This window comes from Daejeonella sp. (assembly GCF_030695525.1).
GTDB lineage: Bacteria > Bacteroidota > Bacteroidia > Sphingobacteriales > Sphingobacteriaceae > Daejeonella.
The window spans coordinates 1-57671 of the sequence record NZ_JAUYSS010000067.1 but is presented as its reverse complement, the minus strand read 5'-3'; the positions used below and the strand labels follow the sequence as shown (position 1 = coordinate 57671).

At 37.8% G+C, this 57671-nt stretch carries 54 protein-coding genes and 1 tRNA gene (1 of these 55 running past the window's edge); 27 read left to right on the top strand and 28 right to left on the bottom strand.

Features of this window, described 5'->3' with window-relative positions; all coding sequences use genetic code 11:
- On the bottom strand, window positions 1-207 hold the 5' portion of the coding sequence (locus Q8S11_RS15665; protein WP_305663067.1) for an ATP-dependent RecD-like DNA helicase. 1218 nt of this gene lie to the left of the window's left edge; only the first 207 of its 1425 coding nucleotides appear in the window; it begins with the start codon at window positions 205-207; its stop codon lies beyond the left edge, outside the window.
- Window positions 208-330: 123 nt separating this feature from the next.
- Here Q8S11_RS15665 and Q8S11_RS15660 point away from each other — a divergent pair, with 123 nt between their 5' ends.
- From Q8S11_RS15660 to coaD, 3 genes are all read left to right on the top strand, one after another.
- On the top strand, window positions 331-1185 hold the full coding sequence (locus Q8S11_RS15660; RefSeq protein WP_305663066.1) for a DUF3822 family protein: 855 nt from the start codon (window positions 331-333) through the stop codon (window positions 1183-1185).
- Window positions 1176-1730, top strand: coding sequence for an RsmD family RNA methyltransferase (locus Q8S11_RS15655; RefSeq protein WP_305663065.1), 555 nt, complete (start codon window positions 1176-1178; stop codon window positions 1728-1730). Before Q8S11_RS15660 ends, Q8S11_RS15655 begins: the two co-directional genes overlap by 10 nt.
- A 111-nt stretch (window positions 1731-1841) precedes the next feature.
- Window positions 1842-2309 (top strand): pantetheine-phosphate adenylyltransferase, encoded by a 468-nt coding sequence (coaD, locus tag Q8S11_RS15650; RefSeq protein WP_305663064.1) that lies wholly within the window; start codon window positions 1842-1844, stop codon window positions 2307-2309.
- Between the two features lie 251 nt (window positions 2310-2560).
- Here coaD and Q8S11_RS15645 read toward each other — a convergent pair whose 3' ends face one another.
- Window positions 2561-3169, bottom strand: a complete 609-nt coding sequence (locus Q8S11_RS15645) for an NUDIX hydrolase (protein WP_305663063.1) — start codon at window positions 3167-3169, stop codon at window positions 2561-2563.
- On the opposite strand from Q8S11_RS15645, the gene pyrE reads away from it, so the two are divergent.
- From pyrE to clpB, 3 genes are all read left to right on the top strand, one after another.
- Window positions 3168-3821, top strand: coding sequence for an orotate phosphoribosyltransferase (pyrE, locus tag Q8S11_RS15640; protein WP_305663062.1), 654 nt, complete (start codon window positions 3168-3170; stop codon window positions 3819-3821). The genes Q8S11_RS15645 and pyrE overlap by 2 nt on opposite strands.
- Before the next feature lie 10 nt (window positions 3822-3831).
- Window positions 3832-4233, top strand: coding sequence for an SRPBCC family protein (locus Q8S11_RS15635; protein WP_305663061.1), 402 nt, complete (start codon window positions 3832-3834; stop codon window positions 4231-4233).
- Window positions 4234-4437: 204 nt separating this feature from the next.
- Window positions 4438-7038 carry an ATP-dependent chaperone ClpB gene (clpB, locus tag Q8S11_RS15630; protein ID WP_305663060.1) on the top strand — a complete coding sequence of 867 codons (2601 nt, stop codon included), beginning with the start codon at window positions 4438-4440 and terminating at the stop codon, window positions 7036-7038.
- 96 nt (window positions 7039-7134) lie between these two features.
- Here the strand turns inward: clpB and Q8S11_RS15625 are convergent, their stop codons facing one another.
- The 3 genes from Q8S11_RS15625 to Q8S11_RS15615 form a co-directional block, all read right to left on the bottom strand.
- A complete protein-coding gene (locus tag Q8S11_RS15625) occupies window positions 7135-7323 on the bottom strand; it encodes a cold-shock protein (RefSeq protein ID WP_305363964.1) in 189 nt (62 codons plus the stop codon).
- Between the two features lie 174 nt (window positions 7324-7497).
- Window positions 7498-8580, bottom strand: a complete 1083-nt coding sequence (locus Q8S11_RS15620; protein WP_305663059.1) for a phosphotransferase enzyme family protein — start codon at window positions 8578-8580, stop codon at window positions 7498-7500.
- Between the two features lie 24 nt (window positions 8581-8604).
- Window positions 8605-9900 (bottom strand): DUF5690 family protein, encoded by a 1296-nt coding sequence (locus Q8S11_RS15615; protein ID WP_305663058.1) that lies wholly within the window; start codon window positions 9898-9900, stop codon window positions 8605-8607.
- 192 nt (window positions 9901-10092) lie between these two features.
- On the opposite strand from Q8S11_RS15615, the gene Q8S11_RS15610 reads away from it, so the two are divergent.
- Window positions 10093-10971, top strand: a complete 879-nt coding sequence (locus Q8S11_RS15610) for a PIG-L deacetylase family protein (protein WP_305663057.1) — start codon at window positions 10093-10095, stop codon at window positions 10969-10971.
- A gap of 12 nt (window positions 10972-10983) precedes the next feature.
- Here Q8S11_RS15610 and Q8S11_RS15605 read toward each other — a convergent pair whose 3' ends face one another.
- Window positions 10984-11190, bottom strand: a complete 207-nt coding sequence (locus Q8S11_RS15605; protein ID WP_305363968.1) for a DUF1456 family protein — start codon at window positions 11188-11190, stop codon at window positions 10984-10986.
- A gap of 23 nt (window positions 11191-11213) precedes the next feature.
- Entirely contained in the window at window positions 11214-12515 is a 1302-nt protein-coding gene (locus Q8S11_RS15600; RefSeq protein ID WP_305663056.1) for a DEAD/DEAH box helicase, read from the bottom strand.
- 1063 nt (window positions 12516-13578) lie between these two features.
- Between Q8S11_RS15600 and Q8S11_RS15595 the strand changes: the two genes are divergently transcribed.
- From Q8S11_RS15595 to Q8S11_RS15585, 3 genes are all read left to right on the top strand, one after another.
- Window positions 13579-14463 carry a polysaccharide deacetylase family protein gene (locus Q8S11_RS15595; protein WP_305663055.1) on the top strand — a complete coding sequence of 295 codons (885 nt, stop codon included), beginning with the start codon at window positions 13579-13581 and terminating at the stop codon, window positions 14461-14463.
- A 56-nt stretch (window positions 14464-14519) separates the two neighbouring features.
- Window positions 14520-15032, top strand: coding sequence for a DUF2911 domain-containing protein (locus Q8S11_RS15590; protein ID WP_305663054.1), 513 nt, complete (start codon window positions 14520-14522; stop codon window positions 15030-15032).
- 93 nt (window positions 15033-15125) lie between these two features.
- Entirely contained in the window at window positions 15126-16028 is a 903-nt protein-coding gene (locus Q8S11_RS15585; protein ID WP_305663053.1) for a S9 family peptidase, read from the top strand.
- Window positions 16029-16034: 6 nt separating this feature from the next.
- Here the strand turns inward: Q8S11_RS15585 and Q8S11_RS15580 are convergent, their stop codons facing one another.
- Window positions 16035-16487, bottom strand: a complete 453-nt coding sequence (locus tag Q8S11_RS15580) for a 3-oxoacyl-ACP synthase (RefSeq protein ID WP_305663052.1) — start codon at window positions 16485-16487, stop codon at window positions 16035-16037.
- A gap of 102 nt (window positions 16488-16589) precedes the next feature.
- Complete coding sequence (locus Q8S11_RS15575) at window positions 16590-17129, bottom strand: hypothetical protein (RefSeq protein ID WP_305663051.1); 540 nt, start codon at window positions 17127-17129, stop codon at window positions 16590-16592.
- Between the two features lie 98 nt (window positions 17130-17227).
- Between Q8S11_RS15575 and Q8S11_RS15570 the strand changes: the two genes are divergently transcribed.
- Window positions 17228-18856, top strand: a complete 1629-nt coding sequence (locus Q8S11_RS15570) for an ABC-F family ATP-binding cassette domain-containing protein (protein ID WP_305663050.1) — start codon at window positions 17228-17230, stop codon at window positions 18854-18856.
- A 57-nt stretch (window positions 18857-18913) separates the two neighbouring features.
- Here the strand turns inward: Q8S11_RS15570 and Q8S11_RS15565 are convergent, their stop codons facing one another.
- The 4 genes from Q8S11_RS15565 to Q8S11_RS15550 form a co-directional block, all read right to left on the bottom strand.
- The gene (locus Q8S11_RS15565) at window positions 18914-20827 is read right to left on the bottom strand and encodes a beta-N-acetylhexosaminidase (protein WP_305663049.1); all 1914 of its coding nucleotides are present in this window, start codon (window positions 20825-20827) and stop codon (window positions 18914-18916) included.
- A 231-nt stretch (window positions 20828-21058) separates the two neighbouring features.
- The gene (locus Q8S11_RS15560; RefSeq protein WP_305663048.1) at window positions 21059-21979 is read right to left on the bottom strand and encodes a PepSY-like domain-containing protein; all 921 of its coding nucleotides are present in this window, start codon (window positions 21977-21979) and stop codon (window positions 21059-21061) included.
- Between the two features lie 198 nt (window positions 21980-22177).
- Complete coding sequence (locus Q8S11_RS15555; RefSeq protein ID WP_305663047.1) at window positions 22178-22675, bottom strand: peptidylprolyl isomerase; 498 nt, start codon at window positions 22673-22675, stop codon at window positions 22178-22180.
- 36 nt (window positions 22676-22711) lie between these two features.
- Window positions 22712-24751, bottom strand: coding sequence for a thioredoxin domain-containing protein (locus Q8S11_RS15550; protein WP_305663046.1), 2040 nt, complete (start codon window positions 24749-24751; stop codon window positions 22712-22714).
- A 178-nt stretch (window positions 24752-24929) separates the two neighbouring features.
- On the opposite strand from Q8S11_RS15550, the gene Q8S11_RS15545 reads away from it, so the two are divergent.
- Complete coding sequence (locus tag Q8S11_RS15545; RefSeq protein ID WP_305663045.1) at window positions 24930-26027, top strand: mandelate racemase/muconate lactonizing enzyme family protein; 1098 nt, start codon at window positions 24930-24932, stop codon at window positions 26025-26027.
- A 369-nt stretch (window positions 26028-26396) separates the two neighbouring features.
- On the opposite strand, the gene Q8S11_RS15540 is transcribed toward Q8S11_RS15545, so the two are convergent.
- The 3 genes from Q8S11_RS15540 to Q8S11_RS15530 all read right to left on the bottom strand — a co-directional run bounded on the left by Q8S11_RS15540 (window position 26397) and on the right by Q8S11_RS15530 (window position 28360).
- Window positions 26397-27767 (bottom strand): dipeptidase, encoded by a 1371-nt coding sequence (locus Q8S11_RS15540; protein ID WP_305663044.1) that lies wholly within the window; start codon window positions 27765-27767, stop codon window positions 26397-26399.
- A gap of 144 nt (window positions 27768-27911) precedes the next feature.
- Window positions 27912-28076 (bottom strand): hypothetical protein, encoded by a 165-nt coding sequence (locus tag Q8S11_RS15535; RefSeq protein WP_305663043.1) that lies wholly within the window; start codon window positions 28074-28076, stop codon window positions 27912-27914.
- Window positions 28077-28195: 119 nt separating this feature from the next.
- Entirely contained in the window at window positions 28196-28360 is a 165-nt protein-coding gene (locus Q8S11_RS15530; protein ID WP_305663042.1) for a hypothetical protein, read from the bottom strand.
- A 136-nt stretch (window positions 28361-28496) separates the two neighbouring features.
- On the opposite strand from Q8S11_RS15530, the gene Q8S11_RS15525 reads away from it, so the two are divergent.
- The 8 genes from Q8S11_RS15525 to Q8S11_RS15490 all read left to right on the top strand — a co-directional run bounded on the left by Q8S11_RS15525 (window position 28497) and on the right by Q8S11_RS15490 (window position 39555).
- Window positions 28497-29948, top strand: coding sequence for a tetratricopeptide repeat protein (locus Q8S11_RS15525; protein ID WP_305663041.1), 1452 nt, complete (start codon window positions 28497-28499; stop codon window positions 29946-29948).
- A 133-nt stretch (window positions 29949-30081) separates the two neighbouring features.
- Complete coding sequence (locus Q8S11_RS15520) at window positions 30082-32352, top strand: ATP-dependent helicase (protein ID WP_305663040.1); 2271 nt, start codon at window positions 30082-30084, stop codon at window positions 32350-32352.
- 64 nt (window positions 32353-32416) lie between these two features.
- Window positions 32417-33094, top strand: a complete 678-nt coding sequence (locus Q8S11_RS15515) for a DUF4290 domain-containing protein (protein ID WP_305663039.1) — start codon at window positions 32417-32419, stop codon at window positions 33092-33094.
- A 129-nt stretch (window positions 33095-33223) separates the two neighbouring features.
- Complete coding sequence (murA, locus tag Q8S11_RS15510) at window positions 33224-34552, top strand: UDP-N-acetylglucosamine 1-carboxyvinyltransferase (protein ID WP_305663038.1); 1329 nt, start codon at window positions 33224-33226, stop codon at window positions 34550-34552.
- A 203-nt stretch (window positions 34553-34755) separates the two neighbouring features.
- Entirely contained in the window at window positions 34756-36051 is a 1296-nt protein-coding gene (locus Q8S11_RS15505) for an NAD(P)/FAD-dependent oxidoreductase (protein ID WP_305663037.1), read from the top strand.
- 16 nt (window positions 36052-36067) lie between these two features.
- A complete protein-coding gene (locus Q8S11_RS15500) occupies window positions 36068-37390 on the top strand; it encodes a 4Fe-4S binding protein (protein WP_305663036.1) in 1323 nt (440 codons plus the stop codon).
- The gene (locus Q8S11_RS15495; protein ID WP_305663035.1) at window positions 37387-38088 is read left to right on the top strand and encodes a glycosyltransferase family 2 protein; all 702 of its coding nucleotides are present in this window, start codon (window positions 37387-37389) and stop codon (window positions 38086-38088) included. Before Q8S11_RS15500 ends, Q8S11_RS15495 begins: the two co-directional genes overlap by 4 nt.
- Window positions 38089-38178: 90 nt before the next feature.
- Window positions 38179-39555 carry a cellulose synthase family protein gene (locus tag Q8S11_RS15490; RefSeq protein ID WP_305663034.1) on the top strand — a complete coding sequence of 459 codons (1377 nt, stop codon included), beginning with the start codon at window positions 38179-38181 and terminating at the stop codon, window positions 39553-39555.
- A gap of 5 nt (window positions 39556-39560) precedes the next feature.
- Here the strand turns inward: Q8S11_RS15490 and Q8S11_RS15485 are convergent, their stop codons facing one another.
- The 7 genes from Q8S11_RS15485 to Q8S11_RS15455 form a co-directional block, all read right to left on the bottom strand.
- Window positions 39561-40922, bottom strand: coding sequence for a pyridoxal-phosphate dependent enzyme (locus Q8S11_RS15485; RefSeq protein ID WP_305663033.1), 1362 nt, complete (start codon window positions 40920-40922; stop codon window positions 39561-39563).
- Window positions 40923-41136: 214 nt separating this feature from the next.
- The gene (locus tag Q8S11_RS15480; protein WP_371135192.1) at window positions 41137-41994 is read right to left on the bottom strand and encodes an AMP nucleosidase; all 858 of its coding nucleotides are present in this window, start codon (window positions 41992-41994) and stop codon (window positions 41137-41139) included.
- Window positions 41995-42045: 51 nt separating this feature from the next.
- Window positions 42046-43284 carry an ATP-dependent Clp protease ATP-binding subunit ClpX gene (clpX, locus tag Q8S11_RS15475; protein WP_305663031.1) on the bottom strand — a complete coding sequence of 413 codons (1239 nt, stop codon included), beginning with the start codon at window positions 43282-43284 and terminating at the stop codon, window positions 42046-42048.
- On the bottom strand, window positions 43284-43985 hold the full coding sequence (locus Q8S11_RS15470) for an ATP-dependent Clp protease proteolytic subunit (RefSeq protein ID WP_305663030.1): 702 nt from the start codon (window positions 43983-43985) through the stop codon (window positions 43284-43286). The genes clpX and Q8S11_RS15470 overlap by 1 nt, the downstream gene beginning before the upstream one ends.
- A 94-nt stretch (window positions 43986-44079) precedes the next feature.
- Window positions 44080-45426 carry a trigger factor gene (gene tig, locus Q8S11_RS15465; RefSeq protein ID WP_305663029.1) on the bottom strand — a complete coding sequence of 449 codons (1347 nt, stop codon included), beginning with the start codon at window positions 45424-45426 and terminating at the stop codon, window positions 44080-44082.
- Between the two features lie 67 nt (window positions 45427-45493).
- A tRNA-Leu gene (locus tag Q8S11_RS15460) sits at window positions 45494-45575 on the bottom strand.
- A gap of 155 nt (window positions 45576-45730) precedes the next feature.
- Window positions 45731-46510 carry a helical backbone metal receptor gene (locus Q8S11_RS15455; RefSeq protein ID WP_305663028.1) on the bottom strand — a complete coding sequence of 260 codons (780 nt, stop codon included), beginning with the start codon at window positions 46508-46510 and terminating at the stop codon, window positions 45731-45733.
- Window positions 46511-46538: 28 nt separating this feature from the next.
- Between Q8S11_RS15455 and Q8S11_RS15450 the strand changes: the two genes are divergently transcribed.
- Window positions 46539-47837: a hypothetical protein gene (locus Q8S11_RS15450; RefSeq protein ID WP_305663027.1), complete on the top strand. Its 1299-nt coding sequence runs from the start codon at window positions 46539-46541 to the stop codon at window positions 47835-47837.
- An 11-nt stretch (window positions 47838-47848) separates the two neighbouring features.
- On the opposite strand, the gene Q8S11_RS15445 is transcribed toward Q8S11_RS15450, so the two are convergent.
- The gene (locus tag Q8S11_RS15445) at window positions 47849-48229 is read right to left on the bottom strand and encodes an SRPBCC domain-containing protein (RefSeq protein ID WP_305663026.1); all 381 of its coding nucleotides are present in this window, start codon (window positions 48227-48229) and stop codon (window positions 47849-47851) included.
- A gap of 179 nt (window positions 48230-48408) precedes the next feature.
- Here Q8S11_RS15445 and Q8S11_RS15440 point away from each other — a divergent pair, with 179 nt between their 5' ends.
- On the top strand, window positions 48409-48846 hold the full coding sequence (locus Q8S11_RS15440; RefSeq protein ID WP_305663025.1) for a hypothetical protein: 438 nt from the start codon (window positions 48409-48411) through the stop codon (window positions 48844-48846).
- Between the two features lie 11 nt (window positions 48847-48857).
- Complete coding sequence (locus tag Q8S11_RS15435) at window positions 48858-49736, top strand: AraC family transcriptional regulator (RefSeq protein WP_305663024.1); 879 nt, start codon at window positions 48858-48860, stop codon at window positions 49734-49736.
- On the opposite strand, the gene Q8S11_RS15430 is transcribed toward Q8S11_RS15435, so the two are convergent.
- Window positions 49733-50065, bottom strand: a complete 333-nt coding sequence (locus Q8S11_RS15430) for a DUF6265 family protein (RefSeq protein WP_305663023.1) — start codon at window positions 50063-50065, stop codon at window positions 49733-49735. The two genes, Q8S11_RS15435 and Q8S11_RS15430, sit on opposite strands and share 4 nt — an antisense overlap.
- A gap of 280 nt (window positions 50066-50345) precedes the next feature.
- Between Q8S11_RS15430 and Q8S11_RS15425 the strand changes: the two genes are divergently transcribed.
- Both Q8S11_RS15425 and Q8S11_RS15420 read left to right on the top strand, forming a co-directional pair.
- Window positions 50346-50801 (top strand): nuclear transport factor 2 family protein, encoded by a 456-nt coding sequence (locus tag Q8S11_RS15425; protein ID WP_305663022.1) that lies wholly within the window; start codon window positions 50346-50348, stop codon window positions 50799-50801.
- Between the two features lie 205 nt (window positions 50802-51006).
- Window positions 51007-51912 carry a hypothetical protein gene (locus Q8S11_RS15420; protein WP_305663021.1) on the top strand — a complete coding sequence of 302 codons (906 nt, stop codon included), beginning with the start codon at window positions 51007-51009 and terminating at the stop codon, window positions 51910-51912.
- Between the two features lie 78 nt (window positions 51913-51990).
- Here the strand turns inward: Q8S11_RS15420 and Q8S11_RS15415 are convergent, their stop codons facing one another.
- The gene (locus Q8S11_RS15415; RefSeq protein ID WP_305663020.1) at window positions 51991-52170 is read right to left on the bottom strand and encodes a histone H1; all 180 of its coding nucleotides are present in this window, start codon (window positions 52168-52170) and stop codon (window positions 51991-51993) included.
- Window positions 52171-52419: 249 nt separating this feature from the next.
- On the opposite strand from Q8S11_RS15415, the gene Q8S11_RS15410 reads away from it, so the two are divergent.
- The gene (locus Q8S11_RS15410) at window positions 52420-52836 is read left to right on the top strand and encodes an Hsp20/alpha crystallin family protein (RefSeq protein WP_305663019.1); all 417 of its coding nucleotides are present in this window, start codon (window positions 52420-52422) and stop codon (window positions 52834-52836) included.
- Window positions 52837-53083: 247 nt separating this feature from the next.
- Entirely contained in the window at window positions 53084-55684 is a 2601-nt protein-coding gene (locus tag Q8S11_RS15405; RefSeq protein ID WP_305663018.1) for a cation-translocating P-type ATPase, read from the top strand.
- A 70-nt stretch (window positions 55685-55754) separates the two neighbouring features.
- Here the strand turns inward: Q8S11_RS15405 and Q8S11_RS15400 are convergent, their stop codons facing one another.
- Both Q8S11_RS15400 and Q8S11_RS15395 read right to left on the bottom strand, forming a co-directional pair.
- Window positions 55755-56744 (bottom strand): two-component regulator propeller domain-containing protein, encoded by a 990-nt coding sequence (locus Q8S11_RS15400; RefSeq protein WP_305663017.1) that lies wholly within the window; start codon window positions 56742-56744, stop codon window positions 55755-55757.
- Window positions 56745-57078: 334 nt separating this feature from the next.
- On the bottom strand, window positions 57079-57459 hold the full coding sequence (locus Q8S11_RS15395; RefSeq protein WP_305663016.1) for a hypothetical protein: 381 nt from the start codon (window positions 57457-57459) through the stop codon (window positions 57079-57081).
- Window positions 57460-57671 lie beyond the last annotated feature (212 nt).

Genomic DNA, 57671 nt, shown 5'->3' with positions numbered 1-57671 from the left:
TAAAACTGATTTTAACTTTAGTTGCGGAAGAACTTTTACCAGTGCACTGATCAAGGTAGTTTTACCGGTACCTGCATAGCCTTTCAGAATGAAGCATTCATCAGCGTTTGCTGATGTAAGAAATTTCTCCAGCATAACAAACACTTCTCTCTGCTGGGCGGTAGGTATATTGCCAAAATTTTGCTCGATTAGATCCCGGATATACATTCCTGCAAATTGCAAATAATGAATCTATTTTTTTTCGAAAGCACAAAATGGATTGAAAATAATTAGGAGAGTAAATCAGCTCTATGGATAAAATATTGCTGAGAAACTATATTTTTGTTGTTGATGATCAAATTACTTCACTTAGTTGACAATAGCTTACAATCTCAAACGGCAGCCAAGTGCGATCTATTGATCCATGTAGGTACCGGCAAACTTCAATACGCAATTATTGATAAGGTAAGGGATGAACTTAAAGCTCTGGCAGAATATGAATTACCAGAGATGAGCAATCTGGCTGATCTGATGTTTGCGATAGAGAAACTTCCTGAAACTAAAAAGGAATTTAAGTACCCTTTTAGTAAAATCCGGGTCTCTTTCGACTCTTATAAGTACACATTCATCCCGGAAGAATTATATGAGAATGAGAATGAGCAGGAATATGCAAAATTCATCAAGCCTTTGGCTTCTGATTTAATACTCACAAACAGGATCAGAACTTCAAAAATCAGAAATGTTTTCGCAATTGATGCCAATTTCAATAGTGCTCTTAACCATATCTTTCAGAAACCTCGCATCTATAGTCAGGCTACTTCCTTTATTGAAGGCATAAAAAAAACCAACCCTGATAGAAACGGCATCTGCTTATTCATCGATTTCCATGATGATCATATCCAGATCGCTTGCTTGAATAAATCTGATCTTGTATTATACAACAAACTTGAATGTATCAATGCAGATGAATTCAATTACTATTTACTGAACACAATTGATTTATTAGCACTTGAGACAACAAATACAAAAGTAATTATGTCTGGAAATGTGGCTTCCGAAAATGATGAATACTATCAGAGAATCCTGAAATATTTTGAATCTCCGGTGTATGCAGATGGCAGATTAATTGTTAATCATCCCGAAATGTTCCATAAAATACGTCCTCATACCTATTTTTCACTGCTTAGTTTGGACGAATGCGAATAATTGGCGGAGATTTAAAAGGCCTGCGTTTAAACCCTCCAGCAAAATTGCCTGTCAGACCAACTACGGATGTTGCAAAGGAAGCCCTGTTTAACATTCTTTATAACCAGTTTGATTTTGAAAAAATCCGGGTTTTAGACCTTTTTAGCGGAACCGGAAATATTTCAGTAGAATTTGCATCACGAGGAGTTCCTGATATCCGCTCAGTGGACCGTGACTTTGGATGCTATAATTACCTCAAAACATTAGTTAAACAGTACGATCTTCAGGCAATAAAACCGCTTAAGGCTGATGTATTCAAATTTCTGGAATCTGAAACAGAAAAGTATGACCTGATATTTGCTGACCCACCTTACGACCTCCCGCAGATCAATATAATTGCATCAAAAATTTTTGATCATAAACTCTTAAAACCTGATGGCTATCTGATTATAGAACATCCAAGCATGAAAAAACTGGATAATCACCCGGGCTATGTTGAACAGCGTAAGTATGGCTCCTCTTCATTCAGCTTTTTTCAGGAAAAGCAGAGCATAAATGAAGATTGATTATATTCAATTAATTTTACTTTAATCAAAAAGCTTAATAAAAGAATTTCTGAATTCATACAGACTAATTTAATTAATCGAGCCGCCCTTGGCGGTAAAAACAAAAAAATCATGAAGATCGCCCTATTTCCAGGCTCATTCGATCCGGTTACAAAAGCACACGTTGATATATTGAAACGTTCCCTACCTCTTTTTGACAAAGTTATCGTCGGCATTGGCCTCAACAGTACCAAAGCCCCATACCTCGGTATCGACATCAGAAAAGCAATGCTAAGAGCCGTATTCGCTAATGAGCCTAAAGTTGAAGTTCAAACTTACGAAGGTCTAACCGTTGAATTTTGCAAAAAGATCAAAGCCTCTTACATGATCAGAGGTATACGAACCGTTTCAGATTTTGAATATGAGAAGGCAATCGCACAGATGAACCATGCCCTGGTACCTGAAATTGAAAGTATCTTTATTGTAAGCAAACCAGGCTATTCATCCATAAGTTCAACAATTGTTCGTGATATTATGCGAAATAATGGGGATGTGAGGCAGTTTATACCTCAGGAGGCCTTTGATTTAATTAATCACTGAATTCGATAAGGGAAGGATAAAATAATACTTTAAAATTGGTCATATAAGGCTCTGGTGCACAATGATGAGATTTTGGAAATCAATACCTGCGTGTTATAGGCTGATTCAGGCCTTTCCTCCGCTTAGTTCCGGCAAGAAATCGCGTTCTGATTCAAATTTCCAATCTCCGGAAGCTAATCCATTATGACATATCGCCTCTACAGGGCAAATGGGCAAAACGGTACCAAACAGAAATCTTGAATGCTTGAAAATCAGAACTCAGCATTCAGCAAATCCCTGATCAGGGGATAAGTATTCTGCCTGATCATCATAAAATCGCCCGGTGCAAGCCATCGTACATCTGTGATTCCTTCTTCCAGCTGAGGGATCAATACCTTCTGATTAACAGCGTACATCCGGTACCAGGAAGTTTTTTTTAATATTCGTTCATGATTCATTTCATAGATATGATACGTATTACAGATTTTTTCTCCCAGGCTATTGATTTGAATACCACACTCCTCTTCCACTTCACGAACTGCAGCCTCTTTTATGGTTTCTCCGCTATCCAGCTTCCCCTTTGGCAAATCCCATTTACCATTTCTGAAAATAAACAAGTAGCGCTTTTCTTCATTACTCACAAGTCCGCCTGCTGCCCTTATCATTTTCATGGATTGCTTAATTTTCATGAAATGCGACTTGAAATTTTTACTTAAAAGGAGAAATACCTTTGGGCTGCTAAGCTCCCTGGCCTGTTCATAAAAGCTGAAAAAATTAAACTTAGAAACTTGAAGTACCTGATAGTCTTGAATATCAGTAGGTTGAGAATCAGTAATGATTAAAGCTACTTCGTTGATATAAATTTTATAAATTTGAGCCATGATTAACAAGAGTGAGATTGAACAAAAAGTAGCTGAATTTTTGCTACAAATTAAAGCAATTAAATTACAACCCAACAACCCATTTACATGGGCTTCAGGTTGGAAATCCCCTATTTACTGCGACAATCGCATCACTTTATCGCATCCATCTATCCGTACCTATATCAGGCAAAAACTTTCTTCTTTGATTCAGGAAGAATTCGGTTCTGTTTCTGTAATTGCCGGAGTGGCAACTGCCGGGATTCCACAGGGGGTTCTGGTGGCACAGGAACTGGGCTTACCATTCATTTATGTGAGAGCAAAAGCCAAAGAGCATGGCAGAGGGAATCTGATTGAAGGCGAATTTTCAGCAGGCCAGAGGGTTGTAGTTGTAGAAGATCTTATCTCAACCGGAAATAGTAGTTTACAGGCAGTTCAGGCGCTTCGGGAGGCCGGTTGTGAAGTAGCGGGATTAGTTGGAATATTTAACTATGGCTTTGACGCTGCTGATGAAAATTTCAAAAAAGCAAAATGCCGTTTCCTTACACTTTCAAATTATAATGCTTTGATCGACTATGCTGCCGAACATAGTTTTGTTTCAGCAGATGATTTGAAATTATTACGAGCATGGCGTGAAGATCCTCAGAACTGGGGAAAGACCTTAGTAAGCTAAACCTGGTCATATGACAACCATTGAAAGCACAGTATCTATCGACAGACCGCTTACAGAGGTATTCGATTTCCTGGCCGACCTGAATAACCATCAGCAGTTGATGCCTGAGAATATTTACAATTGGTCCTCAACAAAAGATGAAGCCCGTTTCACCATACAAAATATGGCAAAACTGGCTTTAAAGGTCTCTTCCATAACAAAAGATAAAGAAATTGTTGTCAAACCATCAGAAGCAGCTCCATTCGAACTGGAATTAAAATGGACCCTTAATGACCTAGGCGATGGAAAAACAGAAGCTGTCTATACCATTACTGCAGACCTGAACATGATGATGAAAATGATTGTTTCCGGACCGCTGCAAAAACTAGTAGATCATGAAGCAGCTCAACTTAAAGCCCTTCTGTCAAAATAAACAAATTTAATTTCTTTACTAATCTTGTCCTGCAAAACAGATTCCTATCTCCTGTCCCTCTGATTTAATTCAATAAGACAATTTATCAGTACAATATACTAATTATCAGACATTTAGTCAGTAATAACTGAAGTGTTACTGACAAAATTTCAGCTCGTCAATTTTAAACAAAAATGGCAATTAATTTGAGGGTATATTGGTACTATGAATCTAAACAACTTCACCATCAAAGCACAGGAAGCAATTCAGAAAGCTTCCGAAATAGCAGGCGGCAATCAGCAGCAGGCTATAGAAACTGCACACATACTGAAAGGATTATTAAGTGTTGATGAGAATGTGATCAGCTACCTTCTGAAAAAACTAAATGTCAATATTAACCGGATTTCTGAAGTTCTGGATGCTCAGATCCAAAGCTTTCCAAAAGTCAGCGGAAGTGAGATTTACCTTTCTTCAGGAGCCAATTCTGCGCTGCAAAAAGCAGTTTCTTATTTAAAAGAATTTAAAGATGAATTTGTTTCTGTAGAGCATGTCCTTATGGGATTGCTTGAAACAGGCGATAAGGTTAGCTCTATTCTAAAAGATGCGGGTGTAAATCAAAAAGATCTGAAGAAAGCGATTCTGGAGCTTCGGGGAAATACCAGAGTCACTGATCAGAATGCAGAAGCCACCTATAATGCACTGAATAAATATGCCCGCAATTTGAATGAATATGCAGAATCTGGCAAGCTCGATCCGGTAATTGGTCGAGACGAAGAGATCAGAAGGGTTATTCAGATTCTTTCACGACGTACTAAAAACAATCCGATTCTGATTGGAGAGCCAGGGGTAGGTAAAACTGCTATAGCGGAGGGAATTGCCTTTAGAATCATACAGGGAGATGTGCCCGAAAATCTGAAGACCAAAACCGTTTTCTCTTTGGATATGGGTGCCCTGATTGCAGGAGCAAAATATAAAGGTGAGTTTGAAGAGCGTTTGAAAGCAGTAATCAAAGAAGTAACTCAAAGTGATGGCGAAATCATCCTCTTTATTGATGAGATCCATACGCTGGTAGGTGCCGGAGGTGGAGAAGGCGCAATGGATGCTGCAAATATCCTTAAACCTGCACTTGCTCGGGGAGAACTACGTGCTATCGGAGCAACTACCCTGAATGAATACCAGAAATACTTCGAGAAAGACAAAGCATTAGAGCGTCGCTTTCAAAAGGTAATGGTTGATGAACCAAACACCCAGGATGCAATTTCTATTCTACGGGGTTTAAAGGAAAGATATGAGACACACCACAAGGTAAGAATCAAGGATGAAGCCATAATTGCCGCAGTTGAATTATCGCAACGTTATATTTCTGACCGTTTCCTTCCCGACAAGGCTATTGACCTTATGGACGAAGCTGCTTCAAAACTTCGTTTAGAAATGGACTCGGTGCCTGAAGCTGTAGATGAACTGGATCGCAAGATCATGCAGCTTGAAATTGAACGCGAGGCCATTAAGAGAGAAAATGACGAGAAAAAAGTAAAAGAACTTTCAGAGGAGATAGCGAACCTTTCGAGTGAACGCGATTCGCTTAAGGCTCGCTGGAAGGCTGAAAAAGATTTGGTTGATGCGATTAATAATGAGGGGGAGCAAATAGAGAACTTTAAACTAGAAGCAGATCAGGCCGAGCGTGCAGGGGATTATGGCAAAGTTGCTGAACTGAGATATGGTAAGATCAAGGAAGCCCAGGACAAGGTTGAGCAATTGAAGCAACAACTGGCCGAAACTCAGGTCGACAACCGAATGCTGAAAGAAGAAGTAACTTCAGAAGATATTGCCGGTATTGTCTCACGCTGGACAGGTGTTCCGGTTACCAAAATGATACAGAGTGAACGCGAAAAGCTGCTACATATGGAAGCTGAACTCCATAAACGTGTAGCCGGGCAGGATGAAGCTATTGAAGCTATTTCTGATGCTATTCGACGCTCACGCGCCGGATTGCAGGATAAGCGCAAGCCAATTGGCTCATTTATTTTCCTGGGAACCACTGGTGTAGGCAAAACCGAGCTTGCCAAAGCTTTAGCAGATTATCTATTCAATGATGAGCATGCAATGATCCGGATTGATATGAGTGAATATCAGGAGCGCCATGCTGTTTCGCGACTGATTGGTGCGCCTCCGGGATATGTTGGATATGATGAAGGCGGACAGTTAACAGAAGCAGTAAGAAGAAAACCCTATTCAGTAATTCTATTGGATGAAATAGAAAAAGCCCATCCGGATGTGTTTAATATTTTATTACAGGTATTGGATGATGGGAGATTGACAGATAATAAAGGACGTTTGGTTGATTTCAAAAATACAATCATCATTATGACCTCCAATATTGGCTCTCACCTGATACAGGATAATTTTAAAGATCTGAACGAAATAAACAGGGATGAAGTCATTGCCAAAACAAAGACTGAACTTTTTGATCTCTTGAAGCAAACTATCAGACCTGAATTTTTAAACCGTATCGATGAACTGATTATGTTTACTCCGCTTAACCGGAACGAACTCAGGGATATCGTAACACTTCAGTTCAAAGGTGTACAAAGTACTTTAGCTGAAATGGGTATTGAAATTGAAGCTTCTGAAGAAGCGCTCGACTGGCTGGCACAATTGGGATATGATCCGCAATTTGGAGCACGCCCTTTGAAAAGAGTTATACAGAAGAGAATTTTGAATGAATTATCAAAAGAAATCCTTTCGGGGAAAATAGATAAAGACAGTAGAATTAAACTGGATGTATTTGACAATCAATTTGTATTTCTGAATGCAGACAAAGCATGAGCCTGAATTATTAAAGAAAAAAGCCGTGAAGATCTAAATCTGCACGGCTTTTTTGTTAGGATGTAATATCAATATCCGAATAGAATGATTAAAAGTTTAAGCTAACCTTACGTTAACTGCGCTTAAGCCTTTTTTACCTTCTTCAACATCGAACTCTACTTTATCATTTTGTCTTATATCCTGTTTAAGTCCGCTTACGTGAACAAAAATTTCTTTGCCATCCTCTTGGGTAATAAATCCGAATCCTTTGGACTCGTTGAAAAATTTTACTGTACCGGTTTCCATTAATAAATAGTTTAGTTGTTTAATTTGTTAAGTGTTATTGCAAATTACTTATTTATTTGCAATAAATAAATATATAAAAAACAAAATTAAATTCGGCTAATTTAATTTTTGGTAAGGAGAACTAAAAATACAGGTATACAAACAGTCATAGCCAGCATTGGACTAAAAATTCGTTTAATTCTCTTTTAAACACTGATTTACGATACCCACCAATATTTTCTCCTTTTCAAAAAATTCAGCTAATAATTTAAACTGATTTCTTGTGCGATCGAGGTTTTGCTCCGGATAAGAGATAGGATAATAAATATTTCCATTCAGATAATCACTTAAGAACCTGATTGCCTGCATATAAATCAGGTACTTTCCGGAAAACAAGATCAAATCCTTTTCAATTTCAGTTAAAATAGAGCCCATTTCGTGCAAATATCCTCTGACAATAGCCTCAAAATATTCTATACGAATAAAGATCTTATCTGTGTCCGGTTCGTTTTCTGAAAAGGCACAGAGGTAAGTCCGCATCATATCACCCAGATCTGAAATAAACTTTCCTGACATCATTGTATCCAGATCAATCACACAAATACCCTTCATGGTATCTTTATCAAACAGCATATTGCTGATCTTGGTATCATGGTGCATCGCCCTGTTGGGGAAATCACGCGAATTCTTAAATGAATTAAAATAGTCGAGAATAAAGGAATAGTGTCTGGCCTTCTGAATTTCAGGCCCCGCCTTTTGTTTAAATGTTTCAGATGTATTCTCCAGCGCCTCGGCAAATTGCTTATAACGCAATCCAAGATCGTGAAAACCCGGAATGGTTTCTTTCAACTGAGAAGCATCAAAATCAGCGAGTAACCTGTTTAACCTCCCAAACTGCATGGCAGCTTCGTAGGCCTGGTCAGGGTCACTCAGCGTATCAAATGAAACCGAATTTTTTATAAAATCAGTCAGCCTCCAGTAAATATCCCCTACAAAAGCCATTTCTTTCCCATCCCGGGTTGGAATAGCACCCACAAAAAGATAATCAGGATTGTGTTTTTTAAGATAATCTGATAACAGCTTCACATTGGCGGCAATAATTTCCGGCTCCTTAAATACATTGCTGTTAATACTTTGCAATATGAACTGTTCTGAACTATTTTGAATACTTATTAACCAGGTGGAATTAATATGACCCGTTCCAAAGGGCTTATAATTTACCTGACCGGCTTCAAATCCATATTCATTTAGAACTTGATCGATGAGTTGATTTTCCATTTTGATTAAAGCGAAATTTCTAGATTAATGTTCGGAGGATGGCTTACTTAAAACCAATGCTTGATATTTTGTATAAAAGTAAATAAATGAAAAGACTGTCAGAGCTAGTCCGACTACCGATAAGCCAATGACACTATTGGAAAAGAAGGTTACCCAATTTAGCTGTACTTTAAAGATCTCTTTGCTAAGCATAACCCCAACACTTCCAACATAACCGAAAGAATCTGCGAGGTAAATCAGAAAACCTACGTTCCCGGTATGTTTAAAACTTGCAATCATTCGTTCAAAAAACACAGAATTAAACGGAATATAGACCATATACAAGCCAAGCCCAACGAGCGTCATCCACCATACAGGTGCCATCGCACCAGAAATAAAGAGGTAAGAGCATATTCCCGCCAGCACAAAACCAAATCCAATGAAAAAATGGGAAAGCATAAAGGCTTTAAAACTATCTTTGATCAGTACCATACTACCAATGAGTACCAGAATAATGATGGTTATTGGCGTTTCAGTCTTCGCAAAGAGATCGGGTTTATCAAAAAAGCCCATTTCCTTCCACATTTCAGCACTGAAATTATCCCGCATATCCCTGAAAATAGTTGCGAAGGTATAGATCAGGATACAGGCTGCAAGTCCGGGAAAAAACATTCTGATAAACTTTTTACGGTCAGCAGCTAACATTGGAACCCTGTCCATCCTGTATGCAATATCTTCATCATCAGGTGCCGGAATTTTTTCGATAAGGTAGACAAATAGCAGCAATGGGGCTGCAAACACCAATCCGGTATAAAAAGGAACCCAGAATTCCGTAATATTAAAGTTCAGCATTAACCAGGCTCCAACTGTTTTCACAAAGCCGGAAGCGAAGATGAAGCTTACAGCAAGCGTTGCACCTATAAAATCAGTACTCCTTCTACCTTCAACATAGGAGAACACAACTCCCCATAACATCCCCAATGGAAAGCCATTAATGAACAGAAAAAGTACATTATATGGAGCAGGAACCAGCGCAAAAAACAACCAGCTTAGCCATGCTATGAGCGTTAATACAAGAATGATCTTTCCACGTCCATGTCGTTTTAGTTCAGATATATACTTTATCCCGTAGAACTTTGCAAGCATATAACCTAACATCTGGGAGATTACCAATACAGTTTTATAACTGTATCCTGCAATTGTCATCCCATCGAAGGTTGCAACAGTAAAAGATTTTCTGAATCCAAAAACCATAGTGTAGGTCAGAAATACGGTGATGGCTGCATACAAACCTATCTGAAGGGAATTCCCTTTAATATATGCGGGTTTAAATAAACTCATTCAATTTCCAGGCTATCAATAGAATCTCATTAAGGCAGGAAGGTAGTAAAACCTTTGCCAATGCAAAAATATGATCTTCGGATTTTCTGGTATGCTTGATTATTATTCAGGAATAAGTTGATCCTGAAAATGATCAAAAATTTTCAATTCAGCATGAATTGTATAACTTCAACTCATATATAACCCGAACTCATGAGACTAAAATTCTTAAAGCTGTTATTTCTACTTTTTCCGATGATTACTGTAGTGATAGCACAAGAAAAGCCACTGCAAATCATTATGATTGGAGCACACCCCGACGATTGTGATATCAAATCAGGGGGTACTGCAGCTCTGTTCGTAGCACTGGGGCATAAGGTTAAATTTTTATCAGTTACCAATGGGGATGCAGGTCATATGAAAGAGGGCGGTGGAATGCTCGCCCAAAGGAGATTGGAAGAAACAAAAGAAGTTTCAAGAAGATTAGGAGTTAGCTATGAAGTATTGGATAATCACGATGGGGAATTACTTCCAACCTTAGCCATCCGCATGGAGATCATCAAAAGGATCAGAGAATGGAATGCTGATGTTGTTATTGCACCAAGGTCAAATGACTATCATCCTGACCACCGTTATACAGGAATATTGGTACAGGATGCCGCATTTATGGTTGGGGTTCCAAATATTGCTCCGGATACTCCTCCGCTAAGGAAGAACCCGGTTTTCCTTTATTTCCAGGATAATTTTAAAAAACCTAATCCCTTTCAACCGGATATTGCGGTTGATATTACTAGCGTAATCGACAAAAAGGTATATAGTCTGGATGCCCATCAGTCACAATTTTATGAGTGGCTTCCATGGATTGGAAGGTCTGAGAACCAGGTACCAAAAGGACAGACTGAACGTTTGGAATGGATAAAGAAATTGAGGGGAAGCGGCATCAACCCGGCGGTTAAAAGCAGTCTTGAAAAATGGTATGGAACAGCAAAAGCAGGGCAGGTAAGGTTTGCCGAATCATTTGAAATATGTGAATATGGCAGCCGCCCAAGCGAGGAGGACATAAAAAGATTATTTCCAATGTTAGGAAAATAATCTTTCCACGTATTATTCCGGTTTCGGACCACGTTTATAAATAATCAGTCCGTTCAGGAAATTCCGAAGAATCTGATCACCGCAAGGCTTAAAATTCTCATGCTCCTTATTCCGGAAAATCGCTCCAAGTTCGGCTTTGGTAATTGAGAAATCTACCAATTTAAGTATATCAACAATTTCCTGATCGTTTAGCTTGAGTGCTACCCGAAGCTTTTTCATAATGTCATTATTACTCATATCAATTATCTGGAAACTTCAATTTTGATTTTTTTATTCTTAATTTTTTCCATTTTCAGCAGTCTTACAACCGCATCAATTTTATTTCGCTTTACAGCAGCGTATGATGAAAAGTCCTGAACCTCTATCAAACCCAGTTCATCCTTATCCAATTTACCTTTTTTCATTAAAAGGCCAACAATATCAATCTTATTTATTTTATCCTTTCTGCCAGCTCCAAGGTACAAAGTCGCCCATTCGGTATTTGATGGGACTACAACTTTTTCAGGCAGTTGCACTGTTTCTATGTTATCTGAGAGGAAAGATGGATGTTCAGCTTCGGTAAGTATCACATAGGCAGTTCCACTTGAATGCATCCTTGCAGTACGCCCATTTCTATGCAGAAAGCTTTCTTCATTATGAGGTAACTGATAGTGAATAACATAATCAATCTCCGGTATATCCAGTCCTCTGGAAGCAAGATCAGTGGTGATTAGAAGTCGATAACTGCCATTTCTAAATTTTAATAAAGCCTTCTCACGATCTTCCTGTTCCATTCCACCATGAAATACCCCATGGTCTAATCCCATATCCCAAAGTAAAGCACTGATCCTGTCAACCGCTTCCCTATGATTACAAAAAACCAAAGCTGAGCCATTCCCGATTTTACATATCAGGGAGAATAAGGTCTCCAGTTTATCCGCAGCATCAGAAATCACTGATTTGATCTTTAGGTTAGGAAGGCTATTGGTATCCTTTAAGAAATTAACCTCTAGAGGGTGTACGAGTCCGGTAAACAATGGTATTCCCTCCATCTTTGTCGCAGAAGTCAGTATTCTTCTTTTGACGTTTTTGAGACGACTGATAATAAAGCTCATATCATCTTCAAAACCGAATTCCAGCGCCTTATCAAATTCATCCAATACCAGGGTATGGATAGAATCGGGGTTTAAATTTTCATGACGGATATGATAGGCTATCCTTCCGGGAGTACCAATCAAAACAGCGGGGGCCTGTGTCAGGTTGTTCTTCTCCGTCCTCACAGGATGTCCTCCATAAAAACAATTGACTTTAAAACCTGTAAGCATCGCTTTAAAAACCTGTTCAATTTGCATGGCCAATTCCCTCGAAGGCACCAGAATCATTGCCTGAACACCTTGCTTTGAATCCTCAAGTCGTTTTAACATGGGAATCAGGAAAGCAATAGTTTTTCCGGAGCCTGTAGGCGCTAAAATAATCGTATCCTTATTCGCTGCAGCATCTATTGCAACACGCTGCATCTCGTTAAGGGATGCTATTTTTAAATTCTTTAATACCTTTTCAGTCATCTGGCTTTTCAAAGTGCAAAGGTAATGCAAATATCCTCAATCGATTTAGTCATTTGGTAAAGTTTATGGAAAGCCCTTTAAGAATCGGCTTAACGAAAATGGGCAAATCACAAGGCTGAAAGTTGCATCAAAATCACCCAAAGCAAGCCCGGAAGTCCTCAAAGAAAAGGGTATGAAAGATCAAAAAAAACTGGATGCCGTTTTGTTACCAAACACGGATCAAACTCAAATAGAACTCGAATAGAACACAAAACATGAGCGTCTTTTATCCCTGTTTTCTTCCTTTTCCATGTGCTATATATTTGTGTTTATAAACATGAGGGTAATAAGCCTTAACGGCTTGGTAATAAGCGCTGAAAATGAATCTGTATTTGAATCGCCGGATAGGGCATACATTGATTTTAAATTTCTTGCCAGAAGCGCGATTTTTCCTTTAGTTGTTGAAATTCTTTCAATACACTGAAAGGAATTGGTAGAATTTCGATTTTCTAACAGGAGGTAAAATCAATGTCGATTTCTCAGGGATTATTTTATTAAATAACGTGAGTTCAATATATGGAAAAGGCTCTGGGGCCAAAATAATTTGATTTTGGACAGCAATACCTGTGTGTTATAGGCTAGTTCAGCCCTTTCCTCCGGGGTAGTTCCGGCAGGAATTCCCGCTCTATCCTAAATTTAGGAATAGCCGGAAGCTACTTCCTCCGGCAAGGTTTATTTTACCCGGAGCTGATTTTAATTAGAACAGCCAGTCTGGCAAAAGGACCATTTGCCATTTGAAATAAACCCGGGTGGCAGCTGTAGCTTTTTTGCAATACTGAATTTCCTGATATATATTAAATCTGCTGCAAAAAACTACGGCAGAACACGGGACTGGCAAAACCGAAGAGAAACAGACCCTGCTTTCTAAAACAAAAGAAAAATATTCAATCTAAATTTACTCCAATATGATTTTATATCGAACTCACGTTAAATATAAATTTGTAGCCAATTCTGCTTATCAGCCTATTTTTATCTATTTTCGTGAACAATTAATCAAATCCTCAAGCCTGGCTATTTTCAAACGATGAACAAAAACCCAATTCCATTCTATGTACTGATTTTATGCATTTCCCTGGCTTCCTGCCAATCAAATTCTAAACCTCTGGCATCAGGATCATCCGACAGTATTTCAGCAATCCAAAATATTGAGGAAAGCAGCTCCAACGAGCCCGAAAATGCAGAACCACAAAAAACTGGAGGTAAAAAGGCCACTGCAGCAGAGATTCTGGCCAGACCTCAGGTACCTATTCTTTGTTATCACCAGATAAGAAACTGGGTTTCAACCGACGGTAAAATGGGGAAAGATTATATTGTTCCTATTGCAGAATTCAAATCACAAATGAAAATGCTTGCTGACAGCGGCTATCAGACTATTTTGCCGGATCAGCTTTATAATTATCTGGTTTATGGTGCCAAATTACCAAAGAAACCAATCATGTTAACCTTTGATGATACCAAACTCGATCAGTATACCACTGCTATTCCAGAAATGAATAAATACGGCTTTAAAGGTGTATTTTTTATCATGACAGTATCTTTAGGCAAACCGAATTATATGAGCAAAGCACAGGTTAAAGAACTTTCTGATGCCGGACATGTGATTGGATCACATACCTATGACCACCAAAATGTTAAGAAATATCAGGGTGAAGACTGGGTGACTCAGATAGAGAAACCCACAAAAACATTAAGGGAAATTACCGGGAAAGATGTGAAATATTTTGCCTATCCCTTCGGCTTATGGAATAAGGAAGCCATCCCTGAATTAAAGAAAAGAGGATTTACCTCTGCATTCATTCTTGCAGAAAAAAGAGATGAAAATGATCCATTATTTACCATTCGCAGGATAATTGCCAGCGGTTACTGGAATACACGTACACTTCATAATAGCATTGTAAAAAGTTTTTAATTTTATTCTTAAGAATATCCTAATCGATATATTTATAAATTATAAAAGATAAAACCATGAAAAAACTATTTCTATTAACCCTGGTAACCGGACTATTTTTAAGTCTTAGTTCATCCGCTCAGCAGGATAAAAGTAAAAGACCTAGTCCGCCCGCAAAGGTTTCAAAAACTCTTGCTTCAGGAGCTGAAATTTCAGTTGATTACAGTCAGCCATCTCTAAAAGGAAGAGCTTTATCAGCTCTTGCTCCGGTTGGAAAAGTTTGGCGTACCGGAGCAAACGAGGCTACTGTATTTGAAACAAGTAAGGATGTAAAAATCGAGGGTAAAACCTTACCCGCCGGAAAATATGGCCTTTATACTATTCCGGGAGATGATGAATGGACTATTATTTTCAATAAGAGCTGGAAGCAGTGGGGAACCGTTTACAAAGACAGTGAAGACGCATTACGGGTGAATGTTAAGGCCGGAAAATCCTCAGAAAATACAGAGGTATTTACTTTTGATATTACTGACAACGGAAATGTATCTATGATGTGGGCTGATACTAAAGTAGTTTTTAAAGTTCAATAAAAAAGTTTCTTATATTAGAAGGGCTTAAGTTTAATTACTTAAGTCCTTTTTTTATGTCCATTTATTTAGTTTGAGCTTATCCTGAAACTCATTATGAAGATTCTTTACTCTTTTACCTTACTCAGTTTTGTTTCACTCATCCTGCTATCTTCTTGTAAATCAGACAATAAAACAAATTCTAAGAAAAGAAATACCGACTATCTTCAAAATGATTTTAAACCGGATGAATTTTATCCGGCCGGGCAGGTTGAATTACAAATAAAATCTGATGGCTCAACCATGTATGGTTTTGCTTATACAGCAGATGGAAAGGGTCCACATCCAACAGTGGTTCTATTGCATGGATTACCTGGTAATGAACGAAGTCACGACCTGGCTCAGAATTTAAGGCGTGCAGGGTATAATACCATTTATTTTAATTACCGTGGAGCATGGGGAAGTAAGGGCACATTCGGATTTCAGAATGCAATTGATGATGCTATTGCTGTAGTAGATTATCTTACTGATAGTGCCACCATAGAAACTTTACGGGTAGATACTTCAAAAATAGCATTTGCAGGCCACAGTATGGGAGCTGGAATAGCCCTGCTTGCAGGATTAAAAGATCCAAGAGTTAAGTCAATTGTTGGAGTTTCGGTGTTTAACCCCTACACCCTGTTACAGGGAGGGGGTGCTGAAGGTAATCTGATCGGACTCAAAGAATACCTTTTAACCTTAGATATGCTTAACTGTGAACCCAACAAATTTTTAGATGATATCCTGGCCAAACTTGATTTATATGATATTGAAACACAAGTTTCCAAATCGAATAAGGCAATACTGGTTCTGGATGAACACCAGAACAATACCTATTTCTCCAAATTTAATCCAAGGAAAAATTTCGACTACAAAATCTGGAACACAGACCACGCTTTTACGAACAAACGTATTGCCCTGGCTAAAGAAATAGTGAACTGGTTTGATGATACGATGATAGATAAACCAAAGGCTAAATAAAGGCTATTATTGAATATCTTCTATTTTAAATGTCTTGCCATTAAAGTCAAACTCATAACCTCTTTTCTGCTTCATTAATTTTGCCCCTATTGGCGAGGCTGCAGAAATAGCGAAATAATTGACCCCCTCAATCTGCATCTGTCCACGACTGATTGCGATATAAAATTTGCCAAAATTTGTACTGACCAGGCTTCCCGTTTGAACAATATCATAATGCTTTTGATGTTCAATCTGATCCAGACTTGATTTTTGTCTCTTAGCTTCTTCCAGTTGTTTCCTGTTTCTGTCGATTTCCTGTTGCATCATCTCCCTCCCTGTTTCATACTTATCCCCGGCACTGCTTTTCGTATCATCATTAGATGATTCAATTGCTGCGTTAATAGCCTGCTGAGCAGTATCAATACAATCCTGAACATAATTCAGGCATTCTTTATACAGTTTTTCTTTTATCACAGTCATTTGTGCAAAGAAGCATATTTTTTCAGGATTCGTGAAGCTGTCAGCGCATTTTGAAGGTTGATATTTATGAACAATTGATAAAACCTAGACATAGCCTGTTGATTATTTTAGTTTTTTTAGAATTCGCTTCCCGCGACTTTGGAGCGCAGCCGAACCATCCTTTAGCAGGAACTGAACCTGTGAAAGGAGTTCGTCATGAATCCAGGCTTGCTCTTTACCAAAATAAAGTAAAATATCCATGCAATTAACTTTCACGGCGACTGGTGTTTGCGGATCGATCAGCCAATCGAAAGTAGTTTCAATAATCTGCTCCTGATGTTCACTTATCAGGGCCTTGATTTCTGTGTTCGATCCTGAATCAGTCAGATACATCATGATCTTAGTAAAATGCCGCTGACAACTACCATTCTTCTGAATGAGATATCCAACCATAAAATCGGGAAGGGATGGAACGATATCCTCCCATCTGTGATATAGAAACTGTTCAAGAACCCATGATGCCCTGAAGGCAATTTCATGCTGAGGGTATAAGCTTATTGCAATCAAATCGCCCGGCACACAGGCTTTGTCTGAGGCAATCATGACAGTATCAGCTTTAATGAGGGATTTGGAAAGTCTCTTAAATAATTTATCCCTATCCATACAAATAACATTGAGAATTAACGATTTTCACTTACAAACATTCCCTAATGTTTATAATACCCCTTTAAATCCGTACCTTTGCAATTTATTTTAAATACATGATTACAGTATCTAATCTTTCACTTCGTTACGGTAAACGAACTCTTTTTGAAGAAGTAAATTTAAAGTTTACTCCCGGAAATTGTTATGGTATAATTGGTGCAAATGGTGCCGGAAAATCAACTTTCCTTAAAATTCTTTCCAAAGAAATCGACCCAAGCAGTGGTTCAGTTTCCTTCACACCGGGCGAAAGAATGGCTGTTTTGACCCAGGATCACTACGCTTTTGATGAGTTTCCAGTCATTGAAACGGTTATGATGGGTCACAAAGAGTTGTACAGTATCATGAAAGAGAAGGATTCACTGTATGCCAAAGATGATTTTTCTGAGGCAGATGGTGAACGGGCCGGCGAACTCGAGAATATTTTTGCAGAGATGGATGGATGGAATGCAGAGAATAACGCTGCCACCATGCTGAGTAATCTGGGCATAAAAGAAGAATTTCATTATAATCTATTGAAGGATCTTGATGGGAACCAGAAGGTACGGGTGCTTCTTGCTCAGGCATTATTTGGAAAACCGGATATCCTCTTACTGGATGAGCCTACCAACGACCTTGACATACAAACCATTGCATGGCTCGAAGATTTTCTTGCCTCCTATGAGGGAATTATCCTGGTTGTATCTCACGACAGGCATTTTCTGGACACTGTTTGTACCCATGTGGTCGACATTGATTTCAGTAAAATGAATATTTATACCGGTAATTATTCATTCTGGTATGAATCAAGTCAGCTTGCTTTAAAGCAGCGCTCTGACCAGAATAAAAAGACTGAAGAACGCGTGAAAGAACTTCAGGAATTCATCCGTCGTTTCAGTGCCAATGCATCGAAATCCAAGCAGGCAACAAGTCGTAAGAAAGCATTGGATAAAATTAATATCGATGAGATCAAACCATCCAATCGTAAATACCCTGCAATTCTTTTCAATCATCAGGGACGCGAAGCTGGCGATCAGATCCTTCAGATTGAAAATCTGAAAAAGGAATTGAATGGTGAAGTGCTGTTCTCAGGTATCAACCTGATGGTTAACAAGGGCGATAAAATAGCGGTACTGTCTGAAAATAGTATAGCGACTACTGCATTTTATGAAATTCTGACAGGAAGGGATAAAGACTACAAGGGCTCCTTTAAATGGGGTGTCACAATTAATATTGCTGATATTCCAAATGATAACTCAGGATACTTTAAAGGCAAGGATACAAACCTGGTCGACTGGCTGCGTGAGTATTCTGAAGCAGACAAGGACGAACAATTCATCAGAGGTTTCCTGGGCAGAATGTTATTTTCGGGGGAGGAAGTTTTAAAACAATCTTCTGTTCTTTCGGGTGGAGAGAAAATGCGCTGTATGTTCTCGAGAATGATGCTTCAGCAGGCTAATCTTTTATTATTCGATGAGCCAACAAATCACCTGGATCTTGAATCCATTACCGCTTTGAACAATGGAATGAAGGATTTTAAAGGAGTAATCTTATTTACTTCACGGGATCATGAGCTTACAGAAACTGTTGCAAATCGCATCATTGAGTTAACTCCGGGTGGAATCATCGATAAATTGATGACCTACGATGAATACATTAACAGTGATATTGTTAAACAACAACGGGAAGAGCTGTATTCTTTGGTTTAAAACAAAAAAAATAGAATAAAAAAGCCGGTAAATACTGATTCATCGGCTTTTTTTGTTTCAATATAATCTTGCCCGCTTCCTTAATTCAGCAATTGGCATGGTCAGCATCCGGCCCACAGGTTCCTTTCCTCTGTAAGTAATTACTTTCAATTGTTTGGCATCGATAGGTGCGGTCAAGGTACTCATGAATTTAGGGTAAAACCTATCGGGGAATGAATTATCAAATGAATAATAAATATCCAGTCCTTCCACTTCAGTACTCAGATCAATCGTCAATTTGTTATCGGCTGTTTTACCGGCCTTGAATATAGGATCGTAGACTGCGGGAGAATATTTGGTTTCAGAGAAGTCAAGGCGCCCAAAATGCTGCTCAACCCTGTTAAAAAACTCTGGCCAGTTTTTCTGTTGATTTGGTGACCATACTGACTCTGCAATTGCAAAACCTCTGGGCCAGGTCATATATTCTGCCTGCCGGATGTTATAAACCTGCTCAGTCCATAAATTGGCCTGCCCCCCCTTTATATATTGCGGATCAACCCCTGCCGGAACAGGCTCGAATTCATAGGATTTACTCAGACGTAATGAAGCATAAACCCTGGGTTCAGATATCTCGTCAGATTGCATGTAATCAAGATAAGCATAGGTTGTAGGGCTCATCACCACCTGATGTTTATTAAGTGCTGCTTCTATTCCATATTTCATCCCGCGCCAGCTCATAACTGCAGTAGAGGGACTAACCCCTCCTTCCAGTACCTCATCCCAGGCCATCATTTTCTTGCCTTTCGATTCCACAATCTTTTCAACCCTTCCGGTAAAATATCCCTGCACCTTTTTGATATCTTTAATACCTTCACGAATCATCAAAGCCTTGATCTGCTCATTCTTCTGCCAGAAATTTATTGGCGCCTCATCACCTCCTAAGTGTATATACTCAAATGGGAATAGTTCTGCCAGTTGTGTAATTACAGTATCCATGAAACTATAAACCAATTCATTGGCAGGGCAAAGCGTATTATCTAATAATGCTATTGGAGGCGCGCCCCTCGACCAATCCATAATCTTCTCACCTGATCTTACTTTATATTTTACAGCCTCTGGGGTACATGACAATTCAGGATAAGAAGCAATGGCTGCAAGACTATGACCCGGAACATCTACTTCAGGTAAAATATTTATAAACCGGTCTTTTGCAAATTGTACCAGCTCCCGGATATCATCCTGTGTATAAAAACCACCATAGTCGCGGGGTTCATCAGCTTTTGGTGGGATAAAATCGCCAAACACTCCTACTCTTTTAACATTCCAAGCTCCAACTTCTGTCAGCTTAGGGAAACCCTTAATTTCAATTCTCCAGCCTTCGTCGTCAGTAAGATGCAGATGCAGCACATTGTATTTATAGCGTGACATAGCAATAATGTATTGTTTCACTTCTTCTTTTGTGAAAAAATGCCTGGCAACATCAAACATTAAACCACGCCAGCCAAGCTTAGGATAGTCGGTAATTTCAACAGCAGGAATAACCCAATTGACATTCTTTATGAGTGATTTACTTTCTATTTCCTTTGGTAAAAGTTGCAACAAGGTTTGGACCCCATAAAATAGACCCGCAGACTGATTTGCCCTGATAATTACCTGCGAAGAGGTCACAGAGAGGTGATACCCTTCCGTTCCAAGTGTATTATCTGCATGCGAATTGATTAAGAGTTTAACCGAAGCACTTTCCTGACTACTCACTGAAGAAACATGAAAACCAGTAGGTACAGTTAAGCGTTCCTTTAAGAAAACAAGGGTTTGTGCTAGCTCAGGAGCAGCAGTAGAATAGAGACTTATATTTTGGGGCAGATTAAAATGACCTGTTCCTTTATGCATTTCGACCGGCTTGGGAATTATCGAAATTTCAGGATTAATTACCTGACTAAATGTCTTAACTGATATGAAAAAACAAAATAAAAATTGAATACTGAACTTCATTACTAAATAATTTTTTAATTTAATAAGGGTTTGAAAACCTTATCCATATGATTATTAACCAATAATTACTGATTAAATTATCGCGGAGGCAATTTATATAAATAAACCTGAACCCTATAAATTGATTCGAAATCCAAATATATTTTAACTGAAATCAGGCCGCCCGAAAAATAAAAAAAGGCCGCTTCATTGTCAGAAGCGGCCTTCAAAGGCAGAATGCAACAGAGAATTTTATCGGATGGTTATACCCTTTACAAATTGTCCCTTAGCATCAAAATGGATTGCATATTTGGTCAAGTTCGCATCAATCAGAACCAGGTACCCTTTCAAAGTTCCATTTACTTTCAGCTCAAAAGCTTTTTTGAAAACATAATTAGGATAGGTGGCATTAAGGTATGATGTTGCATTTGAAGGCAATGCTGAAGCCTCTATTGATCTTCCTTTAGCATGTCCTGCCGGCAATTGAATGCGTTTAATAAATGTAGTTGCGGCTGAAAAGGATGTAGCATAAAAATCAATATTTTTACTGATCAGAACAATACTCAGATCCTTATTTACAAAGGCATGAACCAGGGTATCGGTAGGGTAATTTGAAGACATATAGGTTTTGATTGCAGCAGGGATAGCGCTAATGACAAGGGTATCACGCTGTTTACCATCCCTGTTATCAAAGCAACCGCCTGCATGCCATCCGCCTTTGCCTTTCATATTGCGGCCTTCCCTGATTTCAAGTACTTTGACAAAGTTCCCGCCTGCATCAAATTTTATCGCTACTGGTTTATCATTGAATTGCACAATGATTACATAACTATCTAATACAGCAGTGGATTGATTTGCAATTTGATAAGCCTTCATAAAACTATGACCGGCATAATTCGCACTTAAGTAAGATAATACTGATGCCGGGAGTAAACTTTGCTCAACCCTGGTTTTTTTATTCCCTTTTTTACAAGCATCCATAGCAAATAAGGAATCTGTACTGCTTCCCGAACCTTTGATTGCCGTGGTACTGCTGATAGTAATAGCTTCAAGTTTGGCAAACTGAAGTTCATCATCAAGAGATACTGTATTGTCTTTTTTGCATGAGTTAAGACTCAAAATAGCCATACTGACTACCAGTATGATGCTTTTAATGTTTGTGGATCTTTTCATATCTGTGTTTTTTATGTAAAAAAAAAGACACAAGATGAAGAACAAATGATTTTTGATATTTTTAAGAAAATATCAGGAATTTACTGCCCAAACCAGCATGAACAGGAATAAACTATTTAATAAACCTGATTAGCCTGAACATTTAAATAAAAAAGGGCATTGCCAATGGCAATACCCTTCTGATAAAAATAGCTTAAATTAATGGGCTTCGTGACCGTCGGCACCATGAGCATGTCCATGTGCAAGTTCTTCTTCTGTAGCAGCACGAACAGAAATGATTTTACCGATAAAATGAAGATCCTGACCCGCCATTGGATGGTTCAAATCTACGACTACAGCCGATTCAGTCAACTCATGTACTTTTGCCCTAAACTGATTCCCTTCGTTATCCTGTAATGGAAGAATTGATCCGATTTCAGGCATTTCCATTTCTCCAAACATATCCAAAGGGAGTTCGGTAATTGCATTTTCATCTTTTAAACCGTAAGCATCCTCCGCGATAAGATGAAAGTCGTACAGGTCGCCTATGTTCAAACCTTCCAGATTTTCTTCGAACTTTGGAAGCATCATGCCTACTCCATATAAAAAAATTAATGGGTTTTGCTCATCAGCTTTTTCTACAAATACTTCCTGATCATTTTCTTTTGTGTAAAGATCATAGGTTAGCGCTACAACGCTGTTTGATTGAATTGTCATTTTAATAGATTTTAAGTAAAAACAGGTTTGGGATTCCTAATCCTTCCGCCCCGGCCTTGTATTTGGGTTATCGATTTGTTTAATAGCTTCAATCGCCTCATTTACAGGCAAAAGACAAGTTTTATTACGGCACACATAAATTTTTGTATCTGAAGCCAGCTTGTCAGCTAACAAAGGTAATGTTCCTGAAGTTCCTCCCAAAAGTATTTTGTTAGGAATGTAATATTTTTCTATTTCCTTACGCCTTTCCTCTGCCTCAATTCCGGTAATAGCTATTTCATATAATCCAAAAACATTGTTTAACAACAAAATAGCCCAGTTCGAATAGGCAGAACCGTATGATTTGATATGAGGATGAACAGTTCGTAACATATTTGAAGAAATCTCCAGATAATTCTGCTGATCAAAGAGATGACCAAATTTATACAGGTTATTGGCCATGACAGAATTGGATGAAGGAATCACGTTATCCATAATTTCCTGCTTTCTGGCAATGAGCTGCTCTCCTGAAGCCGGTGTATAGAAAAACATCCCACTTTCATTGTCATAAAAATCTGAAATAGTATAATCCAGTAATAGTTTTGCTTTATACAGGTAGGCTTCATCAAAACAGGCTTCATACAAGCCTATGAAACCATCTATCACAAAGGCATAATCATCCAGAAATGCTCCTGACCATTCATCCGGAGAATTATTTGAAGAAAACACTCGCCTGATTTCATTGCCAACCATCAGTTTATTCTGAATAAATGCAGCACTTAATTTTGCTTTTTCAAGAAATTCCGGCTCTCCGAAAACGCGATAGGCGTCAGTATAGGCTTTAAGCATCATACCATTCCAGGAAGCAAGGATTTTATGATCGAGTCCCGGACGAATACGGTCTGCCCTCGCAGTAAGAAGCTTTTTCTTTCCTTCTGAAATTTTATCGGTCAGTTCATCCTCACTTAATCCAAGCTGGGAGGCCAATTCAGAATCTTCCATGTTTCTCATCAGAATATTTGTCCCTTCCTCCTCCCAGTTGCCATCATCAGTAATCTGATAATAAATAGAAAACAGATCTTCATCATCCTTTAGAATGGCTTTTATCTCCTCTTTTGTAAAGGTGTAAAACTTGCCTTCAACACCTTCACTATCTGCATCCAGTGCCGAATAAAACCCAAATTCATCTGAAGTTAACTCCCTCTCCACAAATTCCAGACTTTCATAAACAATGTTCTTATATATCGGATCAGGAGTGTATTGATATGCTTCAGAATAAAGTGAAATTAACTGAGCATTGTCATAAAGCATTTTTTCGAAATGTGGTACATGCCACTTTCCGTCGACAGAATATCGGGCAAATCCCCCTCCTATCTGATCATAAATTCCCCCAAATGCCATTTTTTGCAGGGTAATCCTCACTGCAGCATGAGCAGCATCATCCTTCATTAAATGAGCATACCTCAGCATAAATTGCCAGTTATTTGGCAATGGAAATTTCGGAGCCCGATTATATCCTCCATCAATCAAATCAAAAGATCGCTTCCAGGGATTAAAGATGGCTTCCAGATCCTTCCTGGTAAAAACAATTTCTTCTCTAACCGGAACTAACTGCTCGGTTTGATTTATACCTTCAGTTAGCCTGACTGCATAGCCAACAGCCTCATCTGGTTTTTCTCTCCAGAAATCGGCGAGATTCTTCAATAAACTTTTCCAGTCATTCTTCCTGAAATAGGTTCCTCCATAAATTGGCCTTTGATCAGGAAGACAGAAACAATTAAGCGGCCAGCCGCCACTGCCAGTCATTAGCTGTACGGCATTCATATAAATCTGATCAATATCCGGGCGTACCTCGCGGTCGATTTTAATACAGACAAAGTGCCGGTTCATAATTTCAGCAACCTCTGAATCTTCAAAGCTTTCATGTTCCATCACATGGCACCAATGACAGGCCGAATATCCTATACTTACCAAAATCAGTTTATTCTCCAACTTGGCTTTTTCCAGAGCTTCATCACCCCAGGGATACCAATCAACAGGATTTTCTGCATGTTGCAGTAAATAGGGAGAGCTTTGATTCTTTAATCTGTTTGACATAATCTGATATATTTATGTAAAAATAAGAAAGGCCTGGGCAATTGAGGAGTCTTTACAATTTAATGACCTCTTCATGTTGAAACTGATTGTAAGGGTAAAAAACTTTAATCTCTCAGATTATCAGATCTTATTCTAAAGAAATATCTCTCAGATTAAACATAAAGCTTTAAATTTCGCCATGAAAATAACCCATACTGATATATATCGATTTAGTATCCCCATGGAGCCATTTACAATTGCAACCGGCACTATGGATTTTGCTCAAAATGTTCTAGTAAGAATTTATACAGACAGCGAACATTATGGGGTTGGAGAGTGCTCTGCATTTCCAATGATTGTTGGAGAAACTCAGGAAACCTGTCTGGCAATGGCCAAAGATTTTGCAGGAATACTCAAAGGGAAAGACCCAATAGCAATAACTGAAAGGCTTCAGGATCTTCACAATTTCACCGCACTTAACTCAACCATAAAAAGTGCTTTCGATATGGCGCTTTATGATCTTGCTGCAAAAAAACAGGGACAGCCACTTTACAGATTTTTAGGTGGGGAAAAAAGAGTGATTGAAACCGATATAACCATAGGTATCGCTGAGCCTGAGCAAATGGCTGATTTAGCAGCAAAATATCAGAAGCAGGGTGCACGGATTCTGAAAATAAAATTAGGTAAAGATCCCGATCTGGATCTGCTGCGAATCAGGGCAATAAGGAAAAAAATTGGTGAGCAAATAATTCTTAGGATTGATGCAAATCAGGGCTGGAATTTTGATGATGCATTAAGGTGTTTAAATAGTATGCAGGAACTTAATATCGAGTTTTGTGAACAACCCATGCGTACCTGGTATGATGATAAACTTCCCGAATTAAAACAGCAGACAAACACAAAAATCATGGCTGATGAGAGTTGTTATAATCATCATGATGCAAGGAGACTTATTAATTCGGGATCCTGTGATTATATCAATATCAAATTCGCTAAGTCGGGGGGTATTAATGAAGGACTTAAAATTCATCAAATGGCTTTTGAATCAGGCATTCCATGTATGATTGGAAGTATGCTCGAAAGCCGAATTGCCCTGAGCGCGAACTTACATTTTGCCTATGCCTGCCCTGGAATTAAATATTTCGATCTGGATACCTGCCTGCTTGGGCATCTGGTGGATCCTGTTAGTGGCGGGCTCAATTATGATGGTTTTTTTCTGGATATTCCTGAAACACCCGGTATTGGAGCAGATGCTGATGAAGGATTTCTAAAATCCTGCGAAAAGTGGAGTATTTAATTAACCTGAATCGGTTTAATGAAGGGTAAAATAAAACGGTTATAATTATCCAAATAAGGCTCCAGTGCCTAAATAATTTGCTTTTGGAAAGCAATACCTGTGTCTTATAGGCTGGTTCAGTCCTTTCCTCCGGAGTAGTTCAGGCAAGAAATTACGTTCTATTTCAAATTTTCGAATAGCCGGAAGCTACCTCCTCCGGCAAGGTTTATTTTACCCGATGCTGTTTTTCATTGGGACGGGCAGACCTGCAAAAGGACCATTTGCTATAATTCATTTTAAAATAGCCAAGCAAGATTTTATATCGAACACACATCAAATAACAAAGGCCGGAATTTTTCGGCCTTTGTTATTTGAAAATTTATCGTTTCTTTATTTACTGAATTCAGCAAAGTATTTATGGAATAGTGGAATAGTCTCAATTCCCTTGTAAAAATTAGCAATATCAAATTTTTCGTTCGGAGAATGAAGATTATCACTATCCAGACCGAAACCCATTAAAACCGTTTTAATACCCAGCTCCTTCTCGAATAATGCTACAATTGGAATGCTCCCTCCACCTCTGGTTGGAATCGGTTCCTTACCAAATGATTCAAGAATTGCTTTTTGTGCTGCCTTGTAGGCTATACTGTCAGTAGGCGTTACCACGGGTTCACCTCCATGGTGTGGTGTAACTTTAACTTTTACACTTTTGGGGGCAATACTTTCGAAATGATCTTTAAAAAGTTTTGTAATTTTATCAGATTGCTGGTTTGGCACCAGGCGCATAGAAATCTTTGCGAATGCTTTAGATGGCAGAACGGTTTTGGCTCCTTCGCCAATATAGCCACCCCATATACCATTAACTTCCAGAGTTGGACGGGTACCTGTTCGTTCAAGAGTGGTATAACCTTTCTCCCCCCATAATTCATCAACTTTCAAATCGATTTTATAATCCGACTCATTATAGGGTGCTTTGTTGAGCATTTCCCTTTCTTCTTTACTTAGGTCAAGCACATCATCATAAAAGCCGGGGATCGTAATATGATTGTTTTCGTCGTGCATTGAGGCTATCATTTTCGCCAGGATAGTAGCCGGATTCGCAACTGCACCCCCATAAACACCTGAATGTAAATCTCGGTCCGCACCAGTAACCTCCACTTCTACATAAGATAGTCCACGTAATCCGGTTTCCAATGAAGGATGTTCCAAACTTATCATAGAAGTATCTGAAATCAACACCACATCCGCCTTCAAGCGCTCCTTATTCTGATTAACAAAAATTCCTAAGTTGCTTGAACCAACTTCTTCCTCCCCCTCAATCATAAATTTAATATTACACGGGAGTGAGTTTGTACGCATCATCAGTTCAAAAGCCTTCACATGCATATAAAACTGTCCCTTGTCATCACATGAACCACGTGCATAGATCTTTTCATCCCGAATTGTCGGTTCAAAGGGAGGGGTATGCCATAGTTCAAGTGGATCAGGTGGCTGAACATCATAATGTCCATACACTAAAACCGTTGGAAGCGAATTATCGATAATTTTTTCGCCATATACTATTGGATAGCCTGCTGTTGCACAAATTCCAACAGTATCGGCACCAGCAGATTTTAACTTTTCAGCAACGTATTCCGCAGTTTTTAGCATTTCAGCTTTAAACTTTGGATCTGCACTTACGGATGGAAATCTCAACAATTCAAATAACTCATCCAGAAAACGCTGCTTATTTTCGCTCACATAGGATCTAATATCTTGCATATAATTGGTTTTTATACAAAGATATGAATCTATGCTTAGTCATGAATCAATGTATGAAAAAATCAATCGGAGATTAACTTAATCTCCATTAATCAAATACTAAAGGGATGATCCAAAAGCGAATTTTTATCGATTCAATTCAAATCAATCCCAATTTGCAAGACGTTTGTCGCTGATATCAACTGACCTGTTGTACTTTTCATTTTGCTCAATTTTTACATTCTCTTCCTTGGAATTTGTATTTCCAACAACTGTGAAACCTAATGATATAAAACCTGCTACCGATAATGAAATGATAATTTTTTTCATGATAATTAATTTTTTGTCCCTGAAATTTGTCAGGTCTGATGAATGATCTTTTTATAATAAATTTTTCTTCCTGCTTTACCTAAATTTTACTGAACATGAGGTATTTTCAGAAAGGTAAACTATGGCTGAGGTTCGGTAATATCCCAATCACCACAACCACGGCATGCCACACCTTTTTCTGTTTTGATCAATGATTTTTCAGATGGAACTGCCAGTTCATCTTTTTCACAAGCACTAAGTAATACTGTTCCTAAAACAGCAACTGTTAATAATAACTTTTTCATAAGTATGGGGTTTTTTGTTTATAAATTATTTTGTAATGTCAATAGAATCTATTAAAAATCAGGTTTAAATAAAAATTAATCGCTGCCTGTAATTGTTTATTTTTTTTTAAACTTACTCCTAAATATGGTGATGAATATGTTGAACCTGGTATTAATACTTATAAGCTTTTTCATTTATACTCCAGGTATTCAAAAAAGTTCTATAAATTTAAAGATAAGTTCTGACACTAGTACAGTTATTAAGCTTAATAGTCAGGCCTTTAGATCCCGCTTAACAGACCCGGACATCACAATTTCAGAAGCTAAAAAAGCCCTTGCCTTAGCTGAACAAATCAATTATATCAATGGAATTGCAGAATCCTATCGTGTAATAGGAGTCGGAAATAGTTATAAAAATTCAATTGAAGCAGCAATTGATAACTATTTAAATGCCCTAAGCTATTTCAAGCAAACCAATAATCTGGAAGGAGAGGCTAAAGTTTATAATAATATAGGGAATCTTTACCGGGGTATCGACTATAATAAGTCATTAGAAAACTTTGAAAAATCTTTAACGATAGCCACAAAACTCAACATTAAAGATTTAATAGCAGGCCTTAAGTTAAATATCGGTACAGCTTATCAACAACAACAAAATTATTCGAAAGCATTGACGTATTACCAGGAAAGCCTAAGCATGTTTGAGAACCTGGACAATAAAATAGGAATCATTCAAAGTCATCAAAATCTCGGGGTACTTTACTTAAATCTGAGAGACTTTAATAGTGCAGAAAGCCATTTGATTAATGCCTTGAAAAAGTCGAAGGAAGAAAAATTAAATAACTCAATTGCAGCAATTAACTTAACCCTTAGCTCTGTCCATATTGCACAAAGCAGGTACGAAGAGGCTGAAAAAACAATTGAGGAAGGTTTAAAGTATGCCGAACTACTACAGGATTCTAAGCTCATACACAACTATACCCTAACCTCCTATGAGCTTGAGAGTAAACGTAAAAACTATTTTCAAGCCTTAAATTATTTACGTAAAGCCTATCGGGTAGATAGTGCCCGATACGTGAATAATGTATCTGACAAAATCAGACTCCTTCAGGCACAACATGTTCAGCTTGAAAAGCAGAAAGAAAATGAACTGACAATTGCCCGACAAAAAAATACCCGGGTATTTCTTTGGGCAAGTATTGCGATTGCAATAATGGCATTTTTTGTCATTTTCCTATTAGTGAAAATCGTCGGCAAGTCTGCTAATAATAATAGAGAACTAAGCCGGCTAAATCTCGAGATTTCAAAACAAAAAGATGATTTGGATACAATCAATCAGAATCTCGAAGAAATTATTGAAGATCGGACCAGAGATATAAAGATTAAAAATAAAAAATTATCGGAATATTCCTCTCACCTGTCTCATCAGATCAGAAGTCCTGTAGCAACATTGAAAGGGCTCATGCTTTTGGATAAGGATAATTTAATTGAACGGGATGAACTGCTTGAACAGATTGGAAAATGTGTTTATGATCTTGATGATAAGATTATCAATATGAATGAGAATCTCAATAACCCTCAAAAATCAAGTTTGATGAGCGATGAATAATCTTTTGTCTTCTTCAGCGATAAAATCAGATTTTATCAAAACAATTAATTGCCTGATTAGACATAAGTATTTAACACCAAGCCTTAATCTCAAATCTCTTTCTTAATTTAGCAGACAAAAACAGGAGTACATTTTGGATTATTTAGACGGATTAAATCCTTCTCAGCGGGCGGCAGTTGAACAGATAGAGGGACCAGTGATGATAGTTGCCGGTGCGGGATCCGGAAAAACACGGGTAATTACTTACCGTGTAGCTCATCTCATCAGAAAGGGAGTTGACCCATTCAATATTCTGGTATTAACATTCACAAATAAGGCTGCGAAAGAAATGCGGGAACGTATTATGAAAGTAGTCGGTTCAGAGGCCAAAAACATCTGGATGGGCACCTTTCACTCGGTATTCGCAAAACTCCTTAGGGTTGAAGCTGCAAAAATTGGTTATCCATCCAATTTTACTATCTACGATACCGATGATAGTAAGAGTCTTATCCGAACTATCCTTAAGGAGAAACAATTAGATGATAAATTATATAATGCCAATTTCGTCTATAACCGGATATCCTCATCTAAAAACAATCTTATTTCTCCGGCCGAATATCTCAATAACGAACATATTCAGGCTGAGGATTTTTCAACAGGTCGCGGGAATTTAGGCGAAATCTATCAAATATATACTCAGCGTTGTTTTAAAGCTGGTGCAATGGATTTTGATGATCTGCTTTTTAAAACAAATGTTCTGTTGCGGGAACATCCGGAAGTGCTGTATAAATACCAGAATAAATTTAAATACTTAATGGTTGATGAGTACCAGGATACTAATTTCTCTCAATACCTTATTGTCAAAAAACTGGCAGCGAACAATGAAAATATCTGTGTAGTTGGAGATGATGCCCAAAGTATTTATGCATTTCGGGGGGCTAATATTCAAAATATTCTAAATTTTGAAAAAGACTATCCTGACCTGAAAGTATTTAAACTTGAACAAAACTACCGCTCAACCAAAAACATTGTCAGTGTTGCAAATAGTATTATTGCAAATAATAAAAATCAACTCAAAAAGTCAGTCTTTTCTGAAAATGAAGAAGGAGATAAAATCAAGGTTTCGAGGGCATTTAGTGATAATGAAGAGGGCAAAATTGTCGCAGAGGCCATCGCACAGGAACAGGCCCTGAAGGGGTCAAAATATCATGACTTTGCTATACTCTATCGCACCAATGCTCAATCAAGAGCAATGGAAGAAGCGCTCCGAAAACTGAACGTACCTTACAAAATTTATGGAGGACTTTCATTCTATCAGCGTAAAGAAATAAAGGATCTGATTGCTTACTTCAGACTCACTTTCAATCCAAATGATGAAGAGGCCCTTAAAAGGGTAATTAATTATCCGCGACGCGGGATTGGAGATACTACGATTGAACGGATCATGATTGCAGCTGATCAGTATAACCTGACCATGTGGGAAGTCATTTGTGATGCTCCAAAATACCTTGATTCAAGAAGTTCAGCTTCTGTCGCAAATTTCGCTTCTTTGATACAAAGTTTTCAGGTGATGACTAAAACGCATTCTGCCTATGATACAGCCTTGCATATTGCCCAACATTCCACCCTCCTTAAAGATCTTTATTCTGATAAATCTGTTGAAGGTTTAAGCAGGTATGAAAATATCCAGGAACTTCTAAATGGTATCAAAGAATTCAGCGAACGTGAAGATATTGAAGAAAAAGGCCTTGATATCTTTATGCAGGATATAGCCCTGCTCACCAATGATGATAATGACAAGAACCCTGATGCAGATACCGTATCATTAATGACCATTCATTCGGCAAAAGGACTGGAGTTTGACAATGTATTTGTAGTTGGTCTCGAAGAGAACCTCTTCCCCTCCCAGATGTCATTGAGTTCACGAGCAGATCTGGAGGAAGAGCGCAGACTTTTTTATGTTGCAATAACCCGGGCAGGTAAAAAACTAATGCTCTCCTATGCCACATCACGTTACCGATGGGGGACTTTGACCAGCTGTGAACCCAGCAGGTTTATTGAAGAAATTGATGCCCGATATCTTGAACTCGAGTTCAAATCCAATACCAAAACTGCAGGCAATTCACTTTTTGATGATGAAAGGTCGGCATGGCAACAAAAAGAAACATTTAGCAAGCCAAAACCCTCATCCCTTCCAAAGACTAGGTCCATACTTCCTAAAGCACACGTACCAAGTGAAGGATTCGCTCCATCGGATACTTCGGGTTTACAGATGGGCATGGAAGTTGAACATGAACGCTTTGGATTTGGTAAAGTAATCCATTTGGAAGGCAATAAACCCGACATCAAAGCAACTATATTTTTTAAAGATTTGGGACAGAAGCAATTATTGCTAAAATTTGCTAAATTGAAAATTATAAAATAAATTCAAAATCGCGATTTAGAGCTTAAAAACCGCATATTTAGGCCCGCGCCAACACATAATTACCATGACATTTGATTATAATACAACCCGGAAAAAATTAATTCTTGCCGAATATGGACGTAATGTCCAGAATATGGTTAAATATATTGTCGATCTTCCAACCAAAGATGAACGTAATCGCTATGCTCAGGTTGTCATAGACCTTATGGGTTTTTTAAATCCACACTTACGTGATGTGGCTGATTTCAAACATAAACTATGGGACCATTTACACATTATCTCTGATTTTAAAATCGATGTAGACTCACCTTATCCAAAACCATCTGAAGATGCCATTCGTTTTAAACCTGCGCCATTGTCTTATCCGCAACAAAGGATAAAATATAAACATTACGGAAAAACCGTAGAACTGATGATCAGCCGGGCTAAAAGTATTGAAGATCCTGAACGAAAACAGGCTATGGTTCAATCCATTGCCAATTTCATGAAAATGGCATATGTTACCTGGAACAAAGACAGCGTTGCTGATGAAACCATTATCAAAGATTTGCGTGAAATGTCAAATGGTGCTTTACAATTAGAAGAAAATGTTAACCTGCAACGTGTAGAGGTCAGACAAGCTCCAAGTGCCAGCCGTCAAAGGAATACCAATCAAAATAAAGGAAGGCAAAATAGCAGCAACAGAAATAACTCAGGCTCAAACCGCCAGAGGAGTAATAATACTGGTGGAAAAAGATATTAAAGAATACTTTTTTCTTCTTGATTTAAAGAATTAACCAATTCAATAACACTTATTTATTAAGGAAGGCTTGTTTTTGTAAATTAGCTTTTTCGCTAAATAATAATACCATTAAAACCCTTTACACTAAAGATGAATGCATTTGAAATTGTTGGTGGCAAACCTTTAAAAGGGGAAATTATACCTCAGGGCGCAAAAAATGAAGCATTACAAATCATTTCAGCCGTTCTCTTAACTGAAGAAAAAATAACAATCAGCAATATTCCGGATATTAAAGATGTAAATAAACTGATCGAGTTAGTTTCAGATCTTGGGGTAAAAGTTGAACGCATCAATCAGGACACCTACACTTTCGAAGCTTCAAAAATCAATCTTGATTTTTTTCAATCAGAGGTATTCAGAGCAAAGGGCGGTAGTTTAAGGGGATCGATCATGATTGTTGGACCCCTATTGGCACGTTTCGGAAAAGCAGCAATTCCAAAACCCGGTGGCGACAAAATTGGAAGAAGACGTCTTGACACCCACTTTCTTGGATTTGAAAAGCTGGGAGCCAAATTCATTTATGACAAAAAAACAAACTTCTTTAACGTTGATGCCAGTAACCTGAAAGGTGCCTATATCTTATTGGATGAGGCTTCAGTTACAGGAACAGCCAATGTGGTTATGGCCGCCGTTCTTGCTAAAGGAGAGACAACAATTTATAATGCAGCCTGCGAGCCTTATCTGCAGCAATTATGCAAAATGCTCAACCGGATGGGCGCTAAAATTACCGGTATTGGCTCTAACCTCCTGAAAATTGAAGGCGTCAAAAAACTTGGCGGGACTGAACACAGGCTCTTACCGGATATGATTGAAATTGGCTCATTCATTGGATTGGCGGCTATGACTGAATCTGAAATCACTATCAAAAATGTCCATTATGAGGAACTAGGTATGATTCCTGAAGTTTTCCGAAAACTGGGTATTAAATTTGAATTGAGAGGTGACGATATTTTCATCCCATCACAGAAACATTACGAAGTTGATACGTTTATTGATGGTTCAATTATGACCATTGCCGATGCCCCATGGCCGGGATTTACGCCGGATTTACTTAGTATCATGCTGGTAATAGCTACCCAGGCCAAAGGAAATGTCCTGATTCATCAGAAAATGTTTGAAAGCCGCCTATTCTTTGTTGATAAACTGATTGACATGGGCGCCCAGATTATTTTATGCGATCCTCACCGCGCAACAGTAATTGGTCTGGATAAAAAAGTAAATCTTCGTGGAATTGAAATGACTTCCCCTGATATCAGGGCAGGCGTTTCATTACTCATCGCGGCTCTTTCTGCACAGGGTACATCCATAATTTATAATATCGAACAAATTGAACGTGGATATCAGAACATTGATGGACGACTTAAGGCATTGGGAGCTGATATAAAACGGATAAATGTCACTAACCAAACAGGGCATTAATTATTAAATAAGCTACTCAAACTTAACACCCTTAGTGCAGAATTTTGATTTGTTCTTCACATCTTTTCACGTTCTCAATTTTGGGTTTAATTACACTCCAAAAGTAATGCTCTTCGTAAAATAAACTATATTAATAGTACATTATTCGTACAATGGATAGAATAAGGCATAAAAGTGCATACCCGCTTACATAAATTTCATTCATGAATATCGTCATCATCGGGAATGGTATCACAGGAATAACCTGTGCACGGAATATCAGAAAGCTGGATTCCAAGGCTTCTATTACTTTAATCTCGGGAGAAAGCGATCATTTCTTTTCACGTACCGCTTTGATGTATATCTACATGGGCCACATGAAATTTGAACATACCAAGCCTTATGAAGATTGGTTTTGGATTAAAAACAGAATAAATCTAATCAGGGCATATGTTAAAACCCTGAATGCAATTGATAAAATACTTGTCCTCGAAAATGGCAAACCTATTGCTTTCGACAAGCTGATCATTGCATGTGGTTCAAAACCTAATAAATTTGGATGGCCGGGTGAAAACCTCCATGGAGTTCAGGGACTTTACAGTATTCAGGATCTTGAACAAATGGAGAGAAATACCCAAAATATTTCATCCGCAGTTATTGTAGGCGGAGGATTGATTGGTATTGAAATGGCGGAGATGCTTCATAGCAGAAAAATACCTGTTACTATACTTGTTCGCGAGAAATTTTATTGGAATAATATCTTACCCAAAGAAGAAGCAGAACTGATTGGTAAACATATGGCCGGACACGGAATAGTTCTTCGTCTTAATACTGAGCTTGAAGAGATTATTTCCGATAATCAGGATCGTGTGGCAGGAGTACTCACAAGCACAGGCGAAAAATTTGAATGCCAGTTTGTTGGGCTCACGGCTGGCGTAAAACCGAACATCGGTTTCCTTATGGAAAATGAACTGGAAACTGACAGAGGAATTCTCATTAATGAATACTTAGAAACCAGTGTCCCGGATGTATATGCTGCTGGTGATTGTGCCCAGTTTCGTAATCCAAAACAAGGTGAACCAGCTATCGAACAATTATGGTATACCGGAAAAATGCAGGGAGAAACGTTGGCAAAAACTATTTGCGGAGATAAATCTGTCTACAATCGGGGCATATGGTTTAATTCGGCTAAATTCTTTGATATAGAATATCAGACATATGGGCAGGTTCTGCCTGAAATCAATGATCAGCAGAAAAGTTTTTATTGGGAACATCCTAATGGAAAACATGCCTTCAGGGCAAATTACAGTAATACCGATGAAAGTATATTAGGCTTTAATTTCATAGGCATCAGATTCAGGCAAGTTATTGCAGAAGAATGGATCAGGGAGCGCAAAACAATCGCTTTTGTAATTCAAAATCTGGAAAAAGGCTGGTTTGACCCTGAATTTTCCAAAACCTTTTACAAGGATATCTCACTTTCTTATTTTCAAGGTATAAAAGACGGCAATAATGAATAATACACATTTAAAATAAATGAAGGATATTTCACTTTCTATCGCCAGTCCATCTGCAGGCAGCCCTTTCCAAAAAGCAGGAGCTGCGCTTACTGCCTGTGCAATACTCTGCTCAATAATTGCCGCTTTCGGAGTTGGAAAGACCAATCCCCTGTTATTCTTTTTTCTGATTATCGGCTTATTCATTTCGGGAGGCCTATTCTATTCAATTCCCTATTTTAAGGCACAAGCCGGAATCAAAAATGATGGGATTATGCAAAATCCCCTGAGCAACCGGGGTGCAATTGCCTGGGGTATTGCGATATTAATGACCGGGTTTTATATCATCCTTTACTGGTTTCCTTATTATCTCGAAGGTCTTATCCGGACTATGGATCCATTAAGCATGATGCTTAGAAGTAAAGCGTCTGATCAATGGTTCTTATATGGTGCCTTCTATACCCTGGCCGTTCTTATCATGGGAATGCGCTTTATTGCAAAGTATAAATTCAGTCGTTATCACATCATAAGAACTATTTCAGTAATGTTTTTTCAGATGGGCTTTGCTTTCTTATTGCCTGCATTTCTATTAAAATTAAATCAGCCGGAATTTTACTTTTCCTACTTCTGGCCATTGAAATACTCCTATTTATTCCCGAATGATATAGATTATCTGATCCAATCAGGCAATCTGGGGGTATTTATGGTATTCTGGGGATTGGTTATGACATTCATCGCTACTCCAGTTCTAACCTATAAATATGGTAAACGATGGTACTGCTCATGGGTTTGCGGTTGTGGTGCCCTGGCCGAAACTTTAGGTGATCCTTACCGGCAAAATTCAGATAAATCCTTGAAAGCATGGAAAATTGAACGCTGGATGGTTCATTCCGTCCTTGTATTCATTGTACTCACTACAGCTCTGCTCTGGCTGAATTCGTGGAAAAGCGGAACAATTTTAGGTGATGCATCAGGCTTATTTTCTCAATGGTATGGATTCCTGATAGGCTCTGTATTTTCAGGGGTAATTGGAACCGGATTTTATCCAATTATGGGATCTCGTGTTTGGTGCCGCTTTGGATGCCCGATGGCAGCTATTCTGGGATTATTCCAGAGATTCAAATCGAAATTCAGAATTACGACAAATGGAGGACAGTGTATCTCCTGCGGGAATTGTTCAACTTACTGTGAAATGGGAATTGATGTCAGGGCCTATGCACAAAAAGGAGAGAATATAATCCGGGCTTCTTGTGTAGGTTGCGGTGTTTGTTCATCTGTTTGTCCGCGTGGTGTTCTGAAGTTAGAAAACCTGGAAGAGGAAGGCCGGTTTATTCCATATATCCGTCATGAAGACAGGAAATGAATCAGGACCAACAAAAACCATTAATTTATGTAATCATCCCTGCATTCAACGAAAGCAAATCGATAGGAAAGGTTATTGCTGATATCCCTGACATTGTCACTGAAATTATTGTAGTTGACAATGCTTCGACAGATCATACGGGGGAATTCGCTAAAGAACAAGGTGCCACCGTTTTAAGGGAAGACAGAAAAGGTTATGGATATAGCTGTTTAAAAGGCATGGACTATATCGGTAATAAAGCTAAAAAGAATGATATCATTGTCTTTTTGGACGGTGACTATTCTGACTATCCCGCTGAAATTGGAATGCTGATCTCTCCAATAATCTCATCCGGTTTTGATATGGTTATCGGATCAAGAGTATCTGGTAATAGGCAGAAAGGTTCCATGCTATTTCAGCAAATTGCAGGAAACTGGCTGGCCACAAAGTTGATTAAACTGTTTTTCAATGCCCAATTTACCGATCTGGGCCCTTTCAGGGCAATCACCTGGAATGCCTTGCATCAAATAAACATGCAGGATAAAACCTTCGGCTGGACTGTCGAGATGCAGGTAAAAGCAGCCAAGCTTAAACTAAAGTTTACCGAAATTCCGGTCAGTTACCGAAAGAGAATCGGTGTAAGTAAAGTTTCCGGTACAATAAAAGGTACAATTTTGGCCGGATATAAAATATTACTCACCATTTTTAAAAATATTTAATTTTTTTACTGCGGGTTTATGCTTGAACAGGGTATTGTAATACTTTATTACTTTTTCTTTTTTTTTATCATCCTCTTCAGCATTGGGCAGATGGCCTTGTTAATTACATTCCTTTTTAACAGAAAAAAAGAAAATCCATTTATTGAAAATTTCAAATTACCCCTGCTGACTGTTCAATTACCCGTATTTAATGAACGCTTTGTAATTAAACGATTACTGGATGCAGTGGAAGCATTAAATTACCCCAAAAGCCTCCTGGAGATTCAGATACTCGATGATTCTACTGATGATACTAAGACAATTGTTTCAAAAAGAATTGAAGAATTAAAGGAACTTGGCTTTAACATAGGGCATATACTCCGATCAAACAGGGAGGGGTATAAAGCAGGTGCATTACAAAACGGACTTTTCAGTGCTTCAGGTCAATATATTGTGATTTTTGATGCAGACTTTGTTCCACATCCGGATTTCCTGATCGATACACTGCCTTATTTCACTGAAGAGAAAATTGGAATGGTTCAAACCAGGTGGGGACATCTGAATGCAGGTCAATCCTTGCTGACCAGGGCACAGCGAACAGGACTGAACAACCATTTTATAATTGATCAGGAAGGAAGAAATAAAGGCGGATATTTTATAAATTTTAATGGTACTGCGGGAATCTGGAGAAAAGAGTGCATCCTCGATGCCGGTGGCTGGAAATCGGATACCCTTACAGAAGACCTTGATCTGAGTTTTCGTGCCCAGATTAAAGGATGGAAATTTAAGTATTGTCCAAACATAATCACACCGGCTGAATTACCGGACCGGATTAGCGCAGTACGTACACAACAATTTCGCTGGACAAAAGGAGGAGTTGAAACATCCAAAAAACTATTAGGAAGGCTATGGAAAGCTGAACTCAGCCTTGCTGTGAAATTATTTGGGAGCATACAGCTCCTGAATAATTTTATTTATGCCTTTATTTTAATTAGTGCTTTAATAAGCGTTCCCCTGATGTTTGTAAAAAACCTCTCAACAGAATTTATTCAGACCTTTAAATGGAATGCTATTATTACGGCAGTAATGCTGATAAACTTCCTGTATTGTTTTACTGCAATCTTAGTTGATAAAAAGAAGTTTATCTCTGCACTAATTGAAGTAATAACTGCATTCCCAATTGCCATGGTTCTTTCTTTGGGTATGTCATACCATAATACAAAGGCAATAATACATGGACTTATAGGAAAAAAGACCGCATTTATCAGAACTCCAAAGATCAGTGAGTCGATCGGAAAAAATCCCTACATACAGATACAGAATTATAAAAGTTTTACTCCTGAATTTCTTCTAAGTATTTACTTTCTATTTGCTGTTTTCTCGGATATTTACTTCAGGGATTTCGGATTTCTAATCTATCATGTTTTAATGCTTTCAGGTTTTGGCTTTGTTATATGGAGTGCCTGGACTGAAGCATCCGAGAATTAATCTGATCAGGCAGATATCGCATTTATGATATCATACTGAGTAATAATCTCGATTTCACCTAGTTCACACTCGACCAGTACTGCCATATTATCCTTATTAATTATTGATGTAATCTTATCAATAGAAGTATTCAAATCAACAAAAGGGAAAGAAGATGTCATGATATCCTTTACAGAACCTGATCGAAGTGCGGGGTTCTCCATAACAGAGCTTAGAATATCGCTCTCAGTTATCTTACCTACAATCATTCCTTTTTGAGTGACCGGTATCTGTGAGATATTCAATGACTTAATTGTGTTGATTGCCTGAAGTACTGACTGTTCACAATCAATCGTTACAATTTCCTGACGGCCACGTTTTTTTAAAATAGATTTAGTTGTCAGTTTTTCATCCTTAAGAAAACCCCTTTCCCTCAACCAATCTTCGTTATACATTTTTCCCATATATCTGGATCCGTGGTCATGAAAAATGACTACAACAACATCACCTTCCTTCAACTCATCCTTAAGCTGCATTAAACCGGCAAGTGCTGATCCGGCAGAGTTACCAGCAAATATACCCTCTTTGCGGGCAATCTCTCTGGTCATTAATGCAGCATCCTTATCTGTTACCTTCTCAAAACGGTCAATGATGTCAAAGTCAACATTTTTAGGAAGAAAATCTTCCCCTATTCCCTCTGTAATGTACGGATAGATCTCATTTTTATCGAGGATACCAGTTTCCTTATATTTCTTAAAGACAGAACCATAGGTATCAATTCCCCAAACTTGAATAGCTGGATTTTGTTCTTTGAGGTATCTTCCGGTACCGGATATTGTACCACCTGTTCCCACCCCCACAACCAGATGAGTAATTTTCCCCTCAGTTTGTTTCCATATTTCAGGACCGGTTTCCTCATAATGAGCCTTTGAATTGGAAAGGTTGTCGTATTGATTAGGTTTCCATGAATTCGGAACTTCGCGCTCCAGACGTGAGGATACTGAATAATATGAGCGGGGATCTTCAGGATCAACATTTGTAGGACAAACAATAACCTCAGCCCCAAAAGCACGCAATGCATCAACTTTTTCTTTTGATTGCTTATCAGTGGTTGTGAAAATACACTTATAACCCTTTACAATTGCTGCCATTGCCAATCCCATTCCGGTATTACCGGAAGTTCCCTCAATAATAGTCCCTCCAGGCTTGAGTTTGCCCTCCCGCTCAGCATCTTCAATCATTTTAACCGCCATCCGGTCTTTTATGGAGTTTCCCGGATTGGTAGTTTCAATCTTTGCTAAAACCGTAGCCTTAACATCTTTGGTTATTGAGTTTAATTTGACCAGAGGGGTGTTCCCAATGGTTTCAAGAATATTGTTATACCACATAACACAAAAATAAGCATTTAAGCCCGAAACAACAGAATAAATGCCAAATGGGAATAAAATCAAAATAATATTTTATGTATATTACTAAGACAAAATAATATACCATAATACTACTATTTCAGTAGTCTAAACCATTGGAAATTCGGGAAAAAACAGAAGAAAAATTAAGCCCGCATCCAGGATTCTGAAATAAAAAATTCTTAAATGAAATTGATTAGAATTTCAAATGCTTAACCGTTAAGCCATTATTGATCAGTTGCTTTAATGAATCAACACCTATCCTGAGGTGATTCTCAACAAAATTTTCAGTCACAACCGAATCACTTTCTGCTGTTTTTACGCCTTCCGGGATCATCGGCTGATCAGATACTAGTAACAAGGCACCCGTTGGTATTTTATTGGCAAATCCAGTAGTAAAAATGGTTGCAGTTTCCATATCAACGGCCATTGCACGTAAACTTTTGAGATATTTCTTAAAGGTCTTATCATGCTCCCATACCCTGCGATTTGTGGTATAAACTGTGCCTGTCCAGTAATCTAATGAGTGATCACGAATAGTTGTAGAAATAGCCTTTTGCAAGGCGAAGGCAGGCAGGGCCGGAACTTCAGCCGGTAAATAATCATTCGATGTACCCTCTCCCCTGATGGCAGCAATGGGAAGGATCAGATCACCTATTTTATTTTTTTTCTTTATGCCCCCGCATTTTCCCAAAAACAATACTGCTTTAGGCCTGATTGCGGTAAGCAGATCCATCATTGTTGCTGCCATCGGACTGCCCATTCCAAAATTAATCAATGTGATCCCATTTGCAGTAACACTCTGCATTGGTTTATCCATCCCTTTAATTGGAGCATTATCATTCCATTCTGAAAAAAGTGTCAGGTATCTGGAAAAATTTGTGAGCAAAATAAAACTACTGAACTCAGCAAGGGGTCTACCGGTATAGCGTGGCAACCAATTAGCGACTATATCCTCCTTAATCTTGAGACCGGATTTTACAGGTGTTTCAATTTCACTATTCTTTTTAATAGAAGAGGCTGGCTCAGATTTATGATCTTTCTTTTCCATAATTAGTAACTAATTCATCAAACAAAAAACCCCGGTTTTGATCCGGGGCTTATTTTATGCAACTTTTAACTTTTTCAGATCAGATTTCTCAAATTTATCTTTCGCATAATCGAGTGTAATGAACAACTCCTTACCACTTTTCCCAGAAGGTGTTTCATACATTGCATCGATCATAATCGCTTCACAAATAGAACGTAAACCCCTGGCCCCCAATTTGAATTCCATGGCTTTATCAACAATAAATTCCATTACCTCTTTATCAAACTCAAGCTTTACATTTTCATATTCAAATAGCTTTTTATATTGCTTGATCAATGAATTTCTCGGTACTTCCAGGATGCTAAGCAAGGTTTCCCGGTCTAAAGGATTTAGGTGGGTAATCACCGGTAATCTGCCAATTAGTTCAGGAATAAGTCCGAAGGACTTCAGATCCTGAGGGGTAATATATTTATAAAGATTTTTAAGATCAATATTCAATTCATCTTTATCTACCTTATAACCTACAGTTTGAGTACGAAGCCTGTTGGCAATTTTCTTCTCTATCCCATCAAATGCACCACCACAAATGAAAAGGATATTATTGGTATTCACCGGAATCATCTTTTGATCGGGATGTTTCCTTCCTCCCTGTGGGGGAACATTAACTATCGTCCCTTCCAGAATCTTTAACAAGGCTTGTTGTACTCCTTCACCTGATACATCACGTGTAATTGAGGGGTTATCACTCTTGCGGGCAATCTTATCAACCTCATCAATGTAAACTATACCACGTTCTGCAGAAGTTACATCATAATCGGCTGCCTGTAATAAACGGGTTAGGATACTTTCCACATCTTCACCTACATAACCTGCTTCAGTTAATACCGTAGCATCACATATACAAAAAGGAACATTTAAAACTTTGGCAATTGTTTTGGCAAGAAGGGTTTTTCCAGTACCTGTTTCGCCAACCATGATAATATTGGACTTCTCAATCTCAACCTCATCCTTACCTATCTTTTGATTCAATCGTTTATAGTGATTATAAACAGCTACAGAAAGAATTTTTTTTGCCTGATCCTGTCCAATAACATACTGATCAAGGTGAGTTTTTAACTCAACAGGCTTCAAAAGGGTTTCGAATGTCTGGGTTGATTTGGCTTTCCGGACATTAAGTTCCTCCGCCAAAATCTGATTCGCTTGCGTGACACACTTATCACAAATATGGGCATCAAGACCCGCGATCAGCATTAGTGTATCCTGCTTGCCAGAGCCACAGAATGAACATTTAATATCCTTATTTCCTTTACTCATTATTTTTTATCTCCGGTTCCAACTAATACCTCATCAATCATACCAAATTCTTTGGCTTCATTAGCAATCATCCAATAGTCACGGTCTGAAGCTTTCTCCACCCACTCATATGTTTGGCCTGAATGCTTGGCGATGATGTCATAGAGTTCCTTCTTAAGTTTAAGCATCTCACGAAGATTGATTTCCATATCAGCAGCAACTCCCTGAGCTCCGCCTGATGGCTGATGAATCATCACCCTGGAGTGTGGCAATGCTGCCCTCTTACCTTTTGTTCCTGCACAAAGTAATACTGCTGCCATTGAAGCTGCCATACCGGTACATATTGTGGCAACATCCGGACTAATGTACTGCATGGTATCATAGATACCTAAACCTGCATAAACAGAGCCTCCCGGTGAATTAATGTAGATCTGGATATCCCGCTTTGCATCAGTTGACTGCAAAAACAACAATTGAGCCTGGATAATATTGGCTATCCCTTCGTGAACAGCATCACCCAAAAAGATGATCCTATCCATCATTAAACGTGAAAACACATCCATTTGTGCTACGTTTAACTGACGTTCCTCTATAATATAAGGTGTCATAGCTGTAGGAATGGAAGCATTTTGAACCCTTCCAATAAAGCTATCTACATGCTGACTGCCGATACGATGATGTTTAACGGCATATTTCCTGAATTCATTCTTATCTATGTTCATTTTTGAATTTATAATTATTATTTAATATTTATTTCGAAAGAGTATAAAAAAATGATCGAAATAAATGGCCATAATTAAACCAAAAAGAATCAAATTATTTTAACTCCAGAAACTTATTATATTCTATGTCTTTTTTATCTAAGGTAATAACACCCTTCAGATATTCAAATACATGTTGTGCTTTTACTTCCTCAAAAATACGATTTGCATTCTCTTTATTTTGTAAGAACTGAGCAGTATACTGTCCCAATTGCTCTTCAGAAAGTGGTTGCGGACTATACATACGGAACTGTCCGTCAAGGCGATTTTTAGCAGCAGCAAACACTTCCTCGTACTTGATCTCCAATTTATTATCCTTGATAATCTTGTTTTCGATCAAAGTCCAGCGTAGATTACGTGCAAAGTCATCATAACCCTTTTCCAATTCCTCTTCACTCAGCTTCTCATTCGTTGCTTTTAACCAGCGTTTCAGGAAATCGTCGGGAAGGCTAAGTTTAACCTTATCCAATCCAAACTGGAACAAATCTGCCTGAAGTTTCTGGTCAGCATTCTGAACCATCATACTTTCAAGCTCTTCCCTGATTTTCTGCTCAAATTCAACTTCTGTCTTTACAACATTTTCACCGAATATCTTGTCAAAAAATTCCTGGTTCAGATCGCCTTCTTCCAGTCGATTAATATTTTTAACTGATAATTTAAATTTAGACTTAAGGTCCTGCGCATCCTCTTCAGAAATATTCAGAAGCTTTGCAATGATTGTTTCATTGCTGCCAAATGCCTTTTGAATATCCAGAACCACCTCATCGTCTTTTTTAAGACCAATCAATGATTTCTTAATCTTCGAATCTTCTACCTGATCTAAACGAACAGATGCCGTATTCGAAATACCTCCTTCAAAAACAGAACCATCTGCAGCAATTTGACTTAAATCTGCATAGATAACATCATCATCTGCCGATACGTCAGGATTTGACATTTTGCCATAACTTTTTCTAAGGTTTTTGATTCTTGAAGCAAGTGTATCCTTATCAACTTTAACCTGATAATGAGTTAATTTATCTTTGGAAGTAAAATCAAGCTCAAATTCAGGTGCTATACCCAGTTCATAAATAAACTCGAATTCATCGGTAAAATCCCAGTTAAATTCTTTGCTGTCATCAATTTTTGGTAATGGCTGACCAAGAACTTCAATCTTATTCTCGCTGATGTAATTACTCAAAGTATCATTCAGGATCGTGTTAATCTCATCAACCAGAATATTCTTCCCGTACATCTTTTTAATATGGGCGGCTGGAACCATTCCCGGACGAAAACCCGGTAGTTTGGCCTTTTTCGCCTGCGCCTTGATCGCCTTTTCTACGCGTTCTTTGTAATCTTCAGGATTAATCTTAACAGTAAGTACAGAATTCAGTTTGTCTATTTTGTCCTGTGTAATGTTCATTTTGTATGTTTTATGTCGTTTTTGTTTATACAAAAATTCCCCGGTTTGTAGCCGGGGAATTATTCTGTGCGGATGAAGGGACTCGAACCCCCACGCCGTGAAGCGCCAGATCCTAAGTCTGGTGCGGCTACCAATTACGCCACATCCGCATTTTAGGATTATTTTCCAAAATTTTACGGAACCTGAACACTGTTATTGGTTAACGATATTCATCATTATTCCGATATATTTCGGTCGGCAAAAATAACGTTTTTCTATCTAACTACAAAATGATTTATGCTTATTATTTCAGTATGTCTGATTATTATAGCCATAGTGATCTCAAATAAGTAGGGCTAAGTTGCAGCCTGCTACCATACCAGGAGAACATTTCACCGTCAACAATGGATACCCGGGCATCAGGACAAATACTTTTAATTTCCCTAACATGTTCATCTTTAAATGGATAGGGTTCGGAAGAAAGAAAGATTCGCTCAGGTTTGATATCTCTTAACTGATTCGCTGTAATTTCCGGATAGCGGTCAGCACTAATCACATTCTCAAACCCTCCTCTGCTTAAAATATCATCAATAAAAGTGTGTTTTCCTGCAAGCATGTAGGGGTTCTTCCAAATAAAATAGGCAGTTCTGACCGGCTTATGTAGATTCTTCAATTTCAAAAACTGTTCATTGATATCATCTGCAATTACAGCGGCTTTTTCTGATCTGCCTGTCAATTCACCAATCTGCTTGATCATATCAATCGCTTCAGGCAGAATCTGTATGTCGCTCATCCAAACAGGAAATTCCTTCATCAGTTCCTCTATCTGGGTTCTGTCATTCTCTTCTTTGTTCCCAATAATTAGATCAGGCTTTAATTCGTGAATCTTATTAATATCCAGCATTTTCGTACCACCAATTTTGGTGGTTAGCTTAAATTTTTCCCAGGGATGAATACAAAATTTTGTAATACCAACTATTTCTGTGGCCAAACCCAATTCAAAAAGTAATTCTGTTTGTGATGGAACCAGAGAAATAATTCGTAGAGGAGGATATGGAACGGAAATTAGCCTTCCCATCTGATCGGTAAATCTGCGCTTTTGCATACTTTTACAATTAAGCTAATTTTTATAAATGCCTAAATGGATCCAATATTTTCTGCTGTTATTATCGCTTACAGGCTATATTTTGATTGGATATCATATTGAAAGATCAGATTTTCTGCAAATTATTGGCGTTTACAGTTCATTATTTCTGATTGCTTTTATTCTTCAAAAATACAACACTCCTGATAATTTCAGGGTTTTGTTGTTAAGTGGTATCCTCTTTCGGTTTTGCCTGATCTTTTCTATTCCTGCTCTTTCTGATGATTTTTATCGTTTTGTATGGGACGGAAGGATTCAGCACTTAGGAATTAACCCCTTCGACTTTACTCCGGCACAATTTATTAAACAGCATGCCGATCCATTGCTGCACAAAATCTTTCCTTATCTCAACTCTCCTGATTATTATAGCGTCTATCCACAAATTTGCCAGTCGATTTTTAAAATTGCCTCCGGAATTGGCGGTGATAGTCTGTATCGGACTGTTGTTATTTTAAAATCTGCAATCTTTCTTTCTGAACTGGGCACGATCCTACTTTTAAAAAAACTTCTTTCAGCAAGAATCAAAACTAATTCACTTCAACTGATCTATACTCTGAACCCATTGGTAATTATAGAACTCAGTGGAAATATACATTTTGAAGCATTTATGATCTTATTTATGCTGCTTGCAGTTTGGCTGATTAATAATCAGAGGTATATCAGTTCAGCCGGAGCATTGTCACTAGCCATTCAGGCGAAATTATTGCCTCTGATTTTTATTCCTTTACTCTTCCGACAAATAGGCCTGAAAAAGACCATTAAATATGCAATTGTTTGCCTGATTATCACATCAGTCCTGAGTCTTTTATTACTTAATTCCACAGAGCGATTTGCTCATTTTGCAGAAAGCCTGAGGCTTTATTACGGTAAATTCGAATTTAATGGAAGCATTTATCTTCTCTTCAGATCCATTGGCCAGGGTATACTTGCTTATAATCCCATCGCTGTATTAAGTAAGATTATGTTCCTTTTTGCTCTGTCAGGAATGATTTGGGCTTACTCCAAAAAATTTGAGCTTTTAAATGGTATGTTCTGGCTGCTGATTATTTATATGGCCTTCTCTGCTGTAATTCATCCCTGGTATCTAACACCCCTGGTAGCACTGTCAGCCTTTATCAGATTTCGTTTTGCATTAATATGGTCAGCAATGATACCTTTAAGCTATTATACTTATAGCGTGATCCCTTACAGGGAAAATTATTGGTTTACCGGGATTGAATATCTTATCGTTATCGGATTCCTTATTTGGGAACTTAATAATCAGGAATCATCACAAATCTTAACCTGAATATTTCAAAATTATTCGTCGTAGAAGTCCTGCAATGCACCAAAATAATTCAGATTCCATCCGTCAATCATGTCATCAATATCAGAATCGGGGATATTGGTATGTCTGAGTTCAACTGAAGTGCCGTTTTTGTCGGGATGGAGGATAAATGTCACAATTGATTCTTCCTGCTGATCTCCAAAATACCATTGTTGAACAATTTTCCTGTTTTCTACAAACTCAATATTTTTCCCGCAAATACTATCATCCCAAAGTGAAAACTCTGAGCCGGGCTGAGTGCTCATGATCGCTTCAGCTCCGGTCCATAAAGAAATGGTCAGAGGATTGGTCAATGCGAGGTAAACCTCCTCTGGGCTTGCCTGGATGAGGTAATATTTCTTAAAATCTTTCATAATTGTGAAATGCAAATCTAAGACAAATGCCCTGATAATTTTATCCGGCGAAATGAATTAATATCCCATACATATCTAGGTCCAAATATGCGAAAATCACTTTTTATATATTTTTTTGCAACATTTTGTAATAGCTGTCGTCATATAGTCAAGTAAAGCAATAGGAAATGTAGCAATCTATGGTAAGTCAGGATCAAAATATTAAAAATCAGTCTATTAGCCCAGAGCGCAGACCTATAACTTTAAAACTAAGTTATATACCTGATCATGTCCCTCATATAGCTGATGCCCTTGATTTTGTTATTGAAAAACTGCAATTCATACCAACTGAAAAGTTCTTTTTAAGTGAGGCCCCGAAAAATGAGCCCATTCACTTGAGAGATAGTAATGGTAATTTATTAACCCTTATTATGCAGGAAATTGAATATAAGCCCGAATTCAATTATATCATTTTTCATACAAATGATTGCCTGAGGGATTACCACAAATATACTCTTGCAGGGGTTGAATTTATTAGCAGGCCTGAATATACTGCTGCAGGCCTGAGGGTAGATTTCCTTGGACATAAAGAAAACCGGTATACTTTACTGGAAGAAAGAATATATACAGATATATAGTTCAAAAGAAAATGAAATACTTACGTGTACTTAAGAATAAAAATCAGATATCAAGCGAAACTGTAAAGCAAGCTTATTATCCGGAGCACATAAGCAACTTTTCGATGCAAATGGTATTTAGTGGTAATTCAACTTATGATATCGGGAAAAGACATTTAAATCTATATCCTGACTGTTTTCTTGCTCTGAATAAGGGCACACAATATTCCAGTAAGGTAGATTCCAATATACCGGTGAATATGCTTTCAATCTCCTTTGCTCCTGAATTTCTGAGTGATTTTTACAGAACCCAGCATAAAAATATTAACGCACTACTGGATGACCCTTTCAATTCAACTGAGCATTCTGAGGGATTCTTTTTAGAAACTATCTATCCCTTTTCAGGTGATATGAAGTATAACATCCTGAACCTTAAAAACCAACTTGAACTGGAATCGCCTGATGATCTTCTTATCAATGAATATCTCCACCATAGCCTGATCAACTACTTTAAAATCTACAATAAAGAAGTTTCTAATAAATCAGAAAATCTTAGTTTTCTGAATAAAAGCACAAAGATCGAAATACTCAAACGTCTCACTTTTGCAAAAGAATACATCTCGAGCAATTACAATAAAAATATAGCTCTTGACGATATTGCGCAGACTGCCTGTTTATCTGTAAATCATTTATTGCGTACATTCAAACAGGCTTATGGCATATCCCCACATCAATACCTGATAAAAGTAAGGATAAACAGATCAAAATATCTGCTCATAAACACAAAATACACGCTGAACGAAATCGTGGAAATAGTTGGATTTGAATGTCCAAGTTCATTTATAAGACTTTTCAAAACGATGAACGGTATCACTCCCGGGAAATATCGCCTGAATCTTCAAGCGAGCTAATTTAGCTTTTCCCTGCAGTAAGGGAATTCAATCTTTCTGAATTTGCCGTTTACACCACCTTCAATCCAGGCCAGAACATTGCTTGCTGATTGGGATTGATAGGAAATTCGCTGAGGAAAATCATGATTCTTATTTTCAAAAACAAAAAATACATCCTTCGTCGAAATTAATCTGAACCTAACTGTAGAATCATTACCTGCTCCATTTCCGCTTGGTTCATGATAAATACGAACAGCAGACTCATATATTTTTATCGTTTCAAGTAAGGTACTGTCACCTGCATTACTTATCGAAAAACTGATCCCATCCATCCCTGAATCTTTGCTCATTTTTCTCCTTAACAAAATTTAACAGACCATAAGTTGAATGATTTCAAAAATTTCAATTTTCTAGTTCTAAAACAGAAATTATCAAACAGGATAATTAATCATATTTAATTAATTATCAATTAGTTAAAATAAATTAATTAACATTTCATAGACACTATCAAAAAATATCAGAACCTGAAAGTATTTACTCCAAATGGAATCAATGGTGTTTTTTGCCTATGTGCAAGGCTGATTTTATATGGAAATTTAGACCAGAAAATTAAATTAAAAAAACACAAAAATGAACCTTAAATCAATTATGTTTTATACTGTACTATGTGCAGTTCTAACAACCTCATCATTCGCAAAAAATCGTCCTGCACCTAATGTTAAAAATGTAATCAATGAATATGCAGAAAGCCATGTAAACACCGACGCTGCCAAACTAGGCAGAATCCTCAGTTCGGATGCAGTTTTGAAATTTTCAAAAGGTGATGAAGTACTCTCCCAGAGTCAAATTTCAATCATGAAGATTATGAAACAGAATGAGGGAATTAAGCAAAATTGTTCCACTACTATTGATGTAATTGCTAGCGGTTCTGCTTTGGCAATGGCAAAAGTGAACTTTATTTATGAAGATTTCGTGATTGAAAACTTCCTGACCCTTGAGCTTGACAGGAATGGAAAATGGAAGATTACCCGGATAAACAAGTTCTTTACACCAACAGAACCCGGGGATGTCCTGACTAGGAGATGATAATAAATTCATGCTTTGAATGAGTATCCAAAAATTTGGGGGGCAATCAAAAAAATATTTAAATGCACACTATGATTTTTTACATGCTAGAAACCACATTCAATGCAATATTTTAAAAAATCCTATGATTAATTTGCCTAATTTTAGAGAAACTTATTGTGCGTTCAATTTCAAAGTTTATCACGTAAAATAAATAGGAACAAGCATGTTGAATGATGAAAATCCTGTAAAATCTGAACGATATAGCAGCAGGTACACCAGAGGATTCCTGAGAATGCTTACGAATGAGGGTCAAGCACAGACAGATAAGTTCGTTGAACAGTTTTACGAATCAAAAAACTATCAGGAAAGGCTGGAAGCTGTAAAATACCTCATCAGTGTTAAAGGCAAATACAGCTATCCGGAGAAGGTGTTGGCGGACGCCCTTAAGGACTTCTGTTCTCAGGTAAAAGTTTATGTTTTAAAACATTTAAAATTTTCAGGGCTAATTGACCCTAATATCAAGGATTGTTTGACAGATATTGCACAAAACGATGAGAAGCTGCAATTGAGGGCTCTTGCCCTGGAGCGACTCTCTGAATTTAATGATCCGGAACACTATGATTTATTTTTCTCAACTTCTTTGTTAAAAGGCTCAAAGGAATCATCAGCCGGCTTAAAAGGATTATATAAGCTGGATAAGGAAAAGGCATATCAGATGGCTAAATTCAGAACGGAGTCATCTAGTGGAAATCTGGATATTGCCATTGCTGAAATTTTTCAGAATGAAGGTGACACAAATGACCTTAGTTTTATTAAACAACGTCTGAAAGCCCGCAACAAATTCAATAAAATTGAGCTAATCAGGATATACCTTAGGTTTTTGGGTCGGTTAGAGATTGATTCAATCATCAGAAGTAATATTTTATTCATTAGTGAAGATATCCTCTCAACATCGAACCGGGAACTGGTACAGCTTCTAATTATGGAACTTCATCATTTTATTTCAAGCTTTCACAATTATTTAAGTAAAAATCAAGACCTGCTGAAATATTTGAACAAAACGATCGATATTCTGCTCGAAAAAAAATATATGAACCAAGGTCAGAATGATCCATTTGGTCCAATTTAAAACAGAAAGGATAATAAAAAAGCCCCCCGAATTAAATAAATCGGGGGGCTTTTTTATTATTTAAAACAGTGAGAATAATTATTTAGCACTATTTTTCTTCTCAGTAACTTCATTTCTAATTTCTTGAGCAAGATTTTTTAAATCCTGCATTCCTTTACGAACTCTTGTTCCGGCTGCACTGTTACCTGAATTGTAGAATTTGGTTGCATCAACTTCAACTGAAGCTAGCAAATTTTTCATTTTTGTAAATTTGTCCATCGTTATTTTTTTTGTTTAAACAAATCTAATTTAATTACAGAAATTGACAAGTCATTTTTGTATTTTTTTTCAAGTCCCTGATCATTCAGAGTGAAATTTCGAAAAATAGCTATTGAATCTGATTATTAATTGTTAATAATTAGGTGATGCGAATCATTTTTTTCAATGCCCATAATCAATTAATAGTCAGCTTAGAAACTCTTAGTTTTATACATTATAAACCTATAAAAACAAAAGGAGGAACAAACCATGACTTTAGCAAAAAGAAAAGGCTTATTTACAGATTTCTTTGACAATGAACGCTTCTTTGACATCTTTCCAAAGGAATTGGTAAATCGAACCCCCTCAGTAAACATTATTGAGAATGGCAAAAAATTCAAAATTGAACTAAGTGCTCCGGGTCTTAAAAAAGGTGATTTTCAGATTGACATTGATAACAACATTTTAACAATCAGTGCTGAAAAGGAAGAAGATAAAGAAGAAGAAAACGAGCAATTTACAAAAAGAGAATTTAGTTATTCATCCTTCAGCCGGTCATTTATATTACCAGAAAGTGTTGATAATAATCAGGTTAAAGCTAAATATGAAGACGGTCTATTAAAAATTGACATTGAAAAGAAGGAAGATGCTAAACAAAGTCGTAAAAAGCAGGTTAAAGTATCCTGATTTACACTAAAAAGCCGGAAAATTCAACTATTTCCGGCTTTTTAGTAAAAAATATACTCTCTGGTTTTTCCATTCAATTCATTGTCACTCATTTATTATGCATACGGATACCTATTGAAAATATAAATATGGCCTGGAAAAAGAAAAAATAATATGGCGCGATTTTAGACTTATAAGAGTTTATACATTCTATTATTTTTTACTGAACCGTAATACTCCGGTTTAAAAACCTGCTAAATTTGGTTTAATGAACTGGCATAATCTAAATATTACCGAAATTTATAAATTACTGGATAGTTCAGCTTCCGGTCTGGATCAGAATAAGGCGAAACTACTCCTCGCAAAATCCGGTAAAAATCTAATCCAGGAAGGTAAAAAGAAGACTGTATGGAATATTATGTTTCATCAGGTCAGCGATTTCATGATCCTGATTCTGATCATTGCTGCAGTAATTTCAGGTATCGCAGGTGATTTAACCGACACTGTAATTATTCTTATTATTATTATTCTCAATGCATTTGCCGGATTCATCCAGGAGTACCGTGCTGAAAAAGCAATGGAAGCCCTGAAAAAAATGGCAAGCAGTCAGGCCATTGTTCTAAGAAATCAGAAAGCCGGAAAAATAAATGCTATGGATCTGGTTCCCGGAGATATAATCCGTTTAGAAGCTGGCGATGTCATACCTGCTGATATCCGGTTTATCAAAGTTCAATCCCTGAAAGTCGATGAATCAACGCTAACCGGTGAGTCTGAAAATGTTGAAAAGAATATTAACAAGCTGAAATCTGAAAATTTAGTGCTTGCCGACAGGACAAATATGGGTTTCAAAGGCACGTTTGTAACCAATGGACATGGGACGGCAATTGTTGTGGAAACAGGGATGCAAACTGAACTTGGCCATATTGCATCTATGATCCAGATTGCAGATAATAGTACACCCCTTCAGAAGCGACTGGCAGCCTTTGGAAAACGCCTCTCATTAATAATTCTTCTGATCTGTGCAGTAATATTTGTTGCCGGTTGGTTAAGAGGGGAAGGATTAACCGAAATGCTTTTGATCTCTATTTCACTCGCCGTTGCTGCGATTCCTGAAGCTTTGCCCGCACTTATTACTATTTCACTTGCACTTGGGGCTAAGAAACTGGTTAAACAACATGTACTCATCCGTAAACTTCCTGCGGTCGAAACTCTGGGCTCAGTAAGCTATATCTGCACAGATAAGACCGGCACACTGACCATCAATAAAATGACAGTCAAAAAGACTTATGAAGCTGACCATCAGGTTAAGGCAATCTTTTCAACTGAAAAGAATAATCTCCTTTCTGTTATGGCTCTGAATAATGACATCATAAAAAGTGATAAAGGCGAATGGCTTGGTGATTCCACTGAACTGGCATTAGTTCAATATGCCTCCTCAAAGGGATATGAAAAGCTAAAATTAGAAAAAGAATTTCCAAGAGTTGCTGAGATTCCTTTTGATTCTCAACGAAAATGCATGAGCACATTCCATCAATCCGGTGATGGAATAATCATGATCACGAAGGGTGGCATGGATGTCTTACTTGGTAAATTGACCCATCAAAAAGGGAATCAACATTCTGAATTTGAGGAAGAACAAAATGCTTTGTCTGCCAGCGGGCATCGTGTGCTGGGTTATGCATACAAGCTTCTTCCTAAAATGCCGGATAAAATAAATCCAAAAGAGCTGGAGTCATCTTTAACAATGATTGGATTCGCTGGAATGATCGATCCGCCGCGTGAAGAGGCCAGGCAGGCCATATCTCAGTGTAAAGATGCAGGTATCAAGCCCGTAATGATTACCGGTGATCATAAGCTAACTGCTGCGGCAATTGCCAATGATCTGGGAATCATCAGTTCTGATGATGATCTGGTTATGACCGGGGCTGAATTATCTGATCTTAGTGAATCAGAATTCAACGCAATTGTTGAAAAAATTAGCGTCTATGCCCGTGTTAACCCTGAGCAAAAATTAAGAATAATCCAGGCATTGCAAGGCAAGAATAATTTTGTAGCCATGACCGGTGATGGCGTTAATGATGCGCCTGCGCTTAAAAATGCAGATATCGGCATTGCAATGGGAATCAATGGCACTGAAGTTTCAAAACAGGCCGCTCATATGATCCTGCTTGATGATAATTTTGCTACTATTATAAAAGCCATCCGGCATGGCCGAAGAATATATGACAATATTTTAAAATTCATTAAGTACATAATGACCGGAAATTCAGGTGAAATCTGGGCTATTTCCCTAGCGCCATTTCTGGGACTACCGATTCCGCTGCTTGCCATTCATATCTTATGGATAAATCTGATAACCGATGGACTTCCGGGTCTTGCCCTGGCTTCAGAACCTGCAGAAACGAACATCATGAAACGTCCCCCGCACAATCCTTCAAAAAATATATTTGGCGGAAGCATGGCCTGGCATATTCTCTGGGTAGGGTTATTAATGGGAATGGTTACCCTCGCAATACAGGCCTGGGCTGTGTATAATAATAACCCTTACGGACAAACTATGGCCTTCTCCGTTTTATGCTTCAGCCAGTTGGGACATGTAATGGCCATTCGTTCAAAAAGGGATTCCATATTTAAAATAGGGGTATTTTCAAACAAACCAATGTTGGTTGCCTTGCTGGTCACTGTTTCTCTTCAATTCATGATCATTTATGTACCGTTTTTCAACCCGATTTTCAGAACACAAGCTTTACCACTTTATGAATTGCTGATTACCATTACGGCATCAGCTATTGTATTCTGGGCGGTAGAGCTTGAAAAAATTATAAAAATGAGCTTGAAAAAAGCCCATTCAATAAAAAAACGGGAATGAGATGAAATCAAATGGCATCATTGATGACTTTAAAGACTGTAAATAAGATTTAAAACTACCATGCTAATTATTATTTTGGAGTATAAACCACAAGGCCATCGTTCAGGGTACCAAGCCATTTTCTACCATACTTATCTTTAGCCATTGAAAGTATACCTGAACTGACTCCGGGCATACTTATACTCTTAGTTTGGGCTGATCCGAAAACTGAGAGGCTTGTTCCTCCTACCCATAAAACAGAGCCTTCTATTAACAAGGACTTTAATCCGTAAGCGTCTGTTGGCCCCTGCACTTCCTGCCAGGACTTCCCGTCAAATCGAATTAAAGTTTTGACAGCGGTACCACTTAACACGGCGATAAGATTATTATTCAAATCGGATGCTATCGAATATGGCCAGGCAGAGGGAAAGCCAATATCAGGTAAGATAAAACTAGTCCATTTGCCGTCTTTATATTGCTTGATTTTGCCTGTAAAAGAAAAGGGATTAAACATGCCGGCCCATAGATTACCTTCACGATCAGAGGTAAGTGAGATTACAAGATCAGTAAGATAAATTAAAGTCCATTGACCATCTTTATCAATCCTGACAATACCCTCATCTGTACCAACCCATACCCGCCCATTCTTTTGATCGTATGTGATGCAGGTAATTGAATTACTTGCTAAAACGCTATTACCTGAATTAAATACAGACCATTTCTGACCATTATAGCTGGCAATGCCTTTATCTGTACCTACCCAAACCATCCCCTGATCAGTAACAGTAATAGCTCTGATATTATTGGAAGGTAGCAGAGAATTTGCTGAATTAAAGGAATCCCAGGACTCAGCATTGATCCGGATTAGTCCGTTGGCCGTACCGAGCCACTTAACGTCATTCTTATCAATACTCAGCGCATTAATCTGATTATCGGTTAAATTTGAATTGCTTTTATTGTAAATCACCCATTCCGGAAAGTCGGGCTTATTGACATCTTCATCCGGAATTATTGTTTTATCCTTTCTACAGGATGAATAAATAAGAGTAATAATTAAAATCAAATAAATTGAGGTTTTCATACGGAAAGTCTTTTGCTAAATAGACGAACATTTATGAGCTAATGCTACATCAGGGCAGGGAAATGGAGATGTTATTAAGGAAATTTTGTTTGGGGGAAATCATAAGTGTTTGGTAATTTTCTATTGACCTTGAAGTGTAATTTCAGAATTTAAGAATCGGAAGGTTCCAACTTTCCTGGCATCAGTCCTTCGTGGTCCTTAGAATCTTCACTCATACATTCTCCACGGATGTAAAAATTACCCGTAACAAAAAAGGGTCAGCTCAATAGAGCCAACCCCTTCCTAATCAGAAAATGATTAGATAATATTTAAAAACACATTAAAGAGCAAACGATTACATCCACTTGGCAGCAAATCTGTTAAATTCCTGCCTTATCCCATTAATAATCTTTTCTTCCATCAGGTATTGATTATATAATACCACATTTTCTGTAGCACTTGCCTCTGTGATAAATCCCGCAAATTCCTTTACCTGATTCTCGATCTTCTTCAGATTTTCATGGATATTATGTTTCAACTCATCAATATTGTTGTGCTGAATAAGGAACTGATTCTGAAAATATTCAATCTTTACAGCTACCTCAAGACCTGTGTTATTTGCTGCAAGCTCTTCAAGGCGCTTTGTAAGTATGGAGATTTCTTGTTTATAAAAATCTAAACTTCTAAGTGCATCTGTATGCAGGTTATTAATGTGTTTTATATTAATCTCTTTCATAACCAAGTTTATCCAATACTCCAAATCTATAGAATGACTACCGGCAGCTATTATTATGATTTTTCTCACATTCTCTACTTTTACACTGCCCTTGGAATGCTATTAAATGAGTATATTTATTAAGCCTCCCGCTTTGTTTCAGGAGTTAAACCATAGAAATTTATGTGCTTTTCAGCAACAGCAAGTTTTGGATCTGCAGCAGTTTTATTAAT

Coding starts and splice junctions, on each gene's coding strand:
- Q8S11_RS15435 (WP_305663024.1), top strand. CDS start 48,858: ATGAAATACTTACGTGTACTTAAGAATAAAAATCAGATATCAAGCGAA.
- Q8S11_RS15585 (WP_305663053.1), top strand. CDS start 15,126: ATGAAGATTCTTTACTCTTTTACCTTACTCAGTTTTGTTTCACTCATC.
- Q8S11_RS15655 (WP_305663065.1), top strand. CDS start 1,176: ATGCGAATAATTGGCGGAGATTTAAAAGGCCTGCGTTTAAACCCTCCA.
- Q8S11_RS15540 (WP_305663044.1), bottom strand. CDS start 27,767: ATGCAAGATATTAGATCCTATGTGAGCGAAAATAAGCAGCGTTTTCTG.
- Q8S11_RS15645 (WP_305663063.1), bottom strand. CDS start 3,169: ATGGCTCAAATTTATAAAATTTATATCAACGAAGTAGCTTTAATCATT.
- Q8S11_RS15575 (WP_305663051.1), bottom strand. CDS start 17,129: ATGGATAGGGATAAATTATTTAAGAGACTTTCCAAATCCCTCATTAAA.
- Q8S11_RS15415 (WP_305663020.1), bottom strand. CDS start 52,170: ATGGACAAATTTACAAAAATGAAAAATTTGCTAGCTTCAGTTGAAGTT.
- Q8S11_RS15555 (WP_305663047.1), bottom strand. CDS start 22,675: ATGACAATTCAATCAAACAGCGTTGTAGCGCTAACCTATGATCTTTAC.
- Q8S11_RS15545 (WP_305663045.1), top strand. CDS start 24,930: ATGAAAATAACCCATACTGATATATATCGATTTAGTATCCCCATGGAG.
- Q8S11_RS15635 (WP_305663061.1), top strand. CDS start 3,832: ATGACAACCATTGAAAGCACAGTATCTATCGACAGACCGCTTACAGAG.
- Q8S11_RS15590 (WP_305663054.1), top strand. CDS start 14,520: ATGAAAAAACTATTTCTATTAACCCTGGTAACCGGACTATTTTTAAGT.
- Q8S11_RS15500 (WP_305663036.1), top strand. CDS start 36,068: ATGAAGGATATTTCACTTTCTATCGCCAGTCCATCTGCAGGCAGCCCT.
- Q8S11_RS15620 (WP_305663059.1), bottom strand. CDS start 8,580: ATGGAAAATCAACTCATCGATCAAGTTCTAAATGAATATGGATTTGAA.
- tig (WP_305663029.1), bottom strand. CDS start 45,426: ATGAACATTACACAGGACAAAATAGACAAACTGAATTCTGTACTTACT.
- Q8S11_RS15450 (WP_305663027.1), top strand. CDS start 46,539: ATGCCTAAATGGATCCAATATTTTCTGCTGTTATTATCGCTTACAGGC.
- Q8S11_RS15430 (WP_305663023.1), bottom strand. CDS start 50,065: ATGAGCAAAGATTCAGGGATGGATGGGATCAGTTTTTCGATAAGTAAT.
- Q8S11_RS15580 (WP_305663052.1), bottom strand. CDS start 16,487: ATGACTGTGATAAAAGAAAAACTGTATAAAGAATGCCTGAATTATGTT.
- Q8S11_RS15420 (WP_305663021.1), top strand. CDS start 51,007: ATGTTGAATGATGAAAATCCTGTAAAATCTGAACGATATAGCAGCAGG.
- Q8S11_RS15560 (WP_305663048.1), bottom strand. CDS start 21,979: ATGAAAAGATCCACAAACATTAAAAGCATCATACTGGTAGTCAGTATG.
- Q8S11_RS15405 (WP_305663018.1), top strand. CDS start 53,084: ATGAACTGGCATAATCTAAATATTACCGAAATTTATAAATTACTGGAT.
- Q8S11_RS15395 (WP_305663016.1), bottom strand. CDS start 57,459: ATGAAAGAGATTAATATAAAACACATTAATAACCTGCATACAGATGCA.
- Q8S11_RS15530 (WP_305663042.1), bottom strand. CDS start 28,360: ATGAAAAAGTTATTATTAACAGTTGCTGTTTTAGGAACAGTATTACTT.
- Q8S11_RS15470 (WP_305663030.1), bottom strand. CDS start 43,985: ATGAACATAGATAAGAATGAATTCAGGAAATATGCCGTTAAACATCAT.
- coaD (WP_305663064.1), top strand. CDS start 1,842: ATGAAGATCGCCCTATTTCCAGGCTCATTCGATCCGGTTACAAAAGCA.
- Q8S11_RS15425 (WP_305663022.1), top strand. CDS start 50,346: ATGAACCTTAAATCAATTATGTTTTATACTGTACTATGTGCAGTTCTA.
- Q8S11_RS15485 (WP_305663033.1), bottom strand. CDS start 40,922: ATGTGGTATAACAATATTCTTGAAACCATTGGGAACACCCCTCTGGTC.
- Q8S11_RS15625 (WP_305363964.1), bottom strand. CDS start 7,323: ATGGAAACCGGTACAGTAAAATTTTTCAACGAGTCCAAAGGATTCGGA.
- Q8S11_RS15615 (WP_305663058.1), bottom strand. CDS start 9,900: ATGAGTTTATTTAAACCCGCATATATTAAAGGGAATTCCCTTCAGATA.
- Q8S11_RS15550 (WP_305663046.1), bottom strand. CDS start 24,751: ATGTCAAACAGATTAAAGAATCAAAGCTCTCCCTATTTACTGCAACAT.
- Q8S11_RS15660 (WP_305663066.1), top strand. CDS start 331: ATGATCAAATTACTTCACTTAGTTGACAATAGCTTACAATCTCAAACG.
- Q8S11_RS15490 (WP_305663034.1), top strand. CDS start 38,179: ATGGCCTTGTTAATTACATTCCTTTTTAACAGAAAAAAAGAAAATCCA.
- Q8S11_RS15600 (WP_305663056.1), bottom strand. CDS start 12,515: ATGACTGAAAAGGTATTAAAGAATTTAAAAATAGCATCCCTTAACGAG.
- Q8S11_RS15495 (WP_305663035.1), top strand. CDS start 37,387: ATGAATCAGGACCAACAAAAACCATTAATTTATGTAATCATCCCTGCA.
- Q8S11_RS15515 (WP_305663039.1), top strand. CDS start 32,417: ATGACATTTGATTATAATACAACCCGGAAAAAATTAATTCTTGCCGAA.
- Q8S11_RS15505 (WP_305663037.1), top strand. CDS start 34,756: ATGAATATCGTCATCATCGGGAATGGTATCACAGGAATAACCTGTGCA.
- pyrE (WP_305663062.1), top strand. CDS start 3,168: ATGATTAACAAGAGTGAGATTGAACAAAAAGTAGCTGAATTTTTGCTA.
- Q8S11_RS15595 (WP_305663055.1), top strand. CDS start 13,579: ATGAACAAAAACCCAATTCCATTCTATGTACTGATTTTATGCATTTCC.
- Q8S11_RS15605 (WP_305363968.1), bottom strand. CDS start 11,190: ATGAAAAAGCTTCGGGTAGCACTCAAGCTAAACGATCAGGAAATTGTT.
- Q8S11_RS15570 (WP_305663050.1), top strand. CDS start 17,228: ATGATTACAGTATCTAATCTTTCACTTCGTTACGGTAAACGAACTCTT.
- Q8S11_RS15410 (WP_305663019.1), top strand. CDS start 52,420: ATGACTTTAGCAAAAAGAAAAGGCTTATTTACAGATTTCTTTGACAAT.
- Q8S11_RS15440 (WP_305663025.1), top strand. CDS start 48,409: ATGGTAAGTCAGGATCAAAATATTAAAAATCAGTCTATTAGCCCAGAG.
- clpB (WP_305663060.1), top strand. CDS start 4,438: ATGAATCTAAACAACTTCACCATCAAAGCACAGGAAGCAATTCAGAAA.
- Q8S11_RS15445 (WP_305663026.1), bottom strand. CDS start 48,229: ATGAAAGATTTTAAGAAATATTACCTCATCCAGGCAAGCCCAGAGGAG.
- Q8S11_RS15525 (WP_305663041.1), top strand. CDS start 28,497: ATGTTGAACCTGGTATTAATACTTATAAGCTTTTTCATTTATACTCCA.
- Q8S11_RS15400 (WP_305663017.1), bottom strand. CDS start 56,744: ATGAAAACCTCAATTTATTTGATTTTAATTATTACTCTTATTTATTCA.
- Q8S11_RS15610 (WP_305663057.1), top strand. CDS start 10,093: ATGAGACTAAAATTCTTAAAGCTGTTATTTCTACTTTTTCCGATGATT.
- murA (WP_305663038.1), top strand. CDS start 33,224: ATGAATGCATTTGAAATTGTTGGTGGCAAACCTTTAAAAGGGGAAATT.
- Q8S11_RS15565 (WP_305663049.1), bottom strand. CDS start 20,827: ATGAAGTTCAGTATTCAATTTTTATTTTGTTTTTTCATATCAGTTAAG.
- clpX (WP_305663031.1), bottom strand. CDS start 43,284: ATGAGTAAAGGAAATAAGGATATTAAATGTTCATTCTGTGGCTCTGGC.
- Q8S11_RS15455 (WP_305663028.1), bottom strand. CDS start 46,510: ATGCAAAAGCGCAGATTTACCGATCAGATGGGAAGGCTAATTTCCGTT.
- Q8S11_RS15535 (WP_305663043.1), bottom strand. CDS start 28,076: ATGAAAAAAATTATCATTTCATTATCGGTAGCAGGTTTTATATCATTA.